Annotated in this window: 59 protein-coding genes and 2 pseudogenes (1 of these 61 running past the window's edge); 5 read left to right on the plus strand and 56 right to left on the minus strand. The window is 39.4% G+C overall.

From position 1 onward, the window contains the following. Window positions 1-84 precede the first annotated feature (84 nt). The 23 genes and pseudogenes from AX663_RS05600 to ndk all read right to left on the minus strand — a co-directional run bounded on the left by AX663_RS05600 (window position 85) and on the right by ndk (window position 20,420). Window positions 85-957, minus strand: a complete 873-nt coding sequence (locus AX663_RS05600; RefSeq protein WP_060972964.1) for an SDR family NAD(P)-dependent oxidoreductase — start codon at window positions 955-957, stop codon at window positions 85-87. Window position 958: 1 nt separating this feature from the next. Then, window positions 959-1,795 (minus strand): alpha/beta fold hydrolase, encoded by an 837-nt coding sequence (locus AX663_RS05605; protein ID WP_060972965.1) that lies wholly within the window; start codon window positions 1,793-1,795, stop codon window positions 959-961. 13 nt (window positions 1,796-1,808) lie between these two features. Further along, on the minus strand, window positions 1,809-2,813 hold the full coding sequence (locus AX663_RS05610; RefSeq protein WP_060972966.1) for an NADP-dependent oxidoreductase: 1,005 nt from the start codon (window positions 2,811-2,813) through the stop codon (window positions 1,809-1,811). Between the two features lie 76 nt (window positions 2,814-2,889). Further along, window positions 2,890-3,321, minus strand: coding sequence for an Rrf2 family transcriptional regulator (locus AX663_RS05615; RefSeq protein ID WP_060972967.1), 432 nt, complete (start codon window positions 3,319-3,321; stop codon window positions 2,890-2,892). A 139-nt stretch (window positions 3,322-3,460) separates the two neighbouring features. Further along, window positions 3,461-3,823: pseudogene (gene pnuC / locus AX663_RS05620) on the minus strand (nicotinamide riboside transporter PnuC); the annotation flags it as partial. A 167-nt stretch (window positions 3,824-3,990) separates the two neighbouring features. Next, a complete protein-coding gene (locus AX663_RS05625; RefSeq protein WP_002891034.1) occupies window positions 3,991-4,791 on the minus strand; it encodes an energy-coupling factor ABC transporter ATP-binding protein in 801 nt (266 codons plus the stop codon). After that, window positions 4,778-5,614 (minus strand): ABC transporter ATP-binding protein, encoded by an 837-nt coding sequence (locus AX663_RS05630; protein WP_037597839.1) that lies wholly within the window; start codon window positions 5,612-5,614, stop codon window positions 4,778-4,780. Before AX663_RS05630 ends, AX663_RS05625 begins: the two co-directional genes overlap by 14 nt. Further along, window positions 5,590-6,381, minus strand: coding sequence for an energy-coupling factor transporter transmembrane component T (locus tag AX663_RS05635; RefSeq protein WP_197414206.1), 792 nt, complete (start codon window positions 6,379-6,381; stop codon window positions 5,590-5,592). The genes AX663_RS05630 and AX663_RS05635 overlap by 25 nt, the downstream gene beginning before the upstream one ends. Beyond that, complete coding sequence (locus tag AX663_RS05640) at window positions 6,381-6,983, minus strand: hypothetical protein (protein ID WP_021144108.1); 603 nt, start codon at window positions 6,981-6,983, stop codon at window positions 6,381-6,383. Before AX663_RS05640 ends, AX663_RS05635 begins: the two co-directional genes overlap by 1 nt. Window positions 6,984-7,283: 300 nt before the next feature. Then, entirely contained in the window at window positions 7,284-8,084 is an 801-nt protein-coding gene (locus tag AX663_RS05645) for a PhzF family phenazine biosynthesis protein (protein WP_060972969.1), read from the minus strand. Between the two features lie 110 nt (window positions 8,085-8,194). Next, window positions 8,195-9,715, minus strand: a complete 1,521-nt coding sequence (locus AX663_RS05650) for an ABC transporter permease/substrate-binding protein (RefSeq protein WP_060972970.1) — start codon at window positions 9,713-9,715, stop codon at window positions 8,195-8,197. Further along, on the minus strand, window positions 9,708-10,436 hold the full coding sequence (locus AX663_RS05655; RefSeq protein ID WP_060972971.1) for an ATP-binding cassette domain-containing protein: 729 nt from the start codon (window positions 10,434-10,436) through the stop codon (window positions 9,708-9,710). Before AX663_RS05655 ends, AX663_RS05650 begins: the two co-directional genes overlap by 8 nt. Then, the gene (locus AX663_RS05660; protein WP_060972972.1) at window positions 10,429-11,394 is read right to left on the minus strand and encodes a zinc-binding dehydrogenase; all 966 of its coding nucleotides are present in this window, start codon (window positions 11,392-11,394) and stop codon (window positions 10,429-10,431) included. Before AX663_RS05660 ends, AX663_RS05655 begins: the two co-directional genes overlap by 8 nt. A gap of 18 nt (window positions 11,395-11,412) precedes the next feature. Continuing rightward, a complete protein-coding gene (locus AX663_RS05665) occupies window positions 11,413-11,862 on the minus strand; it encodes a MarR family winged helix-turn-helix transcriptional regulator (RefSeq protein ID WP_060972973.1) in 450 nt (149 codons plus the stop codon). Window positions 11,863-12,024: 162 nt separating this feature from the next. Continuing rightward, window positions 12,025-12,744, minus strand: a complete 720-nt coding sequence (gene budA, locus AX663_RS05670) for an acetolactate decarboxylase (protein WP_002891043.1) — start codon at window positions 12,742-12,744, stop codon at window positions 12,025-12,027. Between the two features lie 15 nt (window positions 12,745-12,759). Next, entirely contained in the window at window positions 12,760-14,436 is a 1,677-nt protein-coding gene (alsS, locus tag AX663_RS05675) for an acetolactate synthase AlsS (RefSeq protein WP_060972974.1), read from the minus strand. A gap of 213 nt (window positions 14,437-14,649) precedes the next feature. After that, the gene (locus AX663_RS05680; RefSeq protein ID WP_060972975.1) at window positions 14,650-14,991 is read right to left on the minus strand and encodes a hypothetical protein; all 342 of its coding nucleotides are present in this window, start codon (window positions 14,989-14,991) and stop codon (window positions 14,650-14,652) included. A gap of 98 nt (window positions 14,992-15,089) precedes the next feature. Then, a complete protein-coding gene (locus tag AX663_RS05685; RefSeq protein ID WP_231724212.1) occupies window positions 15,090-16,403 on the minus strand; it encodes a hypothetical protein in 1,314 nt (437 codons plus the stop codon). Window positions 16,404-16,516: 113 nt separating this feature from the next. Then, window positions 16,517-18,349: a translation elongation factor 4 gene (gene lepA, locus AX663_RS05690; protein ID WP_002891049.1), complete on the minus strand. Its 1,833-nt coding sequence runs from the start codon at window positions 18,347-18,349 to the stop codon at window positions 16,517-16,519. Between the two features lie 121 nt (window positions 18,350-18,470). Next, window positions 18,471-18,635, minus strand: a complete 165-nt coding sequence (locus AX663_RS10800; protein WP_002891050.1) for a hypothetical protein — start codon at window positions 18,633-18,635, stop codon at window positions 18,471-18,473. Window positions 18,636-18,734: 99 nt separating this feature from the next. Beyond that, on the minus strand, window positions 18,735-19,499 hold the full coding sequence (locus AX663_RS05695) for a (S)-acetoin forming diacetyl reductase (protein ID WP_060972977.1): 765 nt from the start codon (window positions 19,497-19,499) through the stop codon (window positions 18,735-18,737). Between the two features lie 212 nt (window positions 19,500-19,711). Next, window positions 19,712-20,005 carry a rhodanese-like domain-containing protein gene (locus tag AX663_RS05700; protein ID WP_037599968.1) on the minus strand — a complete coding sequence of 98 codons (294 nt, stop codon included), beginning with the start codon at window positions 20,003-20,005 and terminating at the stop codon, window positions 19,712-19,714. Between the two features lies 1 nt (window position 20,006). Further along, window positions 20,007-20,420 carry a nucleoside-diphosphate kinase gene (gene ndk / locus AX663_RS05705; RefSeq protein WP_197414207.1) on the minus strand — a complete coding sequence of 138 codons (414 nt, stop codon included), beginning with the start codon at window positions 20,418-20,420 and terminating at the stop codon, window positions 20,007-20,009. Window positions 20,421-20,587: 167 nt separating this feature from the next. Between ndk and AX663_RS05710 the strand changes: the two genes are divergently transcribed. Continuing rightward, window positions 20,588-21,733: a cobalamin-independent methionine synthase II family protein gene (locus tag AX663_RS05710; RefSeq protein WP_060972979.1), complete on the plus strand. Its 1,146-nt coding sequence runs from the start codon at window positions 20,588-20,590 to the stop codon at window positions 21,731-21,733. A gap of 59 nt (window positions 21,734-21,792) precedes the next feature. Here AX663_RS05710 and trmFO read toward each other — a convergent pair whose 3' ends face one another. The 18 genes and pseudogenes from trmFO to AX663_RS05800 form a co-directional block, all read right to left on the minus strand. Further along, on the minus strand, window positions 21,793-23,136 hold the full coding sequence (trmFO, locus tag AX663_RS05715; RefSeq protein ID WP_021144085.1) for a methylenetetrahydrofolate--tRNA-(uracil(54)-C(5))-methyltransferase (FADH(2)-oxidizing) TrmFO: 1,344 nt from the start codon (window positions 23,134-23,136) through the stop codon (window positions 21,793-21,795). Window positions 23,137-23,253: 117 nt separating this feature from the next. Then, window positions 23,254-24,630 (minus strand): sensor histidine kinase, encoded by a 1,377-nt coding sequence (locus AX663_RS05720; protein WP_156430767.1) that lies wholly within the window; start codon window positions 24,628-24,630, stop codon window positions 23,254-23,256. Further along, window positions 24,621-25,280, minus strand: a complete 660-nt coding sequence (locus tag AX663_RS05725; protein WP_060972980.1) for a response regulator transcription factor — start codon at window positions 25,278-25,280, stop codon at window positions 24,621-24,623. Before AX663_RS05725 ends, AX663_RS05720 begins: the two co-directional genes overlap by 10 nt. A gap of 35 nt (window positions 25,281-25,315) precedes the next feature. Then, window positions 25,316-26,140: a TraX family protein gene (locus tag AX663_RS05730; protein ID WP_060972981.1), complete on the minus strand. Its 825-nt coding sequence runs from the start codon at window positions 26,138-26,140 to the stop codon at window positions 25,316-25,318. Between the two features lie 129 nt (window positions 26,141-26,269). Then, window positions 26,270-26,917, minus strand: coding sequence for a nisG (locus AX663_RS05735; RefSeq protein ID WP_060972982.1), 648 nt, complete (start codon window positions 26,915-26,917; stop codon window positions 26,270-26,272). Further along, window positions 26,904-27,632, minus strand: coding sequence for a lantibiotic ABC transporter permease (locus AX663_RS05740; RefSeq protein WP_231724213.1), 729 nt, complete (start codon window positions 27,630-27,632; stop codon window positions 26,904-26,906). The genes AX663_RS05735 and AX663_RS05740 overlap by 14 nt, the downstream gene beginning before the upstream one ends. Window position 27,633: 1 nt before the next feature. After that, window positions 27,634-28,310 (minus strand): annotated as a pseudogene (locus tag AX663_RS05745) (ABC transporter ATP-binding protein). A 182-nt stretch (window positions 28,311-28,492) separates the two neighbouring features. Beyond that, window positions 28,493-30,637 carry a type I DNA topoisomerase gene (gene topA / locus AX663_RS05750; RefSeq protein ID WP_037599980.1) on the minus strand — a complete coding sequence of 715 codons (2,145 nt, stop codon included), beginning with the start codon at window positions 30,635-30,637 and terminating at the stop codon, window positions 28,493-28,495. A 167-nt stretch (window positions 30,638-30,804) separates the two neighbouring features. Continuing rightward, a complete protein-coding gene (gene dprA / locus AX663_RS05755) occupies window positions 30,805-31,644 on the minus strand; it encodes a DNA-processing protein DprA (protein ID WP_060972984.1) in 840 nt (279 codons plus the stop codon). Window positions 31,645-31,712: 68 nt separating this feature from the next. Then, window positions 31,713-32,633, minus strand: coding sequence for an ROK family protein (locus AX663_RS05760; protein ID WP_060972985.1), 921 nt, complete (start codon window positions 32,631-32,633; stop codon window positions 31,713-31,715). Window positions 32,634-32,643: 10 nt separating this feature from the next. Next, window positions 32,644-33,411 carry a ribonuclease HII gene (locus tag AX663_RS05765; RefSeq protein ID WP_060972986.1) on the minus strand — a complete coding sequence of 256 codons (768 nt, stop codon included), beginning with the start codon at window positions 33,409-33,411 and terminating at the stop codon, window positions 32,644-32,646. Next, window positions 33,398-34,252 carry a ribosome biogenesis GTPase YlqF gene (gene ylqF / locus AX663_RS05770; RefSeq protein ID WP_021144074.1) on the minus strand — a complete coding sequence of 285 codons (855 nt, stop codon included), beginning with the start codon at window positions 34,250-34,252 and terminating at the stop codon, window positions 33,398-33,400. Before ylqF ends, AX663_RS05765 begins: the two co-directional genes overlap by 14 nt. 128 nt (window positions 34,253-34,380) lie before the next feature. After that, a complete protein-coding gene (locus AX663_RS05775) occupies window positions 34,381-35,070 on the minus strand; it encodes an XRE family transcriptional regulator (protein WP_002891070.1) in 690 nt (229 codons plus the stop codon). Between the two features lie 76 nt (window positions 35,071-35,146). Next, the gene (locus AX663_RS05780) at window positions 35,147-35,680 is read right to left on the minus strand and encodes a transcription repressor NadR (RefSeq protein WP_060972987.1); all 534 of its coding nucleotides are present in this window, start codon (window positions 35,678-35,680) and stop codon (window positions 35,147-35,149) included. Between the two features lie 22 nt (window positions 35,681-35,702). Beyond that, window positions 35,703-36,230 carry an ECF transporter S component gene (locus AX663_RS05785; protein ID WP_008534752.1) on the minus strand — a complete coding sequence of 176 codons (528 nt, stop codon included), beginning with the start codon at window positions 36,228-36,230 and terminating at the stop codon, window positions 35,703-35,705. A 111-nt stretch (window positions 36,231-36,341) separates the two neighbouring features. Beyond that, complete coding sequence (gene ffh / locus AX663_RS05790; RefSeq protein ID WP_060972988.1) at window positions 36,342-37,904, minus strand: signal recognition particle protein; 1,563 nt, start codon at window positions 37,902-37,904, stop codon at window positions 36,342-36,344. A gap of 32 nt (window positions 37,905-37,936) precedes the next feature. Beyond that, entirely contained in the window at window positions 37,937-38,269 is a 333-nt protein-coding gene (locus AX663_RS05795; RefSeq protein WP_002883908.1) for a putative DNA-binding protein, read from the minus strand. Window positions 38,270-38,334: 65 nt separating this feature from the next. After that, a complete protein-coding gene (locus tag AX663_RS05800; RefSeq protein ID WP_008534754.1) occupies window positions 38,335-39,033 on the minus strand; it encodes a GntR family transcriptional regulator in 699 nt (232 codons plus the stop codon). 168 nt (window positions 39,034-39,201) lie between these two features. On the opposite strand from AX663_RS05800, the gene guaA reads away from it, so the two are divergent. Then, on the plus strand, window positions 39,202-40,764 hold the full coding sequence (gene guaA / locus AX663_RS05805; RefSeq protein ID WP_060972989.1) for a glutamine-hydrolyzing GMP synthase: 1,563 nt from the start codon (window positions 39,202-39,204) through the stop codon (window positions 40,762-40,764). 204 nt (window positions 40,765-40,968) lie between these two features. Here the strand turns inward: guaA and adhP are convergent, their stop codons facing one another. The 9 genes from adhP to glmS all read right to left on the minus strand — a co-directional run bounded on the left by adhP (window position 40,969) and on the right by glmS (window position 48,911). Then, window positions 40,969-41,988, minus strand: a complete 1,020-nt coding sequence (adhP, locus tag AX663_RS05810) for an alcohol dehydrogenase AdhP (protein WP_060972990.1) — start codon at window positions 41,986-41,988, stop codon at window positions 40,969-40,971. Between the two features lie 161 nt (window positions 41,989-42,149). Continuing rightward, window positions 42,150-42,431, minus strand: coding sequence for a DUF5960 family protein (locus AX663_RS05815; protein WP_060972991.1), 282 nt, complete (start codon window positions 42,429-42,431; stop codon window positions 42,150-42,152). Continuing rightward, entirely contained in the window at window positions 42,409-42,786 is a 378-nt protein-coding gene (locus tag AX663_RS05820; RefSeq protein ID WP_060972992.1) for a hypothetical protein, read from the minus strand. The genes AX663_RS05815 and AX663_RS05820 overlap by 23 nt, the downstream gene beginning before the upstream one ends. Next, entirely contained in the window at window positions 42,783-44,198 is a 1,416-nt protein-coding gene (locus tag AX663_RS05825; RefSeq protein ID WP_060972993.1) for a Y-family DNA polymerase, read from the minus strand. The genes AX663_RS05820 and AX663_RS05825 overlap by 4 nt, the downstream gene beginning before the upstream one ends. A 113-nt stretch (window positions 44,199-44,311) precedes the next feature. After that, a complete protein-coding gene (locus AX663_RS05830) occupies window positions 44,312-45,163 on the minus strand; it encodes an amino acid ABC transporter substrate-binding protein (protein ID WP_060971242.1) in 852 nt (283 codons plus the stop codon). 12 nt (window positions 45,164-45,175) lie between these two features. Beyond that, window positions 45,176-45,805, minus strand: a complete 630-nt coding sequence (locus AX663_RS05835) for an amino acid ABC transporter ATP-binding protein (RefSeq protein WP_060972994.1) — start codon at window positions 45,803-45,805, stop codon at window positions 45,176-45,178. Between the two features lie 8 nt (window positions 45,806-45,813). After that, the gene (locus AX663_RS05840; RefSeq protein ID WP_014634576.1) at window positions 45,814-46,455 is read right to left on the minus strand and encodes an amino acid ABC transporter permease; all 642 of its coding nucleotides are present in this window, start codon (window positions 46,453-46,455) and stop codon (window positions 45,814-45,816) included. Window positions 46,456-46,655: 200 nt separating this feature from the next. Further along, complete coding sequence (locus tag AX663_RS05845; RefSeq protein WP_003097356.1) at window positions 46,656-46,985, minus strand: zinc ribbon domain-containing protein YjdM; 330 nt, start codon at window positions 46,983-46,985, stop codon at window positions 46,656-46,658. 117 nt (window positions 46,986-47,102) lie between these two features. Beyond that, window positions 47,103-48,911 carry a glutamine--fructose-6-phosphate transaminase (isomerizing) gene (glmS, locus tag AX663_RS05850; RefSeq protein WP_060972995.1) on the minus strand — a complete coding sequence of 603 codons (1,809 nt, stop codon included), beginning with the start codon at window positions 48,909-48,911 and terminating at the stop codon, window positions 47,103-47,105. Window positions 48,912-49,118: 207 nt separating this feature from the next. Here glmS and AX663_RS05855 point away from each other — a divergent pair, with 207 nt between their 5' ends. Continuing rightward, the gene (locus tag AX663_RS05855) at window positions 49,119-50,027 is read left to right on the plus strand and encodes a LysR family transcriptional regulator (protein WP_014634578.1); all 909 of its coding nucleotides are present in this window, start codon (window positions 49,119-49,121) and stop codon (window positions 50,025-50,027) included. 102 nt (window positions 50,028-50,129) lie between these two features. On the opposite strand, the gene AX663_RS05860 is transcribed toward AX663_RS05855, so the two are convergent. Next, window positions 50,130-50,843, minus strand: a complete 714-nt coding sequence (locus tag AX663_RS05860; RefSeq protein ID WP_060972996.1) for a glycoside hydrolase family 73 protein — start codon at window positions 50,841-50,843, stop codon at window positions 50,130-50,132. 172 nt (window positions 50,844-51,015) lie between these two features. Here AX663_RS05860 and AX663_RS05865 point away from each other — a divergent pair, with 172 nt between their 5' ends. Beyond that, the gene (locus AX663_RS05865; RefSeq protein WP_060972997.1) at window positions 51,016-52,023 is read left to right on the plus strand and encodes a YeiH family protein; all 1,008 of its coding nucleotides are present in this window, start codon (window positions 51,016-51,018) and stop codon (window positions 52,021-52,023) included. 54 nt (window positions 52,024-52,077) lie between these two features. On the opposite strand, the gene AX663_RS05870 is transcribed toward AX663_RS05865, so the two are convergent. From AX663_RS05870 to AX663_RS05880, 3 genes are all read right to left on the minus strand, one after another. After that, window positions 52,078-52,389 (minus strand): hypothetical protein, encoded by a 312-nt coding sequence (locus tag AX663_RS05870; protein ID WP_060972998.1) that lies wholly within the window; start codon window positions 52,387-52,389, stop codon window positions 52,078-52,080. Between the two features lie 144 nt (window positions 52,390-52,533). Further along, window positions 52,534-52,932, minus strand: a complete 399-nt coding sequence (locus AX663_RS05875) for a hypothetical protein (RefSeq protein WP_004182418.1) — start codon at window positions 52,930-52,932, stop codon at window positions 52,534-52,536. A 218-nt stretch (window positions 52,933-53,150) separates the two neighbouring features. Continuing rightward, entirely contained in the window at window positions 53,151-54,695 is a 1,545-nt protein-coding gene (locus AX663_RS05880; RefSeq protein WP_060972999.1) for a zinc ABC transporter substrate-binding protein AdcA, read from the minus strand. Window positions 54,696-54,852: 157 nt separating this feature from the next. Here AX663_RS05880 and AX663_RS05885 point away from each other — a divergent pair, with 157 nt between their 5' ends. Further along, complete coding sequence (locus tag AX663_RS05885; protein WP_060973000.1) at window positions 54,853-55,674, plus strand: PrsW family glutamic-type intramembrane protease; 822 nt, start codon at window positions 54,853-54,855, stop codon at window positions 55,672-55,674. Between the two features lie 55 nt (window positions 55,675-55,729). Here the strand turns inward: AX663_RS05885 and AX663_RS05890 are convergent, their stop codons facing one another. Further along, a complete protein-coding gene (locus AX663_RS05890; protein ID WP_060973001.1) occupies window positions 55,730-57,127 on the minus strand; it encodes a C69 family dipeptidase in 1,398 nt (465 codons plus the stop codon). Window positions 57,128-57,144: 17 nt separating this feature from the next. Then, window positions 57,145-57,671, minus strand: partial view of a DNA-binding protein WhiA gene (gene whiA, locus AX663_RS05895; protein WP_060973002.1) — the 3' portion only. It continues 385 nt past the right edge of the window; the window shows 527 of its 912 coding nt (coding positions 386-912); the start codon falls outside the window, past its right edge; the stop codon is at window positions 57,145-57,147.

The raw sequence follows: 57,671 nt of genomic DNA on the forward strand, positions 1-57,671 counted from the left end.
GAGGTGGGACGACGAAATCGAATTCTAACGAATTACCGATTTCTGTCCCACTCTCTTTTTTGTATTTACGAAATCAATAAGGAATTAAAAATCCTGCTTTTCTTTAAACATTATAATTTTTTCTTGGCAGTAATCCATTAATTTCCGTGCTTTTTCAAATGAATAGCCTTTTTCAGATACCGGCTTGACTTTCTTTTCATCAAAATAGTAGCCTGTCAAGCCCCTGACTTCCTCTGATAAGGTGAGATAATAGCCTGTTTCGATTCCCTGATCTAGATCTTTTGAAAGAGACTTCATCAAGCGTCTGAAGAGAGACTTTTTCGTCCTTTCATCACTAGAATGATTCCCTAAGTTGGTTGAAATCAAGCCAGGATGATAGGCATTAATGGTGATGTTTGAACCTCTTAAAAAGAAGTCTCTTGCTAGATAGCGTGTCATCCAAATGGTATAGAGTTTGGAATTATTATAGGCCAATCCTGGATGATAGTTGTTCTCAAATCCAAAGTCCAAATCCTTGACCTTGGCAAAATGATGCATATAGGAAGAAGTATTAATGACACGGCCGTCAGCTGCTTTTTCTAACAAAGGGCTTAGCTCAGTTGTTAACATATAGGGAACCAGAACGGATAACATAAAAGTCAACTCGACATTTTCAGCACTCGCTTTTCGTTCTTTTCCTGCATACAGTCCCGCATTGTTAAACAAGACATCGATCCTTTGAAAATCTCGCTTGATTTCCTCCGCAAATCGATAAACATCATCTAATTTTGAAAAATCTGCCAAGTAGCTTGAAACTCTGCCTCTCAGGGAAACTGCCCGAACCTCTTGAAGCGCCAATTCCAGTTTTTGAGGATTTCGTCCATGAAGAATGACCTGATGGCCTTCACTAGCCAGTTTCTTTGCCAAGTGCTTTCCAATGCCATCCGTAGCACCGGTTATTAGAATAGTTTTGACCATATTAGTCCTCCAAGAAAGCAATGAGTTCTTTTGAAAATTCTTCTGCATATTGGAAGATGGAGCCGTGACCAGCATTTGGATAGATAATCAGCTTACTATCTTTTATTTTTTCATGCATATCATAAGAATTTTCCGTTGGAACCTGCATATCCTTGTCGCCGTTGACGATTAAGGTTGGTTGAGTGATAAATCTTAGGTCGTCTTGAGAATCTTTCCCCCAACGTTTAATAGCTTTGAGTTGCGTCAAGAAACCAGGCACACTCATGTCTTTGTCCGCAAATCCCTTGGTTCGCATTCCCATTCGTCCGAGGACTTTCAAAGCTTCGATTTTTCCTTGTTCATCATGGTTATAGAAGATATAGCGTTTAGGATCGATGCGCTCAAGTCCCGCTTTAAACATATAGTTAAAGGTTTTCACTGTAACCTTATCGATCTCTTTTCCACCTCGAGGTCCTGTTCCTGCCAAGATGAGACGGTTGACCAAATCAGGCTTGATTCGGATCATTTCTTGGGCAATCATGCCTCCCATAGAAAGACCTAGGAGATTGATTTTATCGTAACCAAGGGCTTTTACAAAGTCAATTGTCTGCTCAGCCATTCCAGGAATGGTTGGCGCCACTTTGCCTTGACTGGCTCCGACACCAGGAAGGTCGACCACAATCACATGGTGTTTTTCAGCAATCAAGTCCAAAAGTTTTGGATCCCAGTTGTCCAGGGTTGCTGCCAAATGGACCAGCATTAGAAGAGGTAGTTTTGATTTGCCTTTGCTGAGTTCGCGATAGGCGATTTTGTTCCCGTCGACAGTGATGTATTGATTTTTAGTTGTAAGATATGACATTGTGTTTACCTTTTTATTTCTTAAAGCTGAGAACTGTTTTTCCACGTGAGCGACCATTAGCGACCTTGTCTAAGGCGCTATTCACTTCTTCAAATGGATAGACTGTATCGATAGATGGCTTGATTTCTAACTTGCTAAAGAGGTCAGATACCTCTTGTAATTGAGTGCCATTGCTTTCCACAAAGATAAAATGGTAGTGAACGCCGTATTTGTCAGCCATCTTATCAAATTTGCGACCGGCTAAGCCAAGTAGGATCTGTTTCCATTTTGGCAGGTTCATCCGTTTGGCAAAGTCACCATTTGGCATCGCACGGAGGGACACAAGCTGACCACCTTTTTTCATGATAGACATTTGTTTTTCAGTCTCAGCGCCCCCAAGGGTATCGAGGACATAATCAACCTGGCTAACAGTTTTTGTATAATCCTCTGTTTTGTAATCGATAAAACGGTCTGCTCCTAGCTTCAAAACTCGCTCAGCACTATCTCCAGCCCCATTGGTGATGACTGTTAAACCTTTAGCTTTAGCGATTGGAATGGCCATTCCACCGACACCGCCTGTACCACCAGAGATAAAGATGGTTTTGCCAGCTTGAGCTCCCATGAGTTCTAAGGCTTGCATAATGGTTAAGGCTGTCAAAGGCACAGCAGCGGCTTCCTCGTCAGACAGATAGTCTGGAACCTTGGCTAGAGCCTGATTATCGACGGCTACGTATTCTGCAAAGGCACCAATATGATCAAGTGGTAAACGTCCAAAAACTCGGTCTCCGACTTTGAGATTTTTGACTTGTCTACCGATCTCTTCAATGATACCGACTACTTCATTACCTGCAGTTTGTGGGAGCTTGTAAGGGACGATCATCTTGACTTCTCCTCTGGAAATCATATTATCCAGAGGATTAACACCAGCTGCGGTGACTTTGACCAAAACTTCTTTATCTGTAATACTTGGTTTTGCGATTTCTGTGATGTTAAGAGTGATATTCTTTTTGTTATAAGTAGTATGTTGTGCAGCTTTCATTGTCTTCTCTTTTCTATTTTTGTTGTATCTGATACAGATACAGGTATAGTCTTTTAAAAACTGATCTGCATGCAAATCAGTTTCGTTTTTGTTTGGCATCTTTATAAAGATTGTTAATGACATCTTCTAAGGTTTGGTGGGCTAGTTCCTTCTCAAGTTGAGCTTCAGTGCTAGCAAATAGTGGCGAAACTGCTCCTTGGATATGTTGTCCAACGGGACAATCGGGATTGCTATTCTGGTGAACAGGAAATAAGCTGATGTGGCTGACTTCTTGTGTCGCAAAATAAATGTTAAGTAAGGTGATGTCCTTTGGCGATTTACTAAGTTGGTAGCCCGTTTTTCCTTGCTGAGACTGGATTAGTCCAGCATTTTTCAATAAGGCAATCACCTTACGAATATAACTAGCGTTGGTCCCAACACTCTCAGCCAGAGCTTGAGAACTTAGGGTTTCCTTACTCTCGCTAATCATGGTTAGGATATGTAGAGCAACTGAAAATTTTGTATCCATATAAACTCCTTTAGATAACTTGTATCCGACGCAAGAACAAGTATAACACAAATAAAAAGAAAAGCAAGACTTTTGCTTCACTGTAAAAACACAAAAAAAGACCCTACTGGATCCTCTTATTAATTGATAAACATAAGTATTAAGCTTTCTTAGCTGCCTTACTCCATTGGTACCAACCAACCAAACTGTTGATGAGGTAAATGAAGTATTTCCCTTGAATTTGAAGGCTTTCTCCCCACCACAAATAGATAGAGAAAACATTAGTAGCAGCCCAAAAAATCCATTGTTCGCGGTAAACAGCTGTCATCAAGAGCTGGCCGACACCGTTTGTAGCATCAGTAATAGAATCACGATAAGGACGATTAGCTCCAATTGACTGGTAAATAAGACCAAAAGCTAGCCACCAAAGTACACTAATTGATAGGTACTTGGTCCATCCCACAGTATCCAACTTACGGGCAACAAATTCTTGTTGTTCTTTTTTGAACTGGGCTTGATAGATCAAAAAGTGTTAAAAATAAGACAGTAACCTCAGAATAGATACTGTCTTATCTCTTTTTTTTACTTAAAGCCTTGATAGACTTGACAAATGGTAGAAAAGAACCGTGAGTTCTTGCCAGAAGCTGAAGTTAATCCTTCAACCTGGAAAACCCGCAGAGGTGACTTTTTCTATACATCTCGATTTTTCTGGCAATAATCATTAACCGATAAATATGTCTGTGAATCACCCAGCGACTCCGCTATGTCCATAATCCGCGGTGGTAGTAATCCCACTCGCTGGACAAGTTCGTGATCGCTGAACAATTCTCGTGGACTGCCTGCGAAGCCAAACTTCCCGTGTTCCATAACATACACCGACTCAAACTCGGCGGCGACCCAATCCATGTCATGGGTGATGGTCACAACTTGGTGGCCCGAATCAGCCAACTGATGGAAAATTGCGGTCAACTTGCGCCGGCTTTCCCAATCAAGCGACATCATCGGCTCATCAAATAAATAAATCGCCGGATCCACTGCCAAAACTGTGGCAACGCTCAACAGCTTGCGTTCCGACAATGACAGGTCATATGGACTTTCAGCTGCTTTATCATCCAAGCCAACTCTTTTTAGAGCCGCTAAAGCCCGCCTCGTAATCGTGTCGTGGTCATCCATGACCTGCGCGACACTCCACTCCACCTCTCGTTGAACGGTCGGGTTGAAAAGCTGGTCGTCAGGATTCTGAAAAGTAATCCCAACCTTCAGTAACTTTTCGACTGGTTTAAGATCATTAAAATTTTCTCCATCGATCTTAATCACACCGGTTTGTGGTGTCAGCAAGCCCGTCAACAATTTGAAGAGCGTTGATTTACCGGCACCATTTTGGCCGACAATCGCCACCATCGGATCGGCGAAGTGTTTGTCTTCAACATCCAAGCTAAAGGACCGTTCAGGATAAGTGAACGTCAGGTGGTTCAGTTCAATTGTGGACATAACAAGCCTCCTTCAGATCAGCGCCATTCACCGGATACCGGCCATCAGCCAAGTGCCAATCCATTTTTTGAGCAAGTTGCTGGATTGTCGGGGCTGGAATCTGCCAGTCAGCTGCCAAATGATTAAACACCTCACCCGGCCTGCCCTGGGCTACCATTTGACCCTCGTGCAGCACCCACACAACGTCGGCGACTTCGCACAAATCGTCAATTTCACTGGTGACAATGAAGACAGTCGTCTCTTTGACTTGGGCCAGCCATTGGAAAAATTGCCGGCGGCCAAGGGGATCCATCTGACTGGTCGGATCATCCATAATCAAAACAGCCGGATTAGCCACAATCGCCGTGGCAATTGCCAACCGCTGGATCTGACCACCGGAAAGGCTCTCGGGACGCAAATTCAGCTGTTCAATCAGCCCCATTTGCGTGGCAACTTCTTCAACCCGTTTTTGAATCAGTCCTTCAGCCATTCCCTGATTAATCAAGTCAAAGGCGATTTCATCGGCAACCGTATCTGCCAACCCGCTTAGTTGGCCAGCTGGATTTTGCAGTACAACTCCATTCATGGCATTATAAACGGGCCAATTGTCGGACACTCGCTGGCCAAACATGTGCCAGTCGCCCTCAATCTCAGCAGACACAATTTTGGGAATGACCCCTGCCAGCACACGGCACAAAGTCGATTTGCCGGAGTGGCTATTCCCGATAATCCCAACCACCTGACCGGTATGAACCTCCGCGTTAATCTGACGCAGTTGTGGTTGCTCAGTACCCGGATAACGGGTGGTCAAATTTTCAATTACAATCCGTTTATCTTCTTCCATATCTTCCACCCAATCAATAAAATTGCCAATCCAGTCAGACCAATGTGCAGCGTCCGCGACAGGCGATACACGCGCTGGGAGGTTCTGACAGTCCGGTTGGGATTATCAAAACCTCTCAGTTGGAGCGAAATCGACCGCGCCATCGATTGATCCAAGGTCTTAATCACCAATGGAATTAGAACCGGCAGGACTGACTTTAATTTCTGAATCAACGTTTTTTGCGGATTGGTTCCGCGAACTTTTTGTGCCTGCTGGATTTTCCGCATATTGCGCATCATTTCCGGCAAAATATAACACACCGACATCAGAACGTAGACGGTTTTATAAGACAATCCGGACAGTTCCAAATAGGCCGCGTTTTCTGAAATACTCGTGGTCACCATAAAAAAGCCACTGGTCAAAATAATCACCAATACTCGACAACCCAGAGTGCTGGCGTAAATCAGGCCTTCTTTGTAGAACGACACCCCAAGCACAGAAAACAGCACAGTTTGATTCCGACTGTAAAATAACCCTTGGATGATCAGCATGGTGCAAATCAGAAACAGGCTGAATCCCAGCGCTTTAAAGATGGTAGAACTCAATTTGGAAAATAACAATAGCAATGTTGCGACAAGAATTAATCCGGCCTGAAGCAATAAATTCATACTGGCAAAGCTCAACAACGTCATGTCCAAGATGAACAAGAGCTTAGTAATCGGATCGATCACCTGGTACCACTTGAGCTTGACCCGTGGCGCTCCAGAAATCAATGTTTGATCAGTCATCATTTATCACCGCTAAAGAAGTGCACCATCCGCTTCGGCAGCTGACGATAGATGAAGAATGCCAGGTAGGCCACGCAGACTTTATCCAAAATATCCAAGACAAACTCATCGGTAAATGAGGCCAGCCACACTGGTGCATGATTGGCGACCATTACCGCAAACAATGAGTCACCCCAAGCGATACCGGTCTGACCACCCCAAAAGATGACGTTGAGTGGCGTTGAAATGACAGCTGAAACGATGGCAATAATAATAGCAGAAACAAATACTCGTCGCCCTGACGAGAACCACCCATTGGCGTGCAAAACTCCGACAGCAATCCCAATTCCGATGCTGGTAATCGCATACACGGTTGAAATTGGCGATAAGGTCAGCCCATAGATCACGTTGTTGATGAAACCACTGATGGCACCGGCAACCGGCCCAGCCAACATGCTGGCAAGAAAGGTTCCCAAAGACCCCAGCCAAACGGGCAACTTTAACCCCTCCGCCAAGGCTTTGGCAACATAGTTAATCCCCACGGCAGCGGGAATCAAAGTCATGGTGGAAGCACTTAACTTAAATTTCCACATACTGGTACGATGAATCGGTTCTGTTTTCATAATCTTCTCCTTTTGTTTTTAAAGAGCCGTGTCAGGAATGACTTTCGGACGCAACGCTCTATAGAATAGTTAATAGAACTATTTAGTCTTTTCACAATACCAACCGTAGTCGACATAGATTAATATAGTAAAATTACTATTTCTAAGTTCATACTCTATATCATACGCTTATTTTCAAAATTGTCAAGTCTTTTCTGAAAATTCTTCAAAAAAATTTGGAAAATTTAAAATGCCTAGCTCAGCTAGACATCTTTTGTTTCTATAATGACTTTAATCGTTATTTCTTATACTAGACAACATCTAGTCTGTCACATTAATCTCGCCACGGCTATAGAGGGCAGCTTTTCCCGCAAGATAAAGCCTATCGCCTTCTAGTCGGCAAATAAGATGACCACTTCTCTTAGAGGCTTGATAAGCTCTAAATTCTTCTTGTCCTAACTTTTTAGCCCATAAGGGAATGACATGACAATGCCCAGAACCACAAACTGGATCTTCCATGATTGATAATTTTGGTGCAAAACTACGTGTAACGGTATCATAGTTTTTACCTTTAGCTGTGATATTTAGGAGTAAGCCATCTAATGCTTTAACTTTATCGAAATCTGGAGTCGCAGCAATGACATCATTTTCATGAGGGAGGATACACACTAGGTCTCTTCCCAGCCACGCTTCAAGCGGACGAATACCGATTGCTTCTTCCATCTCACTTGTTACTGGAACTTGGTGCATCGAGTAAACTGGGAAATTCAGCTCATAATACTCAGCTTTCTTAGTAACCACAAGTTCGCCACTTTGTGTTGCAAAGGTAAGATTTTCAGCTTCTTTTTCTTTAAATTGAAAGAGAACAAAAGCAGTTGCTAAAGTAGCATGACCACACAAATCGATTTCTCCACCGGGAGTAAACCAACGTAAATCGTAATAGCCGTTCCTTTTAACCGTAAAAGCTGTCTCAGAGAGATTGTTTTCTTTGGCAATATTCTGTAAGGTATTATCCGACAACCATTCGTCCAGAAGACAAACAGCAGCCGGATTTCCTGTAAAAACAGTATCTGTAAAAGCATCAACGATAAATTGTGAAATCGTATATTGACTAATTGGCATGAAGGGCTCCTTAATTTGTTATCTTTATTATATCTGAAAATAGGATAGAAAACAGACAAATAGTAACTAAAAAAGTTATTTAAAAAGTTACTTTTTGTGCAAATTTTCCATTATTTCTTAATAACACCTTCTTTTACCAAGAAATCATGTGCGACTTGGGCAGCCGGTTTACCTTCTACTCCCACTTGGTAGTTCATCTGGCTCATTTGCTCTGCTGTGATTTTACCAGCTAACTGATTGAGAACAGCTTCCAATTCAGGGTGTTTCTTAAGAAGAGCTTCTTTCATGAGGGGAGCCCCTTGATATGGCGGGAAGAGTTGCTTGTCATCTTCAAGGACCACCAGGTCATAGCGAGCCAGCTCGGCATCCGTTGAGTAAGCATCTGTGATCTGGATTTCACCAGACTGGATCGCCTGGTAGCGAAGGGCTGGCTCCATGGTGGAGACTTGTAGATTAAGACCATAGATTTTCTGCAAGCCCTTGTTCCCATCCTCTCGATCATTAAACTCTAGCGTAAATCCTGCCTTGAGTTGTCCTTCCACCTTTTTCAAATCTGAAATGGTCTTGAGGCCATACTCTTGGGCAATATTCTTAGGCACCGCGACAGCATAGGTATTCTGATAAGCCATGGGTTTGAGCAAGGCCAGGTTGTCTTGTTTCTTGATTCCATCTCGAGCTGCCTTGTAGACTGCTTCTGGATCATGGTCGACTTGCGGCGCCGGCTTGAGGAGACTTTCGGTCACGGTCCCTGTAAACTCTGGATAGATAGCAATATCCCCTTTTTTCAGAGCTTCATAGAGGAAAGTGGTCTTGCCAAAATTTGGTTTAACAGTCACTGTCATGTCCGTGTTTTCTTCAATCAAAATCTTGTACATATTGGCTAGAATTTCCGGTTCAGGACCTAACTTCCCAGCGATGACCAGGTTTTCTTTTTCCGGTTTGGGAAGAAGACTTGGCGTATAAGATACTCCCAATCCGATAACCATTACCGCAAAAGTCGCAAAGATGGTCCGCAATTTAGCCTTTTCCATCCATTTGAGAAGAAGGTTAAAGGCGATGGCCAAGAAGGCTGAAGACAGGGCACCGATCAAAATCAGACTGGCATTATTGCGGTCAATCCCCAGAAGGATAAAGGAACCGAGTCCCCCAGCTCCAATTAAGGCAGCTAGGGTAGCCGTCCCGATAATCATCACAGCTGCTGTCCGAATCCCTGACATGATGACGGGCATGGCCAAGGGAATCTCAAACTTCTTGAGTCGCTCCAACTTGGTCATCCCAAAGGCGACCCCTGCTTCTTCTAGACTTGGGTCAATCCCTTGCAAACCAGTGATGGTATTTTGAAGGATGGGGAAAATGGCATAGATGACGAGAGCTGTCAAGGCCGGAAGTGTTCCAATTCCCATGATGGGAATGAAGAGCCCCAAAAGGGCCATGGAAGGAATCGTCTGGAAGATCCCAGCCAACTGTAAGACCCAGTTGCTGGCTCTCTTGCGACTACTTAAATAAATAGCCAGAGGGACCGCCAGAAAAATAGCAAGGAGCAAGGTCAGTAATGACAGTTGCAAATGTTGCCCCAGTGCAGTAAGCCAATCTCCAAAGCGTTCTTGAAAAGTTGTAAGTAGTTTAGACATGGTGAGCACCTCCAAACAAATCTGCGACAAAGACGTTGGCTGGCTGGGCTAGAATGGTATCAGAATCCGCCACCTGCACAATCTTTCCTCCCTGTAACACCGCAATCCGATCGCCTAATTTTAAGGCTTCGTCCGTGTCATGGGTCACGAAAATAGTCGTCATACCAAATTCTTTGTGCAAGTCTTTGGTGAGAGCTTGCAACTGCTTGCGTGAAATAGTATCCAAGGCTGAAAAGGGTTCGTCCATTAATAGAATCTTTGGTTCTCCAATGATGGCACGCACAATCCCAATCCGTTGTTGCTCCCCACCAGACAGCTCATGGGGTTTGCGATCGGCATAATCAGAAGCTGGAAGGCCTACTTTTTCTAAAAGTTCGACTGTTTTGGAAGCCACTCGCTCCTTGTCCCAGCCCTTCATCTCTGGAATTAAAGCAATATTCTCAGCGACAGTTAGATTTGGAAAGAGAGCAATGGCCTGCAAAACATAACCAGTAGAAAGACGTAACTCTCGTTCATCATAGTCCTTGATGCGTTTTCCGTCCATATAAATATTGCCATCTGTCGGCTCCAAAAGACGATTGATCATCTTGAGCATGGTGGTTTTTCCAGACCCTGAAGGTCCCACAAGGACCATCAATTCTCCATCTTCAATACAGAGGTTGACATCTTTTAAAATGTCTGTATCCGTGTAGCGCAGGACTACATTTTTATATTCAATCATATTCTTCCTCAATTTTCACAATTACTTTCCCGAAGGACTGGCTACTTTCAAGATAGGTGTGCGCTTCTTGTATCTCTTCTAGCCTATAAACCTTCTCAGGCCGGACATCCACTTGATACAATTCCACAAAATCGATCAACTCTTGGAGCTTTCCATTTGAAACATTCCCCGAATAAAAGGTCGTTAAATAAACATTCTTCCCCAATTCAACAATTGGATCAAAATCAGCCAAGGTCCACTGGCCACCTAATTGACCACAAGAGCAGATAATTCCTCCTTCACTTAAGTGATGGATACTATCTTTGATATGGCGAGGTCCCACTAGATCTAGAATTTTTGTGAAAGACTCCTCACTTTGCAAAACGCCATCCTTCTCCAAAATCACCTGATCAAATCCAACCGCCTTCAATTGGTCTTCCTTGGCTAAATTTCGGCTAGTACCTACCAAGTGAATCTCAGGAAATTTTCCTTTAAGCAGTTTAGCAAAAGCAATTCCTACACCACTGGTTGCTCCGCGAACTAACACGCAATCTTTCTCCTCAATCTTGAGATTAAGAAAAGAGCCAAAAGCTGTGTAATAGGTTTCAGGAAGGGCAATCAAGCTTTCCAAATCAAGTTCTGTCTTTATTGGATAAATTTGCTCATTTGGGAGAAGTGTATACTCTGCATAACCTCCATCAAAAGCTCGCCCCATCTCCCCCATAATAGAAATGATTTGCTGTCCAATCTTCAAATCCGATCGTGTCGTTTCTTCCACAAGACCGACACACTCAATTCCTAACACACGAGGAAATTGAACTGACGGCGATAGACCCTGACGGGTAAAAATTTCACTGTGATTGATGCCAAATCCTTGAATTTTCACCAAGGTCCAACCGGCCTTCAAAATTGGTTTTTGTCGTTCGACAACTTCTAATACCTCTGGTCCACCTGGACTGCTCACAACAACTGCTTTCATAAGGTACTCCCTATTTTTTTAAAGTTCTTTCTCTTTAGCTTTTAGATTTGAGATTATACGCTCTTGATACTCCTCAAATTCTTGGATTTCGTTATCCAAAAAGCCTTGGTAGAATATCTCTCCCAGTTCCTGACTAACGCGATCTCCAATTTCTTTTTGCGCCCAACCTAATTCCGTCAAGACTACAAACTTCTTGCGCTTGTCCTGGTCACTCTGTTCAATCTTAACCAAGCCTTGCTCGACCAATTTCTTTATCATGCTAGTCAATGTGTTATTAGCTAGTCCCGTCGCTAAAGCAATATCAGTTGCAGTTGCCCTGCCTTGCTCTTTTTGCCATAAGACTGTTAAAATTTTCCCTTGTTCACTTCTGTATTGAGCATCTGGTTCCTTGCTCAAGAGTTTTTGAAAGATACGCCCGTTCAACAAACGTATCTGTAAAGCTTGGTAGCCCCCTTGCATCTTGTCCATTTTGTCTCCTTTTTATTTCTATATCGAAATATCACAGTCATTGTATCACTGTTCGTTACATCTGTCAACTATTTCGATATCGAAATAATTATAAAAACAAAAAAACTTTCCTAATCATCTAGGAAAGTTCTAACTATAATCGATTGATATCTTTAAAATATTTTATTCAGCCTTGGTAATATCTTCACGCATCTCATCGACATTGAATTTAGCAAAGAGATACTGACGGTCTTGAACTGGGAAACGTTGATCGAGTTGGTCAACTGGACCGACTTCGATAATACCATTTTCAATAACAAAGTCCATAACGTGACCACCAAATGTCAAGTCGTCTGAAATAAAATGAAGGTGATAACCAGCAACACTCACACCATGAAACATTTCTGGCGTCCAAATACCAACGATGGTACCTGAAATATCATCTACCTCGTACTCAGGTTGGCGTGTGGCAACATCAGCAAACTTAATATCCGCATTTGATTTAGGAATCATGCGCACGTGCATATGTTTAAAATGACCCTTAATTTTGATAGAACGGAAGAGATTAACCCCATCATAGTAAGATTCAATACGATCCTCAAGTTCTTTATCAGTCATTTCATAACGTTGACGGAAGATAACTTCAGCTTGGTGAGGTACGACTGCTGCATAGGGAACCTTTTCATCTGGAGAAACTTCTACCACTTCGACTTTACCTTCAGAGCCTTTAGCTTGATAGGCTTTACCGTCAAGAACAATCAACTCACCATCGATAGAATCTAATGTTCCGAGACCCAAGTCTCCATGCTCCAACAATTCTCCAACTGTTAAAGTACCTCCATAAAGCCCAGCCATCAAGGCTCCCAAAGTATTATATTGAAATAATTTTATGGCTTCAGACATGTCTACACCCTCTTTTTAGTAAAATTCATCTGGCAAAATAGTTTCGCCGAGTTTAATATTATCTTTATAGTCGATTGGAACATCAATAAGGACTGGTCCATCTAGAGCTTGAGCCAAGGCTTCTTGGAGCAAGCTAGAAAACTCCTCTTTACTTGTTGCACGATAACCTTTCGCTCCAAAGCTCTCAGCATATTTTACAAAATCTACGGGACCAAAGTCAACCCCAGATGAACGACCGTACTTCATTTCTTCCTGGAATTCCACCATATTGTAATGACCATCGTTCCAGATAATATGAACAATTGGCAATTTCAAACGAACTGCTGTCTCCAATTCTTGTGCTGAGAAGAGGAAACCACCGTCACCAGAAACAGAAATGACTTTCGTCTTAGGACGAACCAAAGCTGCAGAGATGGCCCACGGAAGAGCAACCCCCAAAGTTTGCATCCCATTTGAGAAAAGCAAATGACGTGGTTCATAAGATTTGAAATAACGAGCCATCCAGATATAGTGACTACCAACGTCAACGGTAACTGTCATATCATCATCCGTTTGTTCCTGTAAAACTTCAATTAAATCGAGTGGATGTACGGTACCTTCTTCAGGCTGACGGTCAAATTTAACATCTTCGACGACTGTATTTTTTAACCCTTTTAGATATTCAACTGATCCTTCAGGTAATTTGTAGCCTTGAATAGCTGGCAAGAGCAAGTCTAAGGTTGCTTCTACATTGCCAATCAATTCACGTTCTGGCTGGAAGTAAGTATCCACCTCAGCAGGTTCAACATCAATTACGATAATACGTGCTGAAATTTCAGCATTCCAGTTACGTGCTTCATACTCAATTGGGTCATAACCAATGGCAATAATCAAGTCCGACTTCTTAAGCAACATGTCCCCCGGTTGGTTACGGAAAAGACCTACACGACCAAAGAAAGTATCCTCTTCAAGGTCACGTGACACGATACCAGCACCTTGGAAAGTTTCAACAACTGGTAATTTAACATGTTTCAAAATCTGGCGAATAGAGTAAGTTACAGCTTCTGATGAAGCACCGTTCCCTAAAAGTAAGACCGGCAATACGGCATTTTTTATCGCCTGTGCGAGATAGTTAATATCAGAAACAGATGCTGAACCAAGTTTTGGATCCGTCATAGGCTTGATAGCCTTAACACTGACCGGAGCATCAGTCACGTCTTGAGGAATTGAAATAAAGCTTGCACCCGGTTTCCCTGACTTAGCATGGCGATAGGCATTAGCAACCGTTTCAGAAAGGGTGTTAGCATCATGTACTTCAGCAGCATACTTGGTAATCGGTTCAAGCATAGCAACGTTATTCATTGATTGATGGGCACGTTTCAAAAGATCTGCACGCTTAACCTGACCACCAATAGCAAGAACAGGGTCTCCTTCATCTGTCGCTGTTACCAAACCAGTAGCCAAATTAGAGACACCTGGACCAGATGTTACCAATACTACACCAGGTTTCCCTGTAATACGTCCAACACCTTGAGCCATAAAAGCAGCATTTTGCTCATGACGGGCAACAATCAATTCAGGTCCCTTATCTTCCAAGGTATCAAAAACTCTATCGATTTTTGCACCTGGAATCCCAAAGACATAATCAACATCATGGTTGATCAAACTATCAACCACTAAATCCGCACCATACAATTGCTTTTCTTCTGACATGAATACAGTCCTTCTGGCCCTAAAATGATAGAGCCAACTTTCCTTTCAAGTATAAGTCACAAAGTGTCAAAGTCTGCTCGTTTTTTCACAAACTTTCATCACTTCACAATTCTGTTATCATTATAGCACAGTTTTCAGACAATCTTGTGAAAAAAAGATTGTGAAATTTTGAACTTCTAGCACAAAAAGAAACACCTGATTGCTATCAGATGTTTATGTATTTTTTACCTTAGCAAACTCTCGATTAAGATAATTTTGCAGGCCATCAAAAATCTCTAGTAACTGGAGATAATTAGACAAACTTGAGCGACCAGGGATATCAACGACATCCAAAGAAATGCGTTCCAAGTCCTTTTCGTAAAGAATACGGAAGGATACCACTGCTTGATCAGAAAAATAATTTTCCCCTGCCATAATGTAGCACTCATAGATGATGCCAACAGGATTCGCAACCTTCAACTCAATACGAACTGCGCCTAATCCTAAGGCCTCCACTTGCTGAAAACGTTCCAGAATAGTCTGTCGCTGACTAGGAATAAAACTCGTGATATCCATAGTGGCCCTCCCAACATTCCTTTTTATCTATTATAGCCTAAAGCCGAGAAAAAAGCTTGTGTAGGGTTTGTAGAAGCCACATAGACATTCAAGAATACTTAGTCGCCCCCTTTGTAGTCTCTAAAGTCTGACTTAATACTGGAATCATAATCATGTTTATCCACCCAATCCTTTATATCAGCAAATGAATGAATGTCTTTCTTAATACCAGCACTGTCCTCCACAGAAACCACAATCGCATTTTCACCATTTGTTCCTAACCAATGTAAAATATCATTTGTTGGCTCTTCAGGAGAAAAATAGATTTGTGATTGTGTTTCGTACTCTCTATCTCTATAAGACTCATATTGAGCTAATTGCTTTTTATAGGCATTATATTCCCTATCGTAATCCTTTTGAACTTTTTGACGTGCTTTTTCGTAAGCTCGATAGTCTTTCTGATAGTCTTGTTGAGCCTTTTTGTTAAGAATCTCACTAAAACTTAAAGTTTTAACAGGAAAAATAGAATCAGAAAAAACATTTAATTCTGAAACTTTCTTTGGTGCACTTGGTTTATCAGGTCCTTTCCTTTTCACTGGCTCAGTTGGACCAGCTGGAAAATCTCCTTCCTTACCTTGACGGGTCAATACTTTAAATTTCTTTATTGTATTACTATTTGTCGGTGTCTGATTTACAGCTTCTTCGTAAATATGTTTGACTTCGGGATTGTCATTAAATAGATTAATCTGACTTTCATCTTTGGAAATGTCTACCTTATCAATTTCTATGATAAGGTTTAGATGAGCAGATAAATAGCTGTCCTTTGGGGCTGGTGACTTCCTTAAAAGCTCATCCAAGTTTCCTTCTCTCTTTAAATATCCCCACATGGTGCTATCATTCATCTGATTTCGAGCAGAACTCTTATCACCATAATAAAGCAGTTCATCCTTACTGTAAGAATAATCTGGTAGGTCTCTAGTTAAAAATTGATTCGTATCTAAATTGTAAGCAAATTGCTTATCGTTTTGAGAATTCTCCAAGAAAACATAATCATAACCATCAATCGATTTTAAAGACACAGCCAACTCCTTAATATCTTTAAAATCTTTTATTTTCTTCAAATATGGGGTCAAATTAATAATTTTCTTTTCAAAATTTTTGTTGATATCATAAACTACCAAATGAGCTTGATGGAGACTACTCATGGTGTCGTAATAGCGAACAAAATGATTTCTACCAATCATCTCAGTAGCTACATTATCTTCAGAATTATAGTAAGTGGGTTCTTCATGACTAATTGCAACATATTGTTCACGTCTACCAAAAATCTCATTGGAAGTTACTTTATCAACTTTTAGAGCCATCTGTAACTCTTCTACAGCTTTTTCATGAAATTTGTGCTTTATATATATATTCCCTAAAAAGAAAAGCATTAGTATAGTCGCAGTATAAATCCTTCCACGCTTCGAGAAGGGAAATCTTAAAATCTTCTTTATCATAACTTTTTTACAAAAATAGCCAGAACATCACATTCTGACTATTACTCTTATTTCTCATCTTCGTCCATTGAAAGTACTGATAAGAAGGCTTCTTGTGGTACTTCAACCGAACCGATAGCTTTCATACGTTTCTTACCGGCTTTTTGTTTTTCGAGGAGTTTACGTTTACGTGAAACGTCACCACCATAACATTTTGCCAAGACGTTTTTACGAAGGGCTTTGATATCTGTACGGGCAACAATTTTTTGACCGATAGCCGCTTGGATAGGCACTTCGAATTGTTGACGTGGAATGATTTTCTTAAGCTTATCAACAATAAGTTTTCCACGCTCGTAGGCAAATTCCTTATGCACGATGAAGCTAAGGGCATCGACCTTGTCACCATTAAGAAGAATATCCATTTTCACCAATTGTGAGCGACGGTATTCTGACAATTCATAATCGAAACTTGCATAACCACGAGTTGATGACTTCAATTTATCAAAGAAATCAAAGACGATTTCAGCAAGTGGAATTTGATAGATAACGTTCACACGATTATCATCAATGTATTCCATGGTTTCAAAATCACCACGTTTACGTTGTGCCAACTCCATAACCGCACCAACATACTCTTGAGGAACCATGATTTGAGCTTTAACATAAGGCTCTTCGATGGCATCAATACGTGTAGGATCTGGGAATTCAGATGGGTTAGATACTTCAAGCATCTCACCGTCAGTAGTGTTAACATGGTAAACTACCGATGGTGCTGTCATGATGAGATCAATGTTAAACTCACGTTCCAAACGTTCTTGGATAACATCCATGTGAAGAAGACCCAAGAAACCACAACGGAAACCAAAACCAAGGGCTTGAGACGTTTCAGGCTCAAACTGAAGACTAGCATCGTTCAACTGGAGCTTTTCAAGAGCTTCACGCAAGTCATTGTATTTATTAGACTCAATTGGATAAAGACCGGCGAAGACCATTGGATTCATTTGCTTATAGCCATGGAGTGGCTCTGCTGCTGGATTATCCGCAAGTGTTACTGTATCACCGACACGGGTATCCGCAACAGTCTTGATTGAGGCCGCGATATAACCAACATCACCTGTCGCAAGGTAGTCACGGCCAACAGCTTTAGGCGTGAAGATACCAACTTCAGTAACATCAAAGGTCTTGCCATTAGACATCATTTGAATCTTATCTCCTGGTTTAACCATTCCGTTAACCACACGCACTTGGAGGATAACCCCACGGTAGGCATCATAAACAGAGTCAAAGATAAGGGCTTGGAGAGGCGCTTCGACTTCACCTTGAGGTGCAGGAACTTTCTCAACGATTTGTTCGAGAATCTCCTCGATACCGATACCAGCTTTAGCTGATGCAAGCACGGCTTCAGAAGCATCTAGTCCGATAACATCTTCAACCTCTGTACGCACACGTTCAGGATCTGCAGCTGGAAGGTCGATTTTATTGATAACTGGTAAGATTTCCAAGTCATTATCTAGGGCCAAGTAAACATTGGCAAGTGTTTGCGCTTCAATCCCTTGAGCAGCATCCACCACCAAGATTGCACCCTCACAGGCAGCAAGAGAACGTGACACTTCATAAGTAAAGTCCACGTGTCCTGGTGTGTCGATTAGGTGGAAAATATATGTTTCGCCATCTTTAGCTGTATAGTTAAGCTCAATGGCATTTAGTTTGATAGTGATACCACGTTCACGTTCGAGGTCCATACTATCAAGGAGTTGCGCCTGCATCTCACGACTTGATACTGTCTCAGTCTTTTCCAAAATACGGTCAGCAAGGGTTGATTTACCGTGGTCAATATGGGCAATAATAGAGAAGTTACGAATCTTCTCCTGTCGTTGTTTTAATTCTTCAATATTTGGCATTTTTATCTTTCCTAGTTCTTACTTGTGATTATAAAAAAACTAATCGTTACCTTCTATTATACAAAAAAGACAGGCTTTTGCCTATCTCTAATATCTGCTTTCTGACCGCATTTAGTCCTTCTTACTTCTTAAAAGTATCGTTATAGTGCTTATTAATAATTGCCGAGCGCTTGTTTTCTGTAGAACTACTTGAAAATGGAGCTAAACCGAAGGCTAGTACAACAATTCCCAATAGAATGAGACTAAAAAATGGGTGCTCTATAATATAGTGTAAAATATCTGACATAGAAAGGCTCCTTTTAAAGCATAATTAATCACGATTATATTATCAGAAATATTATGTTTTATCAAGCAAAAAAAGAGAGCCTTCCGCTCTCCTTTTATTTTAATGGAATTGCATTCCACCATCCACGATGATGGTTTGACCTGTGATGTAGTTTGAGTCAGGTCCAGCCAAGAAGCTAACTGCTGCTGCCACATCTTCAGGTTCTGACAAACGTTTGAGAGTAATATCTTTAGCAAAAGTTTGCATACCCCATTCATCATCTTTACCAGCGTTCTTACCAACTTCATGAGCAATGTCAAACATCATTGGAGTCTTAACGATACCTGGTGCATAAGCATTGACAGTGATGCCTGATTCAGCCAAGTCACGCGCCAAAGTTTGAGTGATACCACGAACTGCAAATTTAGTACCACCATAGACAGTCAAGTTAGGGTTACCAACGACACCAGCTTGAGATGTTGCATTGATGATTTTACCACCATGACCAAGTGCTTTAAATTGTGCTTGTGCAGCTTGAGCACCCCAGATAACACCACCGACATTGATGTTAAATGTACGTTGGAACTGTTCTTCAGTAATAGTATCAAGTGGTGTTGTTGGTGCCACACCGGCATTATTAACAACAACATTCAAATCACCAAAGTGATCAACAACTTTTTGGAAAGCAGCTGCTACTTCAGCTTGTTTAGATACATCAGCTACAACCGCAAATGCTTTATCTGCTGACAATTCAGCAACAGCTTTTTCTGCAGTTTCAGCGTTGTAGTCCAATACTCCGACTTTAAAACCATCTTCAACCAAACGTTTTGCAATCGCAAAACCAATACCTTGACCTGCACCTGTAACAATAGCAACTTTTGACATACGAAATCCTCCTCTACCAATTTGAGTCACTGGCTTAATACCGAGCCTTATCTCAATTGGAATACGCTAAGTTAGTCAAGTTCTGGCAAAGTCATTTTCATAGGCTTTGTCTTAACTCAATTAAAATTCTACTCCTTTATGAAAACGTAGTCAAGTAATTATCAAACTTTTCTGAAAACAAATAAGACCACCCTTGGGTGACCTTATTCCTATTATTCTTCAAATTCAAAACCTAGTGCTTCCATATCGTCCAAGCCACCCAAGTTAGTCACCTTAGTATAGCCTCGCTCTTTAAGAACTGATGCAGCAAATTCTGCACGAGGCCCCATTTTACAATAGAGGTAAATTGAAGCGTCTTTTTCAGCTGGAATCTCAGCAGAAAAAAATTGTGTATGAGGAATCAAGAGGGCATTCTTAACATGACCTTCTGAATACTCTTCTGGACTCCTGACATCAATTAACAGTCCACCCTTAGCTAAATCAGATTGAATCTGTACTAAATCCATCTTACTCACCAAACCAAATCTGAATTTCTCGAGCCGCAGATTCTTCTGAATCAGAACCATGAACAATATTTGGAATCATGTCCCCATCTGGTGCTGTTGCAAAGTCTCCACGAATCGTTCCAGGTGCAGCATCACCCGGATTGGTTGCTCCCATCATATCACGCCATGACTTGATAACACCTGGGCCAGACATAATACCAATAACTGCTGGGCCACTCATCATGAATTCAGAAATACTAGGGAAAAAGGGTTTATCAACCAATTGGGCATAATGTTCTTTAAGACGTTCTTCGTCAAGCATCAGCATCTCCATACGCTCAATAACGAAGCCACGTCGCTCAATTCGATCAATCACTTGTCCCATCAATTGTCGTTTTACAGCATCTGGTTTAATAATAAAAAATGTTTTTTGCATGTTCCCAACCTTCATTGTTTTCTTTTCATTTTACCATAGGAAGTATCATTTTGCAGGGTAAAACCTTATATAGTCTTAAACTATGCCCTCAGAAAGAAATTAACTATTTTTCATTAATGCAAATAAAAAGTATCATAGAAATAAAATGATATTTTGAGGGTAATTTTATGACAAAATCTAAATTCCAATTAGTAGGTTCTCTTCTTCGTCCTGCGGATCTCCGTAAATATAAGGATGAAATCGAGCATCGTGACGACATCCAGTATCCTTTCTATGATGCCCTTCCTGGTTATCAAGAAACTGAAACTGCAGATATTAAGCAAATTGTGGCTGACCAAAAAGCTAACGGTATTGACATCCTTACTGATGGTGAGTTTGGACGTTCTATGTGGCATTTAGACTTTGTCTGGGGTTTTAAAGGAATTGAACGCTACATTGCTGAGCATGGCTACACTTTTAAAGACCATGATGGTGGTCAATATGAAACACGTAAAGATATTGGTATTCGTATTACTGAACCACTCTCAGGTAAGAACCACCATTACCTAGATATTTACAAATTGGTTAAAGCTGAAGCAGGTGATGAAGATACCAAACAAACTATCTGGGGACCTGCTCATGCCTACACTGAACTTGCTATCTTTGACCGTTTGGCTGGTCCTGGACAAGTCTACGAAACAAATGAAGACCTCAAAAAAGGTATCATTAATGCCTATAAAGAATTCTTGGAAGAATACAAGGCAGTTGGTGGCAAAATCGTTCAATTTGATGACTGTCTCTGGGAACTTTTTGACCCGTCAAACCCTGCAAGTTTCTTTGCGGAAGGTAATTCTGATTTAGCAGAATTGGCTGATGAGTTTGTAGCTATCAATAACGAGGTTGTAGACTATGCTCACGAAATTGGTTTAACGGTTTGGACGCACAACTGTCGTGGTAACTATGAAAGCCGTTCTGCTGCCGAAGGAACTTACGAAGCCATCGCTAAGAAGTTCTTGGCAGAGCAACACTATGACCGTTTCTTCCTTGAGTGGGATAGCGACACCGCTGGTGATATCAAAGCTCTCGAAGCCCTCAAAGACAGCAAAGCTGAAGTTGTACTAGGACTTTTGTCTTCTAAAACTACTGACCTTGATGACGAAGAACGTGTCCTCGATTTGCTTGAAAAAGCGAGTCAAATCCTTCCAAAAGAACGTCTCTTCCTCTCTCACCAATGTGGTTTCGCCTCATGTGACTCAGGTAATGAGTTGGCAACACCACAACAATGGGCTAAAATCAAACAAGGTCAAGAAATCGCTAAGAAATTCTTTGGCTAATTGAATACTTTTAAATCTGAAAATCCCTTGCCGTATTCGGTAAGGGATTATAATGTTGTCTAAGCTTGAATAAAAGGTTGTAAATCTTTAAGAGCTCGCTCAGCAATTTTTTCATAGCGCTCTTTCTTGTCACGAATACGTGGCCCTTCCAACTCTTTGATGATACCAAAGTTAACATTCATTGGTTGAAAATGTTTACTTTCAGCATGTGTCACATAATATGGAAGACTCCCGATAGCTGTTGTATGAGGGAAGATAACCTCATCTTCACCCTTAAAGAGACGGGCTGCATTGATGCCGGCAACCAAACCTGAGGCAGCTGATTCAACATAACCTTCTACACCAGTCATTTGTCCCGCAAAGAACAAGTTAGGATTTGATTTTGATTGGAAGGTCTGTTTAAGCAAGTTTGGCGAGTCCATGTAAGAGTTGCGGTGCATTACCCCGTAACGCACAAATTCAGCGTTTTCAAGACCAGGAATCATTTGGAAGACACGCTTTTGCTCTCCCCATTTGAGGTGGGTTTGGAAACCAACAATATTATAGAGACTACCAGCCGCATTGTCCTGACGAAGCTGAACAACCGCATAAGGTGTCTTGAAGTCACCATCACGTGGACCCTTATAATCCTCAGGATACTCCAAACCAACTGGTTTCATAGGACCATAGAGCATTGTCTTGATACCACGTTTAGCCATAACTTCGATAGGCATACAGCCCTCGAAATACTTTTCTTTTTCAAAAGAATTCAAAGGAGCTTCTTCAGCTGTTGTCAAGGCCTCGTGGAAGGCCATGAACTCCTCCTTGGTCATTGGACAGTTTAGGTAAGCTGCTTCACCCTTGTCATAGCGTGACTTAAGGTAGACTTTATTCATGTCGATAGTCGCTTTATCAACAATCGGTGCAGCGGCATCATAGAAATAGAACCCATCTCCACCGTTAAGCTTGTGAATTTTTTCAGCTAAAGCATCAGAAGTCAAAGGACCTGAAGCAATAACTGTAATGGCATCATCAGGAATTTCTGTGATTTCTTCACGGATAACTTCAATTAATGGATTGTTCTCAATTTCAGCTGTCACTGCTTCTGCATAACCTTCACGGTCAACCGCCATGGCACCACCAGCTGGCACACGGTGAGCTTCTCCATTACGCATAATGATAGAGTCCAAGCGACGCATTTCTTCTTTAAGAAGCCCTACAGCATTTGTCAAGCTATCGCCACGGAAAGAGTTAGAGCAAACCAATTCTGCAAAGTTTGTTGTCTTATGCTGAGGTGTTGCTTTGACCCCACGCATTTCATATAGTTTTACCGGAATACCACGTTTAGCAATCTGATAAGCTGCTTCAGAGCCGGCCAAACCAGCTCCAATCACGTTAATATAATCTGCTTTTGATTGAGACATGACACTAATACCTCTTCGAGAACAAGATGAAATCCTGCCCCCACAAATCTTTCTTCATTTTTACTCTTAGTAGTATAGCAAAAAACTCCTTATCTGGCGACTAGGAGTCATCTGTATTTAAAGGGGTAAAATGATAGTCACTTTAGCACCACCCGTGCTATCGTCATTCGAAAGAGCAAGACTACCATGGTGTAAGCGAATAATATCATTGGCAATAGTCAGACCAAGGCCACTATGATTGCGGCTCTGTCTGCTTTTATCCTCTTGATAAAAGAGCTGAGTAGCCTTTTCAAGAGATTCAAGGGAAAATCCAGGACCAGAATCAAGGCAGATAAACTTGAATTCATCTTCTTCTACCCTAGCGGTCAGGAGCAACTGACTACCACTTGGCGTATGCTCTACAGCATTCGAAATGATATTCATAAAAGCTCGATTCAACAAGGACCTGTCCCAATGGCCTATGATTTTTTTCTTATTTTCTTTCTTGTCAAATACTACATTGATTTGTTTGGTTTGAGCTAGTGACAAGGTTTGATCGTAAATGTCTTCAACAAATTTCCTAACCGAAATGTCTTCAAGCGTCAAGGTTTTCGTCAAACTCGTTTTGTTGAGCTCGGACAATTCTTTAACATAAGAATCAACCTGTGTAATCCCCTTTTGAAAATGCTCTAACAAGTCCATCTGTTCCGCACCCAAGGGCGTCATAGCTAAGAGTTCCGCATTTCCACGAGCAACTGTCAGTGGTGTCTTTAAGTCATGTGTCAGGGCTGAAATCTGATTTTGCTTAACTTGCTCTGCCTTCCAATTTTCCATCAAAGATTCACGGAGCGCAGCACGCATGTGGTCCAAGCCACTTAAAACCTGATTGAATTCCTTAATTGTAGACTGGGAGGTTTGAAAATCCAAGTCTTGTTGGGAAATTTTTTCAGTAGCTCTCAGTATCGGTCTAAGCTGCTGGCGTAATTTATTAGCATAGTAAAAAGTTAAAATAATAAATATGAGGAGAATGAATACAATCATTGAGCCAATCATCAATAGATCAGCATTGGGAAAATGCTGATTCATCCACTCATTATGATACCTAGGTGATAGTTGATAGTTGACAATGACTATACCATCTGACCGTTCAAAAGACTGAAAATAGCCGTATATCCCACCGTGAGCATTCTTGAATTGGTAATTTAGTAAGGATTCTTCTTGCAAGTTAACTGGCATGTTAGACTTTTTAAGCTTAAATTCCCTAGTTAAAAAAACATAACTAGTACCATCCGGTAAAACATCAGGATTAAAGACCTTAGAAGTTTCAATATCTCTTCTCACAGCAGACAAATCACTCTCAACTTGATTTGCTGGAATCACAATTCCAAAACGATAAGACAAGCTGAACAAATACAAAATAAGAAGACTGCTGATTACCGAGAGGACCGTCAGGCTGACGACATAAGATAACAAGATTGTTCTTAGAGAGTGTTCTCGTTTTTTAATTAGTGCCACTTGTAACCAATCCCCCAGACTGTTTCAATAGGATTTTGCCCAACATCTTTGAGCTTTGCACGGATATTTTTTATATGTTCAGCCACTGCTGTTGGACTTCCTTTATCCTCATAGCCGTACAAATACGTGTAAATTTGTTCTTTTGAAAAGACTTGGCCCTTATTTTCAGCCAAAAATTGACAAATACCGTACTCCGACTTAGTCAAATCTAACAACTGATTCTCAACATAAAGCTCCTGAGCCGACAAATCAAACTGAAAATCCCCAAGTGAAAGCTTATGGTGACGTTCACGACTTTCACGTCTCAAGTGAGCCGCCACACGCGCTTGGAGTTCTTTAACCCCAAATGGTTTGCAAATATAATCATCCGCCCCATAGCTCAGTCCCTGAACGATATCCCCTTCTTGCGTTCTGGCTGTAATAAAAAGTATGGGGCAATCCACCTGATCACGAATCTCATGACAAAACTGGAGACCGTCAACATCAGGCATCATGATATCCAGTATAATCAAGTCAAACCGTGGAAGCGAGTTCTTATCCAAGTCCAAAACACTCGTAAGTCCTGTCACCTTATGGTTTTGAAGCTCTAAGGCCTTTACAACCAATTTCACAATATCTTCCTGATCATCAATAACAAGTATCTGAGCCATAAGCTTTCCTTTCGTTCACAGTTACCCTTATCATATCATCTATAAAAGATAACTGACAAGGCGTAAAGTAGATAAATATGAGTTGGATAAAAGACATAGAACAAATATTTTGAACCATTCCCTCTTTGACCGTTATAACAAAGCATTAAAGGAGCAGCAAATATTTCCATCCATTCAATGTATTTAAACATTAAATCATGAAAAGAAGGTCTAGTTAGAACAATCGCCATTAGTACCCAAACAAGACTAACACTCACAAAAGCAAGCACTTCTTTCTTAAGATTCCTATGACAAAGATACATAGCGATACCAGTCAAAAGCAACCACGTTCCTCCGTCACTGATAGACGTATGAGTTGGAAACACTGTGTAATTAAGTAAATTAATGAAGAAAGTAAAGACTGGTTTGTTTTGACCTAACAGATAAAAAGGTACCAATAACCATGGAAGCAGCAATGGGAAAAGTAAGGTTGGGATTCCTTTTAGATATTTCTTTTCTTGAATCCAAGCGATACCTTGAAGAGCAACGAGCAAGATAGCAAATGACGACAGCATCATATTTTGTGGAAAGAAACCATCTGGTCTCACAAGAGGATGTAAAAAATTATAAAACCCAAACTGAATCAATCCCATTAAAATTGCTAAAGCATAAATCTTTAGGAAGTATTTCTTTCGATTGTGTGTATGAACAAAACCTTCAATCACAGCAAATAGAAATAAGGGGGCCGCTAATCTCCCAATCATAGTAAACCAAATGGGGATTTTGCCTGTATAGTCAAAAAAATAATGAATATGGTCGAATACCATAGTAATGAGGGCTATATATTTGAGTTGGAAACCTGATAGACTTAAACGTTTCATAATAACTCTCCTTTCTTTTCATCCTTAGTATAAAAAATTAACTAATATAGTTTGCTTTTCAGACAAACAATTAATATTATTTTAGGATAATCATTGAAGACTAATACACTATCCATGTTATTTCTTATATTATCTTTTTGTTTTGAAATCTATGGAACAAATAAATAACATAGTCACACCAACTATCCATAAAGGCAAGGTAGTGAGTTGACGCCAATCACCTATGAGAATGCTGTTAATAGGAAATGCAATAGGAAGCCAATGAATAGACAAGAAAACTTTATTACTAGCAAAAATAATAAAAATAATTTCAACCATAGAGATAATAATATTACTGGCACTGTTCAGACTCACTTGTGTTAAGTAATGAAAATGATTGAGAAAGATAATTAGCATCCAACTTGATAGGCTTACTACAAATCCATCAAGGCTATGTTTTAAGAGTAGATTTATACTAATCCAACTCAATAAAGAAGGTAGGCTAAGGATTAGGTCTGCTATTAAAAGTTTAGCCAACCATAAACGTCTTTTCTTAGGATAACTCGATATTTCTTGATATTGATTAGAGTGTTTTTCCTGTTCAATCCCTAAAATTGACAAAAATACTGTTAATAGTGGATAGCATAAAAAAGATAATATGGCTAAATTTGTTAGAGAAAAACCATTAGGAACGAAACTTACATAAAGGGGGATTAAAAGAATCTCTAGTAACGAAAAAATGACAATAAGATAGAGACTAATAGTATTCTTTAATTTAAGTAACTCACACCTTAGCATTTGATTGTCTCCTTTGCAGGACATAAGATAAAAGTGGTGTCACTGCTATTGATAGTATCATCGTAAGTAACACTTGCAAAATGCTGTATTGATTTTGATTTACAATAATATCCCCTGATGGTTTAAGGTTTAATATAAATTGAGCTATTTTATAGTGATAGGTATAGGGCAAGACGAACCAGAGTGAACTCTGAGCAATAAAGGGGGATATTAAAAGACAACTCAGTGTGTTAAGTGCTAATAGGATGAAATGACTAATGTATTTAGACATCAGATAAAGAAAAGGAATATTCCATAAAGTTGTCATCCAAATTAAGATTAATGAAATAGCTGTTTTAGGAATATTTATTGGAATAAAACCTGCATAAATAAATGCAACGAGACTGAGGAAAACTAGTAAGAATAGACTTGAAATTAACGTTCTCATTCCTATAAGCACCATTTTCATCAGAGAAATTTCCCAAGCGAAACTCCCGTTTGTAACATTTTGAAAATCCCCCGCCTGACCTTCTAAACGTCTATCAACTATGAACAATAGACCATTCACTAGATATAAAAAGATAGCTTCCCACCAATAGACTGAAAAGGGAACAAAAATCTGTAATCCTCCCATTAAAAAGGCTATAAGAACGGTTAAAAACGGTATGATTATTAAGAATTTAGTCGTTCCTAAATGTCGTAATTTGAGCAATTCCGAATAGAATATCTTTTGCATATCAGTAACCCCCATTAACAATTTTAAAGAAGAGTCTCTCAAGACTATCCACATTTTTATTTTCACCATCATATTGTATTTTACCTTTGTCGAGAATAAGTATATGATCGGCAACCTTACTTATTTCTAAAAGTTGATGGCTAGAAACCAGAATTGTCATCCCTTTTGCCTTCAAAGAACGAATAAGGTCTAGCAGTTCTTTTATACCATCAGGATCAAGTCCATTAGTAGGCTCATCAAGAATTAAGAATTGGGGGCGGTTAAAATAGCCATGCCAATTCCTAATCGTTGCTTCATACCTAATGAAAATTTACCGGCCTTTTTCTTTCTAGTATTTGAAAGACCAATTATTTCTAAGATTTTAATAATCTTTGAATCAGGAATATCATATAGTAACGCTTTTGTTTTTAAATTATCAAAAGCCGAAAGGTTGTGATAAATAGCAGGTGCTTCGATTAATGCACCTAATGATTGTTTGCCTTTTGGTATGCCATCGAATTGAATTTCTCCACTACTTTTGGGAAGCAAACCAAAAAGTATTTTCATCAGTGTCGACTTACCGGCACCATTAACCCCTAAGAGACCACAAACTGTTCCAGATTCAATAGTAAATGTGACATTGTCTAAAATAGTCTTATCTTTGTATGATTTTGAAAGTTGTTTAACAGTTATTTGCATTGGTACACCTCTTTTAGAATATGTGTTTTTTCAATATAAGCTTATATCTTACTAATATCAAAAACCACATACTCTCCTTTCTTTTCATCATTAGTATAAAAAACAAATTTAAGGAAAGTATCAGTTTTTTGGATAAAATACAAAAAAACTATCCCAAGTCTTAACTTGAGATAGCTATGTCTTTATTTAACAACAGATTCTTTGTAGTCACACTCTTCGTTACTACAGATGACTTGTTTGCCACCACCACGTACTTTCTTCTCGACGAGGTAATCGCCTGATTTAGGACAGTTACGTCCAACAGGGATATCCCACGACGTAAATTCACAGTCAGGATAGCGATCACAACCGTAGAAGACACGATTACGTTTTGTCTTACGTTCGATGACCTGACCTTGACCACAGGTTGGACAAGTAACGCCAATTTCTTTAGTAATGGCCTTGGTGTTATGACAGTCTGGGAAGTTACTACATGCATAAAACTTACCGTATCGACCAAGTTTGATGACCATTGGGTGACCACAGAGGTCACAATCAAAACCAGCAGGCTCATCCTTGATTTGGATTTTTTCAATACCTTCTTCAGCTTTTTCCAATTCTTTTTGGAAAGGTTTGAAGAATTCATCAATTACCTTCTGCCATTGTTCCTTACCAATTTCAACCTTATCAAGTTTACCCTCCATTTCGGCGGTGAATTTAACATCCACGATATCTGGGAAGAATTCGACGATCAAGCTATTTACGATTTCACCAAGTTCAGTTGGTTCAAAACGTTTTGCCACCAATTTGACATAGTAGCGACGTTGAATAACATCAAGCGTTGGCGCATAAGTTGACGGACGACCAACGCCATTTTCTTCCAGCGTCTTAATCAGTGTCGCTTCAGAATAGCGTGCAGGTGGTTGCGTAAAGTGTTGTTCAGGCGTTGTCACAACCTTCTTAACCGTATCACCTTCAGCCATATCAGGAAGCATTTTATTTTTATCAGAGTCGTTGTAAACGGCCATATAACCGTCAAACTTGATTTGGCTACCATTTGCTGTGAAAATGACTCCGTTTTGAGACAAGGTCACCTTCATCGTATCAAATACAGCAGCTGTCATTTGACTGGCCACAAAACGATTCCAAATAAGGGTATAGAGCTTGAGCTGATCCTTATCCAAATACTTGGCAATGCTTTCTGGTGTTTGGAAAACATTTGAAGGACGAATAGCCTCGTGGGCATCTTGCGCCGCTGAGCTATTTTTCACCTTACTACCATGCTTAGAATACTTAGAACCAAAGCGTTCTGTAATAAATTCAGCAGCTTGGTTTTGAGCAACTGGACTGATACGTGTAGAGTCCGTACGCATATAGGTAATCAAACCTTGTGCTCCTGAACCAAGATTAATCCCTTCGTACAACTGTTGGGCAACCATCATGGTCTTACGTGTACGGAAGTTAATCTTATTGGCAGCATCCTGTTGGAGAGAGGAGGTAGTATATGGCAATGGTGCATTACGACGGCGTTCTTTTTTCTCTACCTTATCTACGTTGAAGTCGTCACTTGTGATACGAGAAAGAACAGCTTGAACATCGTCATTATTGTTGAGCTTAAGCTTTTTACCATCCAAGCCATAGAAGCTAGCTTGAAACTTCTTAGCCCCCTTCTTAAAGGCACCATCAATAGTCCAATATTCTTCTGGTTTAAAAGCCTTGATTTCATTCTCACGGTCTATAATAAGCTTAAGAGCTACCGATTGCACCCGACCTGCAGAAAGACCTTTCTTAACCTTCTTCCAAAGAAGTGGAGAGATTGAGTAACCCACAATACGGTCCAAGACACGACGAGCTTGCTGCGCATCTACCAAGTCCATGTCAATGGCGCGTGGCTCCACAAAGGCATTTTTCACTGCATCTTTAGTAATTTCGTTAAAGACGACACGATTTTTTTCCTCTGGCTCTAATCCAAGAATATGTGACAAATGCCATGAAATGGCTTCCCCTTCACGGTCCGGGTCACTTGCGAGAAAGACTTGCTTGGCTTTTTTAGCCTCTTTCTTCAATTCATTGATAAGAGGTCCTTTACCACGAATATTAATGTACTGAGGTTCGTAGTTGTTTTCAAAATCAATAGACATACTTGATTTTTTCAAATCACGGATATGCCCAACAGAGGCTACAACTTTATAATTGCGCCCAAGGTACTTTTCAATAGTTTTTGCTTTGGCAGGAGACTCCACGATAACCAAATTTTTCTTTGGTGTCGCCCTCTTTTTAGTCGTCTTTTTAGCCGTTGTTTTCTTTGTTGCTTTAGTTTTTGTTTTTGTTGTCGTTGCTGTCGCCATAGACTATTTCCTTATAATGTTATAAACTGGCTGCGCCACTAATCTGTCTAAAATCTAGTCACAAGACATTAAAAAATGTAACATCTTGGACCGAGCAACTAACATGATACCGTCCTTTTCTTTAACTGTCAATAAAAAACTTTTTCCCTATAGGAGAAGTTTGATTTTTAAGAAAACTCTGAAAGGATGTCAAACCCTGTCGTAATGCACTTTGCACCCTCTTGAATCAAGTGATGACATCCGTCTGACTTTCCATCTAAAATATTTCCTGGAATAGCAAAAACATCTCTACCTTCTTCCATGGCACGCTCACAAGTAATCAGACTCCCCGAACGAAGCTTAGCTTCAACCACCATAACTCCTTGACACAATCCAGAAATTATCCGATTGCGTTCAGGGAAATGGTATTTAAGTGGCTGTTCGCCCGGTCCGTATTCTGAAAGAACTAAATGATTTTTGGACATATAGTCCTGCAAAGCTTTATTTTCTTTTGGATAATAAACATCAAGTCCTGTCCCGATAACTGCAATGGTCTTACCTTTATTTTTCAAGGCCTCCATATGAGCACAAGTATCAATCCCACGCGCCAAACCACTCACAATAGTAAAGTGATTCCCAAGTTCACTAACAATTTTTCGAACAGACTGTTTGCCTATTTCGGAGCACTTTCTTGCCCCAACAACAGCTAGCTTTGGTTTACTTAACAAATCAATATTCCCTTGATAAAAGAGGAGGACAGGTGGATTATAGCTATGCTTCAGCTCAATGGGATACTCCTTATCAAAAATTGATAAGGTCGAAAAACGTTGAAAATCTCCCTTAAGCTGCTTAATATCTAAATTCTTGTATTTTTCCATAAAGAGAACTGCATTTTTAGACTTAGATACCACTGCCATATCACGTAAGCTCAGTTTTTTATCTTGATTTTTTTGATAGTCTAAAATATTAAGAATATTTAGATTTGTCAATCCAGCTGCTTTTAGTTTAAAAAGTTCAAAGTTATTCATGTAACTACCTCCATTTCATTATTCGCAAGAGAAATAGAAAAAAAGCCCCTTCATGGAACTTTTGTTATTTATAAGGCATTTTCAGAAGTAAAATATGATGCCGCCCCTAAGAGGTTACTGTCGTTATGGAAATGACAAGCTTGAATTGTTATCGGCTCAAAACCTAATTCTGGTTTTTCATTAAATAACTCTTCATAAGCATTAACAATACCTTCTATCAAAGTATTTTGGCTGCTGATGCCTCCACCGATAACAACTTCATCCAATTTGAATAAACTCTGCAAATTAAGAATCAGAACAGCAATTTCATGACAATAGTCCTTAAATAGACGTTTTAGTTGTTCAGAGTGATTTTCATCTAAAGCGGAGAAAACTACTAAACTATCATCCTGTTCTAAACCAAGTATTTGACTAGCTTCATGAACGAAACCTACCGCAGAACCTTTATTATCGACAAGGCTAATCAGTGCTTGCTTAAATAAGGTCCACTGGGAAGGGAGAGCCGTTTGACTCTTGCTTTGGGGACTTGGAGAACGCAAATATCGGGTAACCGACAGAGGAGTTAACAAGTCCCCCTGTGAGACAATGCCTAAGCCAACACCGGTACCTAAAACCAAGGCAGCACCACAATCCAAATCCTGTAAGCTACCATATCTTGCTTCAGCCAAAGCTGCCGCATCAGCATCATTGATAACCTTTACAGGCAGTTGAAATGTTTTTGACAAGCGTGTCCCCAGAGGAATGGCTGTCAAATAAGGAATAAGACCACCCTTGAAAACAAAACCTCGTTTACTATTAATTTCGCCCGGGCATGCAATAGCAATACCAGAAATAGCATTCTTAAATGATGAAATAATACTCTCTAAAGTTATCCAGAAATTATCTAGGGACGATGGTGTAGGCACTTTAGATTGGTTGCTAATTCTAAAATCATTATCAACTAAACCAAATTTGATAAAGGTCCCTCCAATATCAATAGCTAAAATCACGCCACTTCACCTACTTTTTTATGATTGACTTTATTGGTTCGAAGCTTCTTCTATGAATTGGTGTTACACCAAATTTATCTAGGCCAGACAGATGATCCTTGGTGCCATAGCCTGCATTTTGGTCAAAGGCGTAGCCAGGAAACTCCTGATCATAATCAGCCATCATCTTATCCCGAGTTACCTTTGCTACGATTGAAGCTGCCGCAATTGATAAAGAATTAGCATCCCCTTTTATAATTGATGTTTGTCCTATTGGCAAGTCCAAAGTCATGGCATCAATTAACAAATGTTCTGGTTTGGGACTCAGTTTTTCAATAGCTTCAGCCATAGCAAGCTTGGTTGCTTCATAAATATTGACGTCATCAATCACATGATTATCCTTAATACCAATACCGACAGCTACTGCTTCCTCCATTACCTGCTTATAGATAGCTTCATGTTTAGATTTTGGAATCTTTTTACTGTCATTGAGACCCTTTATTTTGCAAAGCTTTGGTAAGATAACCGCTGCAGCTACTACTGGGCCAGCCAAAGGGCCACGTCCAACTTCATCAACACCTGCAATGAGTTCAACTCCCTGAGCATAAAGCGACTTTTCGTAACTGAGCATCTTTTCTAAGCGCTCTTCCTCAGCAATCTCAGCTAGGATAGCTTTACGACGTTGCTTAATGGCAGTCTGTACACCAGCTCGACTATCTTCCTCAAAACTTGCCCATCGGTAGTCATCAAGATCTGTCAATGCTGCCAATTGCTCCTTGACTTCTTTAATTGTCGCCATCAGTATCGACCCCAACAATATCAAGTGTGTAACGACCTAGTTTTCCATCACGAACTTCTTTGACAAATAGATTATAGAAACGGTCATAATCTTCACGGAAGCCAAGTTTTCGAGTCATTTCCATAATGATTTCTGGTGCCTCTTCTTCAAGGTCAATCCCTTTGAAGCGTTCCTCTAAACGTTCAGGATAGTAAGTTTTAAAATAGTTGAGTCCAAATATCGTCACTTCATCCATTGGCAATAGCTGGTCCTTGATGGCACCAGTCAAAGCGAGTTTCAATCCAACCAATTCATCTTCAAACTTAGGCCACAAAATACCTGGAGTATCAAGAATTTCCAAGTCTTTATTAGACTTCAACCACTGTTGACCTTTTGTAACGCCGGGTTTATTTCCTACAACAGCAATCTTTTTACCAGCTAAGCGGTTCATCAAGGTAGATTTCCCTGCATTTGGAATCCCAATAATCATGGTTCGTAAGGTCTCTTTCTGAATACCGCGTTCACGTAGCCGTTGAATCTTGTCAGCCATAAGACTCTTAGCAGCGTCTGTTACCAATTTAACTGTAGATTGTTCCTTGGAATTGATGGCCAAGGTTTTAATCCCTTGACTCTTAAAATAGGTACGCCATTCTTTCGTACGATTACTGTCAGCGAGGTCAGCCTTATTGAGAATTAGAAGCTTTGGTTTATCGCCAACAATTTTGGTCAGCATAGGGTTCTGACTCGAAAGTGGCAAACGTGCATCCACTAAAATTGTAACAAAATCAACATGTTTAAGGTTCTCCTGAACCTGTCGACGGGCCTTAGACATGTGGCCTGGAAACCATTGAATAGTAGCCATATATGTTTCTCCTTTTGTATTCTTAGCAAAATATCATTTAAAATCTTTAAAAAAAGCCAAATCATTGGCTTTGCTTTACTTATTATTATAACAGATTTAATTTGAGATGCCCAATTGATAAAGGTTACCTACCCCTCAACAGGCATAAAGTTACCAACAATCTTACCAATGATTCGAGGATCTTCGTCATAGGGTGCAAACTTATCACCATAACGTTTATTGAGAGAAACTAAACGAAGACCCTCTTCCTCACGATAGACCTTTTTGATATAGGTTTGACCATCCCAGTCTACAGCATAAACAGCTCCATCATAATCAAAGCCCGTTTGTTTGATTAGCACTACTTCTCCATTTAGGTAGGTAGGTTCCATAGAGTCTCCAAATACCCATGACGCAAAATCGTGATCTAATTCTTCATCATAGAAAACTTCATCGTAATTGCCATCACCAAAGTAAGTATAACCTGTTCCGGCTGACAAACGCTCGAAAACTTTGTAAGAATATAACGGAATAACAGGTGCCTTCTGCTTTTCTGCTTCTTGCTCCTCCAAGAGAGCCTTAGTGAGTCGCAAAGCTTCCTGACGATTTTCCTCATTTAATTCCAAGTACACTTCTACAATCTCATGTTCAGATAGAAAATATGTCTCAGCTACACCAAAAAGTTCAGCCAATACCGATAGATTCTTTTGATTTGGTTTCGTCTTACCATTTTCCCAGTTAAAATAAGAGGAGCGAGAAATTCCTAGATGCTTAGCCACTGCTGCCTGACTCATTCCTTGTGCTTCTCGAATTTCCTTAAGTCGTTGTCCTGAAAACATAGCTACCTCCGTAAGTTAATAAACTAACATTAGTTTATCAAAAAAAGCCGTTAACTTCAAGTGAAACTAACTACTTTTACAATTCTCTTTTGTATTGTTCTTTAACTAAAAATCCTAGATGGTTTAGTGCCTCTTCTATATAAGCCATATCCTGTTCACTATCTGCTTCGACAAGATGGTAATGAACGCCATTTGTTAAATCAGATAAGGGACGAAAGTCATTTGACGATGATTGATCTAAAAAATGACTAACATCTCGACGACAAGTCAATTTCAACAAAGTCTGAATTTCTCCGTAAACTGGATGATCTATCATGATATTTTGAATACGTCCTCCATTATCAACAATAGACAAAAGCTCATCTTTCATATCTGACACAGTATGATTCACCTTAAACAGCCTACGTATATAACAATTGTCATCGCTACTTTTATAGATATAGCCCCTATTAGTTGAAATAATCTGGGCACCATCTGCACGTAAGAGGGCAATATCTTGAACAATGATTTGACGTGTCACACCAAAATGCTCCGCCAAACTTTGTCCATTCATTGCTTCCTTAGCTCCCTTTAAGAGTGCCAATAATTCTTCTTTTCGATTTGAAGCCATAGACAAACCCTCCCTCTTTCAACTAGCGTATTTTTCGAATACTTTTGAAAATCGTTAATGCTATTACATAATCTATCATACTATGGATAATAGTGCCAAAACCAACTAAAACAAAAAGAACATAGAACAGTTTTTGGAAATCCTCACCAGTTACAGAATAAAAAATCACGCAAGCAAGAACTTCACCTAAGGCATGGATAAGTCCTAAAACAAAGTTGAAAAGTAATGATGATTTATGGTTTTCTATCGTTTGTGGAAATTTTTTCAAATAGAGTGCGCCTAAAAAACCAAATATAATATGAGAAAATGCTCTAAAAACAACCACAATCGGATAGCCCGCCATAAAGTATCCCAAACTAGAAGCTAAGATAACAAAAGCTGCTACCCAGGGCGATATAAACATAGCTAGAAATATTGGAACATGACTCCCCAAAGTATACGAAGCCGGTGGGATGATTAGTTTAATTGGCATAATACTTGGGATAAGGATAGCAATTGCAGTTAATAAAGCTGCAAAGGTCATTTCTTGAATTCTCTTTTTAGGTTTCATTATTTACTCCTTTTACTGTATATACATTAGTATATTACAGTGTATAGTTATATAAGTCAATAATTTTCAGAAAAAAACACTAGAGCAAAGTGCCCTAGCGTTCTAAGTTTCTTATTTACGTTTTTTCTTAGCTTTCTTCATCTTGTTGGCTTGACGCTTCATCGCATGTTTCATGGCAAAGGAACCAACCTTACCTTTAAGACCACCACCAAGCATTTGGCTTAGATCCATATTACCAAGGTCTGGCATACCTGCGCCACCCATCATGCCTTCAAGAGCAGACATGTCCATATTACCCATATCAGGCATATTTGGCATGTTTTTTGGCAGATTATTTGGGTTAAGACCCATTTGACGCATCATTTGCTCCATATCACCAGACATAACACCTTGCATCATTTGTTTGGCTTGGTTGAAGTCTTTAATAAACTTGTTTACTTCAATAAAGGTATTCCCTGAACCATTTGCAATACGGCGACGACGACTTGGGGTCAAAAGATCTGGATTTTCACGCTCTTCTGGTGTCATTGATGATACAATGGCACGCTTGCGTGCAATCTGTTTCTCGTCTACTTTAACATTAGCCAAGGCTGGATTGTTAGCCATACCTGGCAACATCTTAAGCAAATCCTCCATAGGACCCATATTTTGCACTTGGTCTAATTGGTCGATGAAGTCATTGAAGTCAAAGGTATTTTCACGCATCTTTTCAGCCAACTCAAGAGATTTTTTCTCGTCGTACTCTTGAGAAGCTTTTTCAATAAGGGTAAGAAGGTCACCCATACCTAAGATACGGCTTGACATACGGTCTGGGTGGAAAGTCTCAATATCTGTGATTTTCTCACCAGTACCTGTGAATTTAATTGGCTTACCAGTAATCTCACGAATAGAAAGAGCCGCACCACCACGTGTGTCACCGTCAATTTTAGTAAGAACGACACCTGTGATATCTAGTTGTTCATTGAACTCCTTGGCAACGTTAGCAGCTTCCTGACCAATCATGCTATCTACAACCAAGAGAATTTCGTTTGGATGAGCAAAATTCTTAATCTCATGCAACTCTTGCATGAGAGTCTCGTCAATCTGCAAACGACCAGCCGTATCAATCAAGACATAGTCATTCTTATTGGCACGCGCTTGTTCCAAACCATTTTTGACAATCTCAACCGCCGGTGTCTCTGTACCCATATCAAAAACAGGAACATTGATTTGTTGTCCCAAAGTCTTCAACTGGTCAATGGCTGCTGGACGATAAATATCCGCAGCAATCATCATTGGACGAGCTTCTTGTTCTTTAATCAGCTTATTAGCCAATTTACCAGCAAAGGTTGTTTTACCAGCACCTTGAAGACCAACCATCATAATGATTGTTGGAATCTTTGGAGATTTCTCAATTTCAGATGTTTCAGACCCAAGAATATCTGTCAATTCTTCATTAACGATCTTGATGATTTGTTGCGAAGCATCAAGAGTATCAATGATTTCGTGACCTACAGCACGTTCACGAACACGTTTAATGAATGTCTTAACAACTGGTAGGGCTACGTCTGCTTCAAGAAGTGCCAGACGAATCTCTTTAGTGACTTCTTGAACTTCTTTCTCTGAAAGTTTTCCTTTACGTCTTAAATTTTTGAAAACGCCTTGCAAGCGTTCCGTTAAGCCTTCAAAAGCCATATATCATTTCCTCTCTTAATTTCTGCTTGAATCTAATCTCTATTATCAATGCTGCTAAGCACAGCAATTTGTTCCTGAAGATAGCTATCGTCTGGGTATTTTTCCATAATATCATCAAAAATTTGACTACGAACGATGTAATCTGAATACATATGTAGTTTCATCTCGTAAGCTTCTAAAATCTTCTCAGTACGCTTGATGTTATCATATACAGCCTGACGACTCACACCAAATTCCTCGGCAATTTCTGCCAAACTATAATCATCCGCATAATATAGCTCAATATAGTTCATCTGCTTATCTGTTAACAAGGCTGCATAGAACTCAAAAAGGGCATTCATGCGATTGGTTTTTTCAATTTCCATAAGCTCCATTTTACCATAAAATCATGGTATTAGCACGATTCTTGTGCAGAAAAAAGCCGTGACTGTTAATTGTTCTCCAAATAAAATTCAAAACGGTCGCCAACATAGTAACTTCGTACATATTCGAAAGCCTGCCCGTCTTGGAGGAAGGAAATCTGTGTCAAACTCAAGAGAGCATCACCGATCTTAACCTTTAGGTGCTTGGCTAGACTACTATTGGCCAAACTGGCTGATATGGTCTGCTGACTTTTCCCTATTTCATAGCCATTATCAGTTAAGGTTTTGAAGAAGTGTTCGGTAATTTCTGATTCCTTAAAACCTCGGATAATTTTCTCAGGGATACTAGCAATCTCATAGGCAACTGGAATGTCATCGGCAAAGCGAACACGTTCCATACGAATGACATAGGACTGCGGTAAAACACCTAAATTCTTGATTTCAAATTCATTGGGATGTACACGTTGATAAGAAATAAGCTCACTAGATGGTTTCTTGCCTTGGGATTTGACAATCTCAGTAAAACTCGTAGTTCCACGCATCTTTTCCTTAACTCGACTGCTAGCCACAAAAGTACCACTGCCTGGTTTGCGTTCTAAAATCCCCTCATCCACTAAAAGTGTTATGGCCTGACGAACAGTCATACGACTCACATCAAAAGTCTCGCAAAGATCTCGCTCGCTAGGGAGACGTTGCCCGATTTTCCAAGTACCATCATCAACATCTTCCTTAATCTTATCATGTATGCGAATATACGCTGGTAACATCTAATACCCCCTTCTGTACCCCTATTTTACAAAAAAAGGGACAGAATTGTAAAGAAGAGTAAGAGACTTACAGTTTCTCGTATAAATCTAGGTGCTAAGTCCATAAATTTGTGATACAATGATTGCATAAGAAAGAGTCCATGTGTGACGTAAAAAGAAAGGGTAATAATGACTGACATTTCTACTTTGAATGATGTGCAGAAAATCATTGTTCTAGACTATGGTAGCCAATACAATCAGCTGATTGCACGTCGTATTCGTGAATTTGGTGTTTTCTCTGAATTGAAGAGCCATAAAATTACCGCTGATGAAGTCCGTGCCATCAATCCTATCGGTATCGTACTTTCTGGTGGTCCTAACTCTGTTTATGCCGAAGATGCATTTGGTATTGACGAAGAGATTTTGGAACTTGGTATTCCTATTCTTGGTATCTGTTACGGAATGCAACTTTTGACCCACAAACTCGGTGGTAAAGTTGTTCCAGCTGGTGAAGCAGGTAACCGTGAGTATGGCCAATCAACACTTCGCCTTCGTGCCCAATCACAGCTCTTTGCAGGAACTCCTGAAGAACAAGTCGTTCTAATGAGCCACGGTGATGCTGTTACAGAAATTCCAGAAGGTTTCCATCTTGTTGGTGACTCAGTGGATTGCCCATTCGCTGCGATGGAAGATACCGAGAAAAACTTCTATGGTATCCAATTCCACCCAGAAGTTCGTCACTCTGTATATGGTAACGACATTTTGAAAAACTTTGCTTTTGGTATCTGTGGTGCCAAAGGTGACTGGTCAATGGCTAACTTCGTAGATATGCAAATTGCACAAATCCGTGAAACAGTTGGTGACCGTAAAGTCCTTCTTGGACTCTCAGGTGGGGTTGACTCATCTGTTGTTGGTGTCCTTTTGCAAAAAGCTATCGGTGATCAATTGACATGTATCTTCGTTGACCACGGTCTTCTCCGTAAAGGTGAAGGTGACCAAGTTATGGAGATGCTTGGAGGTAAATTTGGCCTTAACATTATCCGTGTTGATGCTTCTAAACGCTTCCTAGACCTCTTGGCTGGTGTTGATGATCCTGAGAAAAAACGTAAAATCATTGGTAACGAGTTTGTTTACGTCTTTGATGACGAAGCAAGCAAACTTAAAGGTGTAGACTTCCTAGCTCAAGGAACGCTCTATACTGATATTATTGAATCAGGTACTGAGACAGCTCAAACAATCAAATCTCACCACAACGTTGGTGGTCTTCCAGAAGACATGCAATTTGAATTGATTGAACCACTTAATACCCTCTTTAAAGATGAAGTTCGTGCCCTTGGTACTGAAATGGGAATGCCTGATGAAGTCGTTTGGCGTCAACCTTTCCCAGGACCAGGACTTGCCATCCGTGTTATGGGTGAAATCACTGAAGAGAAACTTGAAACCGTTCGTGAGTCTGATGCTATCCTTCGTGAAGAAATTGCCAAAGCCGGCCTTGATCGTGATGTATGGCAATACTTCACTGTTAACACAGGCGTTCGTTCTGTCGGTGTTATGGGTGATGGCCGTACTTACGACTACACTATCGCTATCCGTGCTATCACTTCAATCGACGGTATGACAGCTGACTTTGCGAAACTTCCATGGGAAGTTCTTCAAAAGATTTCTGTTCGAATCGTTAACGAAGTTGACCACGTTAACCGTATCGTCTACGATATTACAAGTAAACCACCTGCAACAGTAGAGTGGGAATAAAACCAAAATCATTAAAAGCGCTGAACGCAATCGTTCAACGCTTTTTGTTTTTATATCTAAATGAAGTTTTAAACAAATAAAAATTCCACCGATATAAATCAAACGATGGAATTTTATTCTGATATACTGTTTTCAAAAAGTAGTTTAGTCAATTTACACCACTCGACTCTTCACATAGTCAGGATAGCATAGATAGATGTTTGCTTACTTAGTGAAATCCAATACTTTACGTCCTTGAATTTCACCTTTTTCCATTTGATCAAAGACTTCTACCGCTGTATCAACAGGAACAGTTTCAACAACCGGTACTACCAATCCTTGTGCACCAAAGTCGAAGGCTTCTTCTAAGTCTTTACGTGTACCTACAAGAGATCCAACAACACGGATACCATCTAGAACTGTTTTGACAATTGAGAGCTCCATATATTCAGATGGGAGACCAACCGCAACGACTGTTCCACCAGCACGTACACTATCGATAGCCTGATTGAAAGCAACCTTAGAAACAGCGGTTACAACAGCACTGTGTGTACCACCAGTTTTTTCTTGGATATAGCCTGCTACATCTTCAACTTCTTTACCGTTCACCACTAAATCAGCACCAGATTCTTTAGCCAAATCAAGTTTATCTTGGTTGATATCAACAGCCACTACTCGTGCATTGAAAACTTTCTTAGCATATTGAATAGCCAAGTTACCTAGTCCTCCAGCACCATAAATAGCTACCCATTGACCAGGTTCAACTTTAGCTTCTTTAATAGCTTTATATGTTGTAACTCCCGCACAGGTAATAGATGAAGCTTGAGCAGGATTAAGTCCTTCTGGAACTTTCACAGCATAGTCAGCGGTAACCAAAGCATAGTCACTCATACCACCATCAACACTATAACCAGCATTTTTTACAGAACGACAGAGTGTTTCACGACCAGTTGTACAGTATTCACAATAACCACATCCTTCGAAGAACCAAGCGATTGATACGCGGTCTCCTTTTTTAAGTGTTTCAACCCCTTCGCCAACTTCTTCGACAATACCAATACCTTCGTGGCCCAGTATACGACCTGGTACTTGACCAAAGTCTCCATGAGATACGTGAAGGTCAGTATGACAAACGCCACAGTACTCAACTTTAACCAAAGCTTGACCATGACCAACTACTGCTGGTTTTTCATGTTCAACAACTTCAACACCTGTGCTTGCTTGATTAACAACAACTGCTCTCATCTTAATTACCTCCATATGATAACTTTTAACACCTTCATTATAGCACTTACAGAGGTAATATCAACGCTTACATAAAGTTTTTCTTAGCTTGCGAAAACTTTCTTGAAAAGTCTCTATACAAATTCGATAAGTACTATTTTTTCTGCTGATATAGCTATATTTCAATCATTCCCAAGATATCTATACTGTCTCACAAGTGTCTTGGAATCCGGTAGGCTGACTTCAAAATGGAAATAATGATTGCGTCCATCTCTGGCGTTCTCTTTATTGAGCAGAAAATAATTCTTTTGACTGATAGCCATCTCTCTAAGGATATCATCCGTCAAAAAGGTTAAGGGAATATCCATGGCAGAATAGCGATAAAAGTCTTCTTCAAATTTTAAATAGCTAGCAGAAAAATAGTCAATTTGAAGTTTATCATCATAAATTTTTCTCTTCTTCATCTATGTTTTCAACCCCCAAACTAATTTCTAATATATCCTTTGTTAGAATACATTTATGTCGCTTGCAAGATTTTATAGTAACTTGATTAAAATCCAAGTCAACCACATAGCCACTACATCTACAGCTCCTACCTTGATCCTTTATCTGAAAATTTCCCAATAATTGACCTGAATAAAGCTGGTTTAATAAAGTAAACTTCTCTAAATCATCCAAATGACTCGTAAGATTTTCTTTAGTCTTATCTTCATGTAGGGAACTTGTGTGTTCCGACAAGAAAAAGCCCATCCACTTCATCATTCCCCTATCTTTATGTTCCCTAGCTGATTGAAAGGGAAGGTAACTACGGTCTATCATTTTAAGCCATCTAATCCTCCAGCAGAGTGTCCACCAATAAGCTTACTTCGAGCAAGACTCCTAGATGCCTCCTGTAAAGAAGTTGCTTTTTGAATGGTCGTAAAGCCAAATTCCTGTCTAATACTATCTATAGCTGCTTGAAGCCTTTCTTCTTTATCAATGTCATCTGGATTATCAAATAAAGAAAGAATTTGAAGCCCTGCATCTACAAAATTTGCATAAGAGACACTCACACTTCGAACAGCCCCTCCTTGATACTTCTTCCTAAAGAGTGCAATGACATGTCCTATTAATATCCTTGTGTTATTAGCAGGTTCAATCTTCATCTGTGCTTGTAGCGAACGCTTGCCCTCTAACTTTGAAAATCCAATGCTAATGGAAACTTGACAAGCTTTCTTATGGGCTCGTCTTAACCTAATGGCTACCTGTTCCGCCATCTCTCTTAGAATCAATTCAATATCAGCTTGACGCTCATAGTCTCGTGGTAAGATTTGAGAATTTCCTAAGCCATGTGACTTTGGTTTATAAGGTTTATGAACATTACTCTCATCAATACCGTTAGCATGAAAAAAGAGGTCTAAACCTACAATACCTAACTCCTTTTTAAGAATATCAGGATTGCTATTAGCAAGTTCTCTAATGGAGCAAATTCCCAACTTGTTTAGCCGCTTCTCCATCCGCTTACCAATCCCCCAGAAATCAGTCATATGGGGAATATTCCAAACCTTAGTCTCGACATCTTCATAGGACCAGTTGGCTCTCATAGTAGCCGTATGTTTAGCCTCATTATCAAGAGCTAACTTAGCCAATAAGGGATTGCTGTTAGACATTCCAACTGTCGAGTAAATACCTGTCTCCCTCCAAATATCTCTTTGAATACGCCCTGAAATCATATCTAACTTATCTTTTCTAGTAACAGTCCTATCGGGAATAAAGTAATTCAGTGACGACGTGAGATCAATGAAACCCTCATCAATGGAATAGGGAAGAATATCTTCAACACTGGCATAATTCTGGAAAATGTGTTGAATCTGGATATTCTTTTTTATATAGAGATCCATTCTAGGAGGAACGATAAAGGTAACCTTGGCCCAAGATTCGATGTAATCTACAAAATCTCTATCCGTTGGAAGTCCCTGCTTTTTGGCATTATAATAATGAAACTTACGAGAATGAATGTCAAAAGGTAAGTCGTAAGAACGACTAACATTTGACTTGCCAAAAACTTGCTTAAATATAGGGGAAGAGGCTAGTATCAAACCATTCGCATTTTCAGCCCTACTCATCACACATAGAGAGGTCTTAAGAGGGTGCAGTCCACGTTCAACACACTCCACACTTGCATAGAAAGATTTCATATCTACAAAAGCAATATCACTTTGCGGTTCTCTTGAATAATCAAAATATCCCATGCTTGCCCTTTCGTTAGTTTATAAACTAACACTAGTATAAATTATAACTTCTTATATTTCAAGTATTTTCCATAAAAAAATAACAACATCCCTTCTAGAATGTTGTTATCCTTCTATTTTTTCCCTTTAACTTGGTCTGTGGCAACATCTTCGCCAAACCACTTGTTAGAAATCTTTTGGAATTCTCCTTTTTTATAAAGGGTTCTAAATCCTTGATTGATTTTTTTGATCAGTGTCTTATCTGCTTTACGAGCACCTACAGCAAAGCTTTCACCTTCATAACCAGCAGGCATAACATTATACTGATCCAGAACCCCTGATTTTTCTAAGTAGTAATTAGCATACACACGGTCAATCAATAGACCGTCAATACGTCCACTATCAAGGTCAATCAAGGCTTGAGTAAAGGTCGAATATTGGACTGCTTTTTGGTTGGCAACGATATCCTTCAAAATCTTCGGAGAAGCATTGAAAGCATCATAACCGGAAGACCCTGCTTGAGCACCTAAGGTCTTACCTGACATTCCAGCAACAGAATCAATTCCCGAAGACTTTTTAGTTACCAGTACTTGTTCATTGACCATATAAGGTTCCGTGAAGTCCGCAGACTGCTTACGCTCATCCGTGACCGAGTAACCGTTCCAAATGAGGTCAATTGTCCCATTCTTCAGTTCTGTTTCTTTCATATCCCAGTCAATAGCCTGCCATTCAACATCGATACCATACAATTTAAAGACTGCAGTTGCAAGATCAATATCAAAACCAACATAGCTACCATCCTTTTCCTCATATCCCATAGGAACAAAGGTTGCATCAAAACCAATTTTGATTTTCTTTTCTTTGGTATAGGTTTGCCACTGATCTTTCTGAGTTGCAAAATGTGAGCGCGAGCTGCAAGCTGATAGCGCAAACAAAGGCAAAATGACAAGACAGCCAAGCAAAATCGTTTTTACTATTTTTTTCATGGAAAATCCTCACTATTTTGGATTGATAGTGACAATCTCATCGGCGATGTGCTGTGCAAACTGCATATCGTGAGTGATAACGATTTGCGTAATCCCAGTCTCACGATTCTGCAAAATCAATTTCTCCACTTCTTGACGCAACTCAGGGTCAAGAGCTGATGTTGGTTCATCATAGCCGACAATTTTCGGATCAATCATCATAGCACGCGCAAATGCAACACGTTGTTTTTGTCCCCCAGAAAGAGAGTAAGGATAAGCATTTCCGTGAGCTCCAAGGCCTAAACGGTCAAGCAGAGCTTGAGCTTTTTTCTTAGCATCCTCCTTAGACATTCCCATCGTCTTAATTGGCGAAAGCGTTAGATTGTCTAAGACTGTTAAATGTGGAAACAGTTGGAAATCTTGGAAGACAAAACCGAGCAAATTACGACTTTCCATCTGATCCAAAGGAATCTCTTCATTTTCATAAATAATTTGTCCTGAATCAATGGTTTCAAGTCCTGCTAGCATACGCAAGAGAGTCGTTTTACCACCACCAGATGGTCCGACAATAGCTAAAATTTTTCCCTCTTCGACAGTTAGGTTATAGTTATCAAAAATTTTGTGTTGACCAAATTGCTTGGAAATATTTTTTAATTCTAACATAAGGTCTCCTATTTATAATAGTTGAATTTCTTTTCGATGTTTTTCGAAGCCACAGTCACAACACCCACAAGGATAAGATAGATAGCTCCAGCCACAAACATCGGTGCTAAGGTCGCATCACGGTTCGCAGCGGTACGACTTTCCAAAAGAAGGTCTCCAACCCCAAGCACATAAACCAATGATGAATCCTTAACCAAGTTAATAATCTCGTTAAAGATACTTGGCAAGACAATCTTGACTACCTGAGGAAGGATAATGTAGCGGATGGTTTGGAAAGGACTAAGTTTAAGCATTTTTGCTGCTTCGTATTGTCCTTTCGGAATAGCCAAGATTCCTCCACGGAAAATCTCTGCGAAATAAGCTGCATAGTTAAGCGTAAAAGCAAGAATAGCAGCTGGTAGACGATCGAAGACAATCCCTACACTCGGAAGAACATAATAAACGAAGATCAATTGTAAAAGGAGAGGCGTTCCACGCATAATCCAAACGTAAAGGGTTAATAACCAATTTAAAGGTTTGAATTTAATCTGCATTAAGAAAGCAAGTACAATCCCTAATGGAATCGACAGTACGATAACAATGAAAAATACTTGAAGTGTGACTACCGCACCGTTCAAAAGGGCTGGTAATACTTCCAAAACGTATGACATATAAACTCCTATAATTATTTAATATTGTTGAATATTATACCAAATTTTTTGAAAAAATGATATAAGATTTTGAAAATAGTAAAAAGGAGTGCGACTAGACCCAATTTTTAAAATGAGTTCATAATCACACTCCTGGGAGACTTAAATAGTCTGTCCTGAGAAACAAACAATACTTAAGTCTAGCATTCCTAAAGCTTATTTTAGATTTTCTTAACAAATTCAGATTTAAGTTTCATAGCGCCAAAACCATCAATCTTACAATCAATGTTATGGTCACCTTCAACCAAACGAATATTTTTAACACGTGTGCCTTGTTTAATATCTTTTGGCGCACCTTTCACTTTCAAATCTTTAATAACTGTAACAGTATCACCGTCAGCAAGACGTGTTCCATTGCTATCAAGAACCACAAGTCCTTCTTCTGCAACTTCGTTTGGATCCCACTCATAGGCACATTCAGGACATACAAGCAAGATTCCATCTTCATAAACATACTCTGAGTTACATTTTGGACAATTTGGTAATGACATAATTCTCTCCTAAGATTGTTATATAAATACTATTCTACTTTAGATTCTCCAATTAAGCAAGGGTAAAAAGGATAAAAACAAACAACATCCCTTACACTGTAAGAGATGTTAGTATTTTTATTCAACAGTAACTGATTTAGCCAAGTTACGTGGTTTATCGACATCAAGTCCACGATGAAGTGTTGCAAAGTAAGCAATCAATTGTGTCGGTACAACCATTGAAATTGGTGACAAGTAAGGGTGAACATTATTAAGAACGATGTCATCACCTTCTTTAGCAACATTTTCCTCAGCAATAGTCAACACTTTAGCACCACGAGCAGCTACCTCTTGAATATTACCACGAGTGTGGCTAGCAAGAACAGCGTCAGACAAGAGCGCAATAACAGGTGTACCATCTTCGATCAAAGCAATCGTTCCGTGTTTCAACTCCCCTGCTGCAAAACCTTCACATTGGATATATGAGATTTCTTTCAATTTAAGACTGGCTTCCATAGCAACATAGTAATCTTGACCACGACCAATATAGAAAGCGTTACGTGTTTCTGCAAGAAGAGCTGCCACTTTCTCGTCAATAACTTCTTTTTCAGAGAGTGTTGATTCGATAGATTGTGCTACAAGTGACAATTCATGTACCAAGTCGAAAGCTTTAGCTTTTTCATTACCATTAGCTTCACCCACTGCTTTAGCCAAGAAGGCAAGAGCTGCAATCTGAGCGGTGTAAGCTTTAGTAGAAGCTACGGCAATTTCTGGTCCAGCATGAAGAAGCATTGTGTGGTCAGCTTCACGAGAAAGGGTAGATCCCGGAACGTTTGTCACTGTCAAACTTGGAATACCCAACTCGTTAGCTTTAACAAGAACCTGACGGCTATCTGCTGTTTCACCTGATTGACTAATAAAGACAAAGAGAGGTTTCTTGCTAAGGAGTGGCATACCATAACCCCATTCAGAAGAAATACCAAGTTCAACTGGTGTATCTGTTAATTCTTCAAGCATCTTCTTAGAAGCAAAACCAGCATGATATGATGTTCCTGCCGCAAGGATATAGATACGATCAGCCTCTTGAACAGCCTTGATAATATCAGCATCTACAGTCACTTGTCCCTTGTCATCTGTGTAGGCTTGGATAAGCTTACGCATCACTGTTGGTTGCTCATCGATTTCTTTGAGCATGTAGTAAGGGTAAGTGCCTTTACCAATATCAGATAGGTCAAGTTCAGCTGTATAGCTATCACGTTCTTTAACAGTACCATCATAATCTTGAACTTCAACACTATCAGCTTTCACGATAACTAACTCTTGATCGTGAATTTCCATGTATTGATTAGTTTCGCGAATCATAGCCATGGCATCTGAGCAGACCATGTTATAGCCATCACCAAGACCAATCAAAAGTGGTGATTTGTTTTTTGCCACGTAAATTGTTGAGGCATCTTCAGAATCCATGAGAGCGAAGGCATATGATCCACGGATAATGTGAAGAGCTTTCTTGAATGCTTCAAGAGTTGACAAACCATCTTCTTCAACAAATTTTCCAATCAAGTGAACTGCAATTTCAGTATCGGTTTGACCTTTGAAATGATGACCAGAAAGGTATTCTTCCTTAATTTCAAGATAGTTTTCAATAACACCATTGTGAACCAAAACAAAACGTTCTGTTTCTGAGCGGTGTGGGTGAGCATTATCCTCTGTTGGTTTACCGTGAGTTGCCCAACGAGTATGTCCGATACCTGCAGTACCTTCTACTCCTTCAGTTTTAGCAGCAAGTTCCGCAATACGGCCAACAGCCTTAACCAATTGACTAGATGCTTCGCCAGCTACAAAGATACCAGCCGAATCATAACCACGGTATTCTAGCTTTTCAAGTCCTTGAATCAAGATATCAGTTGCATTTGTGTTACCTACAACACCAACAATTCCACACATATTTTTAATAATAACCTCAGATCAAAGAGGTCATGTCTCCTTCATTTAAAATTGGTATAGTCAATAAGCTCTTTAAAAAGCTTAACGAGGACAGTATATTCGATATATTTGACATTGTCAAGCATAAAAATTGGTATAGTCCTAAAAAGACCTTTTACTTGTCTCTTATCCTAAGGAATAATCCTTAAAATATGCTATAATAAGGCTATGCGAATTCAACAATTACATTATATTATCAAAATCGTCGAAACCGGCTCAATGAATGAAGCTGCAAAACAACTTTTCATTACGCAACCAAGTCTTTCAAATGCTGTTCGTGACTTGGAAAGAGAAATGGGAATTGATATCTTTATCCGTAACCCCAAGGGAATCACTTTAACCAAGGATGGAGTTGAATTTCTCTCTTATGCACGTCAGGTAGTGGAACAAACGAATCTCTTGGAAGAACGCTACAAGAGTCACACAGAAACACGTGAATTGTTTAGTGTTTCCTCTCAACACTACGCTTTTGTTGTCAATGCCTTCGTCTCACTTCTCAAGAGAGCTGACATGACACGTTACGAGCTCTTCTTACGCGAAACACGCACTTATGAAATCATTGAGGACGTTAAGAACTTCCGTTCAGAGATCGGCGTTCTCTTCCTTAACAGCTATAATCGAGATGTCTTGACTAAGATGTTTGATGACAACCGCCTCACATATACCAGTCTCTTCAAAGCTAGACCTCATATCTTTGTCAGCAAGTCAAACCCATTGGCTAAGCATGAAGTTGTCTCTTTGGAAGATTTAGAAGAATTTCCATACCTTAGCTATGATCAGGGGATTCATAATTCCTTCTACTATTCTGAAGAGATTCTCTCTCAGATTCCCCATAAAAAGTCTATCGTGGTTTCAGACCGAGCGACACTCTTCAACCTATTAATTGGTTTGGATGGTTACACCATTGCTACAGGTATTTTAAATAGTAATTTGAATGGTGATAATATTGTCTCTATCCCACTTGATATTGATGATGAAATTGATATTGTTTACTTGAAGCATGAAAAAGCAACCCTCTCTAAAATGGGGGAAAAATTCCTTGATAACCTCGTTAAAGAAGTCACTTTTGACAACTAATAGATGTTAGTCCCCAGCACATAATGTTGGGGACTTTTTATCGCTCAAACTGTCCAATTTAAGTGTTTAGTGCACAAAAAAAGAGCCTTTCGACTCTCATCATTATTTATAATTTTTATAGCTCGCCCAGGCCTCGTCTATAGATAAGGTCTCAGCATCTGTGTATGAGCCTCTATAGCTGTTCCAAACAAGACCACTTGTTGAACCAGTTGCTTGGGTAACTGGAGCTTGATCATAGGCAGTCAAACCATAGTATGCAATAATGCTATTTAATTTAGAAGCGTAAAGACTATCTGTAGCATAAGTCCCTGTCAGTGCCTGAGTGGCATCTGCATAACTACTTGTATTTGATTTCCAAGTTCCTGCATAAGTAGATGACGTCATCAAAGCAGCATAATCCGCTAGGGAATCACTCAGACTTCCATAAGAACGGAAGGGTTCATCAATCTCATAAGTCTTTCCTGTACCGTCATCTTCCCAAGTACGCATAGTAACGGAGTTTCCATTATAAGAGCCCTTAATCCCAAAGAAGTTGTAATAAGGAGCTTGACTCAGACCTGACTGACCTGAATTTGATTCCAAAATAGCTTGAGCAATTAGAACAGAAGCATAGATATTGTAATCTTGACCAATCTGTCTCGCAGTCTCTCCGATACTATCAATAAAAGCCGTCGTAGTTTGATTGTAGGCAGCTTCAGCTTTAGCATTAACACTGTTATCATTTTTTCTATCTGTTGTAAAAGCTAGAACCAAAAAGAGCGAACAAACAAAAGCTCCCACGATAAAAAACATATACTTCTTTAAATGACGATACATACAACCCTTCCTTCATAAGATTTTCAATTATAATATTTTAATACTATTCTATCAGAAAAACTGACAAGTCGCAACTTTTAGACCTATTTTCCTTGATAAATAAAGCAAATGTTACCTTTACATCATATTTATAATAAGCTATAATATAGTCAAATTTTAAGGAGATAAATGAATGAAAATAAAAGAATTCTTACCCGGACTAAGTATTGCAATACTTATATCTCTCCTAGCATGGTTCCTTGGAAACTTATTTCCTATTATTGGTGGGCCAGTCCTTGGTTTATTTATAGGACTTCTGCTAGGAATTATTCTAAGAGATTCTCAGAAACTTAAAGCAGGAATGCAATTCACATCTAAAAAAGTATTACAATACGCTGTTATTCTTCTTGGATTTGGACTAAATCTTTCTCAAGTCTTTAAGGTTGGCGTAACGTCACTTCCCATTATTCTAGTGACTATTACTACGGCACTGCTTACTGCTTATGTCGTCCATCGTGTGTTCAAGCTAGATAGTGAAATTGCTACTTTAGTAGGTGTTGGTTCTTCAATCTGTGGAGGTTCTGCTATTGCTGCAACTGCACCTGTAATCAAGGCAAAAGATGAATCTATTGCAACAGCAATCTCGGTAATTTTCTTTTTTAACATCTTAGCGGCTTTAATCTTTCCTCACTTGGGATCTTGGTTGGGACTTAGTAATCAAGGCTTTGCCATATTTGCTGGAACAGCTGTCAACGATACTTCTTCTGTAACTGCTACAGCTAGTTCTTGGGATAGCTTACATGGAACATCTATCCTAGAGCAAGCAACAATTGTTAAATTGACTCGAACACTTGCTATCATCCCTATAACTCTTGGTCTATCTGTATGGCAGTCACAAAAGGATAATACAAAGGAAGAATTCTCGCTAAGCAAAGCAGTGCCTAACTTTATCCTTTGGTTCCTTTTAGCCTCACTGATTACAACTGTTGCAATGTCACTCGGTGTAACACCTGCCGTCTTTTCACCATTAAAAGACCTTTCAAAATTTATGATTATTATGGCAATGACAGCTATCGGTTTCCAAACAAATCTCAAAAAACTAATCACTAAAGGAGGCTCAGCACTTCTAGTGGGAGGAGTCTGTTGGTTATTAATTAGTCTTGCTTCTCTTCTCATGCAAAAGATATTAGGACTTTGGTAAAAGACATCTAAAAAACTCACAATCTGGCTAAGACTGTGAGTTTTTATTATAGAATCATTTTTTATACTCAAAGACATAGGTTTGGATAACCTTATCCCCATCGTTTGTTACTTTCAAATCTACATTGTAGCTCTTAGTTTCACCACTAATATCCTGAACCTTATAATCACCATCTTTTTTTACAGAAGAGGTGGTCTGTCCTGAATAATGCCTAACTTCAAGGCCTGAAGCTCCATCTAGAGAAAAAGGAATGAGCCCGTTTAAAGAATATAGCCCATACAAAATAAGACATAAAAAGCTCAGTGACACAAGGCTCACCAAATAATATTTAACAAAATCCCCCAATTTAAACCCCTGATTACTCACTTAGTTATTATCTTCCTTTAACTTAACGTTATTTTTATTAGAGTATTTTCAAATTTTATTTTACACACATTTGGGTATTTTGTCAAATTATTTGATATTTAAAATAGAGCCTAATTTTTCTATATACTAAAAGCCGTTAGTCATCTAACGGCAATTTTTTATTTCTGAAATAACGTATTCAAGACGGCTATAGAGACCAAGTAATAAGTCGTAACTTCGATTTTCATTTTCTTTCAAAACAGTGAAAACTGTTGTACTATAGGTAAATTCAAAGAAGTCATCTAATTCCTTGAGCCAGTCATCAATAACCCCTAAATTTTGATCAATGATTGCAAACAAACTTGGCTGATACCAGATTGTACCTTCGATATAAAGGTTTTTGTCAGATAATTTAGATAGGGATACTTTCAAGTCAGCAAGCTCTCTTTTAGCAAGATTTGGTTCAATCTTTAAATCAAAAAGCAAGCGTGCATCATGATTTAGAATATCGAGTTCTGCTTGAAGTAGTTGAATATAATGTATCGCTACTAAATACTGGTTCATGGGTCTCTCCTGGTCATCTGAAAATCGTACTATTATTGTACCACTAAAGAATGAAAAAATGTAGTAATTATTTAATTTTTTACAGGATTTTTTTAGAAAAAATACGATGCTTTAAATTTCTGTTTAAAACTAATGACACTAGCAATTTTCTAAGAGTTTAAGAAATGAAAGATTTTTTTAAAAAAGAAAAACACTCACGAATGAGTGCATTTCTAGTATTAATGGCTAACCATTTCTTGTGCAATTTCAAAGCCACTAAGTTTTCCAGGATAGTAAGTTGGCCAATTATCCATTTCTTTTAGAATCTCATCTTGGCTACTATTTCCAAAGAAAATATGGAAATGTGCTGAAGTTGTTGAATCTATTTGATGATCTGAAAATTGGACATACTGGTAAGGGTTATCTGCTGCTTGACTATCAGTTGCTGTAAAGAGATAACGAACACCTTTTTTACCAGAAGCATAGGTTAGAATCTTATAACCATCATAACGATAAGTGTGTGTCACACTACTTCCATCATTCTTTGTGAAAGTCATGGTCATCTTTTTACCGTCAATAGCAATTTTAGAAACATCTGTTTGATAGCCCTTAGTGTAGTATTCTTTATACTCTTGTGCAGTTCTATCTTTATTTAATAGAGATTTGTATTCAAATACTTGATCTAAAGTACCATCTTGAAGATAAGGATAAACCGATTGCCACTCACCAGACCAATCCGAAAGTTCTCTATCTTTAACATCTTTGTCATCGAAGTAACCATTTTGAACTGTTTTCTTATCATCACTTCCTGTTTCAGGTTGGATGGCTTTACCTTCAACGTCCGTTGTTAAACGAAGATTTTTTAGGTTCTCATTCATAACACTGACATAGTCTTCACCTTTTTTCAACTGTTCCTTAGTTAGTGATTCAATTGGATTTAAAACTGCTGTCTTAACTCCTACTTCGTTAGCTAAGGTTTTAGCAACACTACTTGAAGCATTTTCCTCAAAATAGATATAGTTAATATCATATTCTTTGACATACTTAGAAAGGCTAGCGATACGTTTTGCAGAAGGGTCGGACTCAGCTGAAACACCTAAAATTGGTACCTGTGTCAAACCGTAATCTAAGGCAAGGTAGGCAAAAGCTGCGTGCTGAGTAACAAAACTTTTCTGTTTTGCTTGACTAAAGGCTTCAGTATACTCCTTATCCAAAGTCTTTAATTTTTTAAGGTATTTCTCGGCATTGGTTGTAAAGACTGCTTTTTTATCTGGATGCTGAGCAATCAAACCGTCTCTAATAGTTTCAACTAATTTTTGAGAACGTTTAGGTGAGAGCCAAACATGAGGATCATATTCGTGGTGATGTTCTTCTCCACCGTGATCATGATCTTCTTCCTCTGTTCCAGGTAAAAGAACCATGCCTTGACTTGCCTTAATGACTTTTGTATTTTTTGTGTTGATAGACTTTTCAACTTTTGGAACCCAGGTTTCCATATTTTCATTTAGGTAGACAAAAGTGTCTGCTTTTTCAATGTCAGCGACATTCTTAGTAGATGGTTGGAAATCGTGGGCTTCACTACCAGCGGGAATAAGATAAGACACCTCTCCCTCATCTCCAACAACCTGCTTGGTAAATTCATAAACAGGGTAAAAGCTGGTCACAACCTTCAAGTCACCATTTCCTTTTGAACCGTGGTTACTAATCGTATAATAAATGCCTGCACCAGCAGCTAAAACAACTGTTGCTAATCCTGCTAGGCCAAAAATGCGTTTCTTTTTCATGTTATTCCTTTCAAAGTACTTAACCAGTTAATAGTTTACTGGTTAAGTATATCACATTTCATTTATTTTGCAAGCCCTTAAATAAAAAAATTGAAATATTTCAGCGAGAAAGAATTATTTGATATACTGGAAATATCATTTGGAAAGTAGGTTATACATGTTTCGAAAATTAATCCTATATCTTTTTTTATTGCTTTCAGCCATAGGCCTGACTTATGATACGCAATCATACACTTCAGGCGCTTTGTCAGGTTCGGCATACGGTATTATTGGACTATCAACACTAATTGCCTTATGTTATATCGTACCAGGAATATTTCTGATTCAGTACTTAAGCAAGAGATGGCAGGTGAAACCACTTGTTCTCATATTTGCTCTAATTGGTGGACTCTTTATAACAGGATGGATAGCTGGTTATGCCAATACCTTTTCTCATGATTGGGTAACTGCTCATCTTTCTTCAAAGAGTTTCTTCTACCGCTTTGAGGATGCCCTTATGGCTCCCCTAGTTGAAGAACCCCTAAAACTAGCAGCTTTTCTCTTTGCTATCTATATGGTACCAACGAAAAGTTACAGGGGGATCTTGCTTGTTGCTATTACGGCAGGTCTTGGCTTCCAGATTAGTGAAGACTTCTCCTATATTCTTTCAGATTTGCCTGATGGTTTTTCTTATACGATTTCAGGTATTCTTGGACGAACTATTGGTGCCGTATCGTCTCACTGGCTTTACACATCCTTCCTTGCTATGGGACTAGTCCTTATATGGCGTTCCCGTCAAAAACTCATTAATTCTAAATACAGTCTTATTGGTATACTTTATGCTTGCGGTGCTTTTGCTGCACACTTTGCTTGGAATTCACCTCTTCGAAATTTAGAAAGCGATTTGCCATGGGCATCAGGCCTTCTCATTTCACTCAATCTTTTCTTCTTTATTACGCTTTATCAGCTCCTCTCGAAACTGGATAAAGAAAACAAGTAATGTTTACAATACTAAAAAACCTTTCCAATTTTATGGAAAGGCTTTTTTGATGACTTTAATCACTCATAGAAAAACGATTGGTCATCAAATTACTTGCATCATCTAAGACTTTTGCCAATAGATTATCTGTTTCTGACTGAATCTTATCACTAATTTTTTGATTTTCAGCTTCAAAATCAATACTCTCACCATTTGCTAAAGCAGTATCTACATGATTAATCATAGCATGGCCAAGAGCCATAGTTGTTTCTACATAAGCATCCAAATCAGCTTCATGCTGTTGGAAATGAGGATCACAGATAGCAGCAATCAAGCGATTACTCCAGTAGAAATTACCTGTATCAACTTTATCAGTTGTTTGACGGAAATAAGCAGGTGTTGTTCCGACTTGAGTCCAGAATGGCACCATTGTACCAAATGGCATTGATCCATAGGCTAACCACTGAATTCCTGTCGTTTCTGATGGTTTGTTAGGACGCATTTGCAAGAGAGCTGTTTGACTAGTACGGTTGATACCGATTGGACGGAATTGGCGTTGACTCACCGCATCTCCTTGAGGTCCATAAGGATCGTAAGGTGTATCTTGGTAATGAAGACTCAAGACATATTTAACATCTTCAACTGTAATTTTGCGGTATGGTTTTTGACACCATGGAATAAAGAATGATTTTGGATCATAATCTTTTTCAGGGTTCAAGAATTTCTGCATTGCCCAGGCACGTGGTGTATTATAATGACGATCCTTATCTCGTTGGCTACCAAAAGCATAACGTGGATTAAAGTGTTCATTAGAATAAGTCAAATCCAAGTGATGTTTATTAATAAAATCTCGAATGTCTGGTGAGGCTAAATAGTCGTCTGGATTTTCAAACTCATAGTGATCGATGCCAAGTTGGTTTGGGTTAGTGACATAGGCATCGTCTGGAACACGTCTTGCAATCCAATGGTGACCACCTATGGTCTCTAGCCACCAAATTTCTTCAGTATCTGAGAATGCAATACCATTAGATTCGTAAGTTCCGTAAGTTTCAAGAAGTTGCCCCAAACGAAGGACACCTTCACGCGCCGTCTTGATATATGGCAAGACCAATGTTAACATATCCTCTTCTCCAAAACCATCTTTAACAAGTGGGTCTGCACCGAGTACACGCGCATTGGTGGTGATTGTTTCTGTTGCACTCATGGCAACATTAGCTGAGTTGATACCAGCTTCACCCCAGATACCGTCTTTACCAAGTGCATCTGGAACAGAAGTATAACGTAGAGGATTATCTGGCAAATCAATTGAAAAATTGCTAAGCACAGACTGATAATGACGCTGTTGGTCTTCAGGGGTCACGACGAGAAATTCTTTGGGCGTAAAAATGCCAGACTGAGAATCCTCAGTACGTGCAATCATGGTAGAGCCATCATATGAGGCTTTCTTACCTACTAAAATCGTTGTACAAGCCATAAAAGTTTCCTTTCTACTTACAAATCGTCCGCAATTTTATTGATTTTTCTGAGACGATGATTGACACCACTCTTGGTCAGAGGAGGTTCTATACTATCTGCGATTTGCTGGATAGAGTAATCTGGATTGGCAATACGGAGTTGGGCAATTTGGCGCAGCTCCACAGGTAAAATCTCCAAGCCAACCGTATCCATAATCTTGATAATATTATTAATTGTTTTCATACTAGCACTAATCGTTCTAGCAATATTAGCTGTTTCCGCATTATTGGCACGATTCAGATCATTTCTGGTCTCTCGCATAATTTTGACCTCTTCGAAGGTATCCTTAGAGTTCATTGCACCAATAACAAGGAGGAAATCCATAATATCCTCAGCTTTTTGAAGATAGGTCACAAAACCATTTTTATGACTCAAAACCTTGGCATCGAGCATAAATTTTTTCATGAGAGAAGCTAAGTCCTCTGCGTGGTCTTGGTAAACGGAAAAAATCTCTAATTGATAACGGCCTTTTTCAGGATCACGAACTGTTCCGGTCGCCAAAA

Source organism: Streptococcus sp. CCH8-H5 (assembly GCF_001556505.1).
GTDB lineage: Bacteria > Bacillota > Bacilli > Lactobacillales > Streptococcaceae > Streptococcus.

What these genes read in the sequence shown, in the direction of transcription:
- AX663_RS05695 (WP_060972977.1), bottom strand. Translation starts at nt 19,499, where the DNA reads ATGTCAAAAGTTGCTATTGTTACAGGTGCAGGTCAAGGTATTGGTTTT.
- topA (WP_037599980.1), bottom strand. Translation starts at nt 30,637, where the DNA reads ATGGCGACAGCAACGACAACAAAAACAAAAACTAAAGCAACAAAGAAA.
- budA (WP_002891043.1), bottom strand. Translation starts at nt 12,744, where the DNA reads ATGTCTGAAGCCATAAAATTATTTCAATATAATACTTTGGGAGCCTTG.
- ffh (WP_060972988.1), bottom strand. Translation starts at nt 37,904, where the DNA reads ATGGCTTTTGAAGGCTTAACGGAACGCTTGCAAGGCGTTTTCAAAAAT.
- alsS (WP_060972974.1), bottom strand. Translation starts at nt 14,436, where the DNA reads ATGTCAGAAGAAAAGCAATTGTATGGTGCGGATTTAGTGGTTGATAGT.
- AX663_RS05830 (WP_060971242.1), bottom strand. Translation starts at nt 45,163, where the DNA reads ATGAAAAAAATAGTAAAAACGATTTTGCTTGGCTGTCTTGTCATTTTG.
- AX663_RS05685 (WP_231724212.1), bottom strand. Translation starts at nt 16,403, where the DNA reads ATGCTTTTCTTTTTAGGGAATATATATATAAAGCACAAATTTCATGAA.
- AX663_RS05645 (WP_060972969.1), bottom strand. Translation starts at nt 8,084, where the DNA reads ATGCCAATTAGTCAATATACGATTTCACAATTTATCGTTGATGCTTTT.
- ylqF (WP_021144074.1), bottom strand. Translation starts at nt 34,252, where the DNA reads ATGGCTACTATTCAATGGTTTCCAGGCCACATGTCTAAGGCCCGTCGA.
- AX663_RS05855 (WP_014634578.1), top strand. Translation starts at nt 49,119, where the DNA reads ATGCGAATTCAACAATTACATTATATTATCAAAATCGTCGAAACCGGC.
- lepA (WP_002891049.1), bottom strand. Translation starts at nt 18,349, where the DNA reads ATGCCAAATATTGAAGAATTAAAACAACGACAGGAGAAGATTCGTAAC.
- glmS (WP_060972995.1), bottom strand. Translation starts at nt 48,911, where the DNA reads ATGTGTGGAATTGTTGGTGTTGTAGGTAACACAAATGCAACTGATATC.
- AX663_RS05725 (WP_060972980.1), bottom strand. Translation starts at nt 25,280, where the DNA reads ATGGCTCAGATACTTGTTATTGATGATCAGGAAGATATTGTGAAATTG.
- AX663_RS05765 (WP_060972986.1), bottom strand. Translation starts at nt 33,411, where the DNA reads ATGGCGACAATTAAAGAAGTCAAGGAGCAATTGGCAGCATTGACAGAT.
- AX663_RS05630 (WP_037597839.1), bottom strand. Translation starts at nt 5,614, where the DNA reads ATGGAAGAAGATAAACGGATTGTAATTGAAAATTTGACCACCCGTTAT.
- trmFO (WP_021144085.1), bottom strand. Translation starts at nt 23,136, where the DNA reads ATGTCTCAATCAAAAGCAGATTATATTAACGTGATTGGAGCTGGTTTG.
- AX663_RS05700 (WP_037599968.1), bottom strand. Translation starts at nt 20,005, where the DNA reads ATGGATTTAGTACAGATTCAATCTGATTTAGCTAAGGGTGGACTGTTA.
- AX663_RS05740 (WP_231724213.1), bottom strand. Translation starts at nt 27,632, where the DNA reads ATGCAAAAGATATTCTATTCGGAATTGCTCAAATTACGACATTTAGGA.
- AX663_RS05875 (WP_004182418.1), bottom strand. Translation starts at nt 52,932, where the DNA reads ATGAACCAGTATTTAGTAGCGATACATTATATTCAACTACTTCAAGCA.
- AX663_RS10800 (WP_002891050.1), bottom strand. Translation starts at nt 18,635, where the DNA reads ATGTCAGATATTTTACACTATATTATAGAGCACCCATTTTTTAGTCTC.
- AX663_RS05860 (WP_060972996.1), bottom strand. Translation starts at nt 50,843, where the DNA reads ATGTATCGTCATTTAAAGAAGTATATGTTTTTTATCGTGGGAGCTTTT.
- adhP (WP_060972990.1), bottom strand. Translation starts at nt 41,988, where the DNA reads ATGAGAGCAGTTGTTGTTAATCAAGCAAGCACAGGTGTTGAAGTTGTT.
- AX663_RS05815 (WP_060972991.1), bottom strand. Translation starts at nt 42,431, where the DNA reads ATGAAGAAGAGAAAAATTTATGATGATAAACTTCAAATTGACTATTTT.
- AX663_RS05865 (WP_060972997.1), top strand. Translation starts at nt 51,016, where the DNA reads ATGAAAATAAAAGAATTCTTACCCGGACTAAGTATTGCAATACTTATA.
- AX663_RS05610 (WP_060972966.1), bottom strand. Translation starts at nt 2,813, where the DNA reads ATGAAAGCTGCACAACATACTACTTATAACAAAAAGAATATCACTCTT.
- AX663_RS05640 (WP_021144108.1), bottom strand. Translation starts at nt 6,983, where the DNA reads ATGAAAACAGAACCGATTCATCGTACCAGTATGTGGAAATTTAAGTTA.
- AX663_RS05635 (WP_197414206.1), bottom strand. Translation starts at nt 6,381, where the DNA reads ATGACTGATCAAACATTGATTTCTGGAGCGCCACGGGTCAAGCTCAAG.
- AX663_RS05735 (WP_060972982.1), bottom strand. Translation starts at nt 26,917, where the DNA reads ATGCTAAGGTGTGAGTTACTTAAATTAAAGAATACTATTAGTCTCTAT.
- AX663_RS05795 (WP_002883908.1), bottom strand. Translation starts at nt 38,269, where the DNA reads ATGGAAATTGAAAAAACCAATCGCATGAATGCCCTTTTTGAGTTCTAT.
- AX663_RS05780 (WP_060972987.1), bottom strand. Translation starts at nt 35,680, where the DNA reads ATGGCTTCAAATCGAAAAGAAGAATTATTGGCACTCTTAAAGGGAGCT.
- AX663_RS05785 (WP_008534752.1), bottom strand. Translation starts at nt 36,230, where the DNA reads ATGAAACCTAAAAAGAGAATTCAAGAAATGACCTTTGCAGCTTTATTA.
- AX663_RS05625 (WP_002891034.1), bottom strand. Translation starts at nt 4,791, where the DNA reads ATGTCCACAATTGAACTGAACCACCTGACGTTCACTTATCCTGAACGG.
- AX663_RS05880 (WP_060972999.1), bottom strand. Translation starts at nt 54,695, where the DNA reads ATGAAAAAGAAACGCATTTTTGGCCTAGCAGGATTAGCAACAGTTGTT.
- dprA (WP_060972984.1), bottom strand. Translation starts at nt 31,644, where the DNA reads ATGAATAACTTTGAACTTTTTAAACTAAAAGCAGCTGGATTGACAAAT.
- AX663_RS05825 (WP_060972993.1), bottom strand. Translation starts at nt 44,198, where the DNA reads ATGGGATATTTTGATTATTCAAGAGAACCGCAAAGTGATATTGCTTTT.
- AX663_RS05885 (WP_060973000.1), top strand. Translation starts at nt 54,853, where the DNA reads ATGTTTCGAAAATTAATCCTATATCTTTTTTTATTGCTTTCAGCCATA.
- AX663_RS05650 (WP_060972970.1), bottom strand. Translation starts at nt 9,715, where the DNA reads ATGTCTAAACTACTTACAACTTTTCAAGAACGCTTTGGAGATTGGCTT.
- AX663_RS05655 (WP_060972971.1), bottom strand. Translation starts at nt 10,436, where the DNA reads ATGATTGAATATAAAAATGTAGTCCTGCGCTACACGGATACAGACATT.
- AX663_RS05845 (WP_003097356.1), bottom strand. Translation starts at nt 46,985, where the DNA reads ATGTCATTACCAAATTGTCCAAAATGTAACTCAGAGTATGTTTATGAA.
- AX663_RS05600 (WP_060972964.1), bottom strand. Translation starts at nt 957, where the DNA reads ATGGTCAAAACTATTCTAATAACCGGTGCTACGGATGGCATTGGAAAG.
- AX663_RS05615 (WP_060972967.1), bottom strand. Translation starts at nt 3,321, where the DNA reads ATGGATACAAAATTTTCAGTTGCTCTACATATCCTAACCATGATTAGC.
- AX663_RS05775 (WP_002891070.1), bottom strand. Translation starts at nt 35,070, where the DNA reads ATGTTTTCAGGACAACGACTTAAGGAAATTCGAGAAGCACAAGGAATG.
- AX663_RS05835 (WP_060972994.1), bottom strand. Translation starts at nt 45,805, where the DNA reads ATGTTAGAATTAAAAAATATTTCCAAGCAATTTGGTCAACACAAAATT.
- AX663_RS05605 (WP_060972965.1), bottom strand. Translation starts at nt 1,795, where the DNA reads ATGTCATATCTTACAACTAAAAATCAATACATCACTGTCGACGGGAAC.
- AX663_RS05710 (WP_060972979.1), top strand. Translation starts at nt 20,588, where the DNA reads ATGACAAAATCTAAATTCCAATTAGTAGGTTCTCTTCTTCGTCCTGCG.
- AX663_RS05820 (WP_060972992.1), bottom strand. Translation starts at nt 42,786, where the DNA reads ATGATAGACCGTAGTTACCTTCCCTTTCAATCAGCTAGGGAACATAAA.
- ndk (WP_197414207.1), bottom strand. Translation starts at nt 20,420, where the DNA reads ATGCAAAAAACATTTTTTATTATTAAACCAGATGCTGTAAAACGACAA.
- AX663_RS05890 (WP_060973001.1), bottom strand. Translation starts at nt 57,127, where the DNA reads ATGGCTTGTACAACGATTTTAGTAGGTAAGAAAGCCTCATATGATGGC.
- AX663_RS05660 (WP_060972972.1), bottom strand. Translation starts at nt 11,394, where the DNA reads ATGAAAGCAGTTGTTGTGAGCAGTCCAGGTGGACCAGAGGTATTAGAA.
- guaA (WP_060972989.1), top strand. Translation starts at nt 39,202, where the DNA reads ATGACTGACATTTCTACTTTGAATGATGTGCAGAAAATCATTGTTCTA.
- AX663_RS05680 (WP_060972975.1), bottom strand. Translation starts at nt 14,991, where the DNA reads ATGGATATCACGAGTTTTATTCCTAGTCAGCGACAGACTATTCTGGAA.
- AX663_RS05800 (WP_008534754.1), bottom strand. Translation starts at nt 39,033, where the DNA reads ATGTTACCAGCGTATATTCGCATACATGATAAGATTAAGGAAGATGTT.
- AX663_RS05730 (WP_060972981.1), bottom strand. Translation starts at nt 26,140, where the DNA reads ATGAAACGTTTAAGTCTATCAGGTTTCCAACTCAAATATATAGCCCTC.
- AX663_RS05840 (WP_014634576.1), bottom strand. Translation starts at nt 46,455, where the DNA reads ATGTCATACGTTTTGGAAGTATTACCAGCCCTTTTGAACGGTGCGGTA.
- AX663_RS05665 (WP_060972973.1), bottom strand. Translation starts at nt 11,862, where the DNA reads ATGGACAAGATGCAAGGGGGCTACCAAGCTTTACAGATACGTTTGTTG.